This window comes from Aquabacterium sp., assembly GCF_030652515.1.
Lineage (GTDB): Bacteria > Pseudomonadota > Gammaproteobacteria > Burkholderiales > Burkholderiaceae_C > Aquabacterium.
Genome location: NZ_JAUSAR010000163.1, coordinates 1 through 54,685, shown reverse-complemented (window position 1 = coordinate 54,685; position 54,685 = coordinate 1). Strand labels below are relative to the sequence as shown.

Annotated in this window: 55 protein-coding genes and 1 riboswitch (1 of these 56 cut by a window edge); of the genes, 27 read left to right on the top strand and 28 right to left on the bottom strand. The window is 65.0% G+C overall.

Annotation, left to right across the window (positions count from 1 at the left end; genetic code table 11):
* Positions 1-393, top strand: the end of a protein-coding gene (locus Q7V20_RS18845) for an NADH:flavin oxidoreductase/NADH oxidase family protein (RefSeq protein ID WP_304794840.1). It extends 876 nt beyond the left edge of the window; only the last 393 of its 1,269 coding nucleotides appear in the window; its start codon lies beyond the left edge, outside the window; the stop codon is at positions 391-393.
* Between the two features lie 21 nt (positions 394-414).
* Here Q7V20_RS18845 and Q7V20_RS18840 read toward each other — a convergent pair whose 3' ends face one another.
* The 18 genes from Q7V20_RS18840 to Q7V20_RS18755 form a co-directional block, all read right to left on the bottom strand.
* Entirely contained in the window at positions 415-1,107 is a 693-nt protein-coding gene (locus Q7V20_RS18840; RefSeq protein WP_304794838.1) for a PepSY-associated TM helix domain-containing protein, read from the bottom strand.
* Entirely contained in the window at positions 1,104-1,832 is a 729-nt protein-coding gene (locus Q7V20_RS18835) for a DUF4198 domain-containing protein (RefSeq protein WP_304794836.1), read from the bottom strand. The genes Q7V20_RS18840 and Q7V20_RS18835 overlap by 4 nt, the downstream gene beginning before the upstream one ends.
* A gap of 20 nt (positions 1,833-1,852) precedes the next feature.
* A complete protein-coding gene (locus tag Q7V20_RS18830) occupies positions 1,853-4,006 on the bottom strand; it encodes a TonB-dependent siderophore receptor (RefSeq protein ID WP_304794834.1) in 2,154 nt (717 codons plus the stop codon).
* Between the two features lie 100 nt (positions 4,007-4,106).
* Positions 4,107-4,682, bottom strand: coding sequence for a PEP-CTERM sorting domain-containing protein (locus tag Q7V20_RS18825; protein ID WP_304794832.1), 576 nt, complete (start codon positions 4,680-4,682; stop codon positions 4,107-4,109).
* 26 nt (positions 4,683-4,708) lie between these two features.
* On the bottom strand, positions 4,709-6,247 hold the full coding sequence (locus tag Q7V20_RS18820; protein WP_304794830.1) for a PhoX family phosphatase: 1,539 nt from the start codon (positions 6,245-6,247) through the stop codon (positions 4,709-4,711).
* 135 nt (positions 6,248-6,382) lie between these two features.
* Positions 6,383-7,507: an alpha-hydroxy acid oxidase gene (locus Q7V20_RS18815; RefSeq protein ID WP_304794828.1), complete on the bottom strand. Its 1,125-nt coding sequence runs from the start codon at positions 7,505-7,507 to the stop codon at positions 6,383-6,385.
* 13 nt (positions 7,508-7,520) lie between these two features.
* The gene (locus tag Q7V20_RS18810) at positions 7,521-8,057 is read right to left on the bottom strand and encodes a cytochrome b/b6 domain-containing protein (protein WP_304794826.1); all 537 of its coding nucleotides are present in this window, start codon (positions 8,055-8,057) and stop codon (positions 7,521-7,523) included.
* Entirely contained in the window at positions 8,054-8,326 is a 273-nt protein-coding gene (locus tag Q7V20_RS18805; protein WP_304794824.1) for a PepSY domain-containing protein, read from the bottom strand. The genes Q7V20_RS18810 and Q7V20_RS18805 overlap by 4 nt, the downstream gene beginning before the upstream one ends.
* Positions 8,327-8,363: 37 nt before the next feature.
* Positions 8,364-9,047: a Fe2+-dependent dioxygenase gene (locus Q7V20_RS18800; protein ID WP_304794822.1), complete on the bottom strand. Its 684-nt coding sequence runs from the start codon at positions 9,045-9,047 to the stop codon at positions 8,364-8,366.
* A 31-nt stretch (positions 9,048-9,078) separates the two neighbouring features.
* A complete protein-coding gene (locus Q7V20_RS18795) occupies positions 9,079-11,313 on the bottom strand; it encodes a TonB-dependent siderophore receptor (RefSeq protein WP_304794820.1) in 2,235 nt (744 codons plus the stop codon).
* A 154-nt stretch (positions 11,314-11,467) separates the two neighbouring features.
* Complete coding sequence (locus tag Q7V20_RS18790; RefSeq protein ID WP_304794818.1) at positions 11,468-12,250, bottom strand: heme ABC transporter ATP-binding protein; 783 nt, start codon at positions 12,248-12,250, stop codon at positions 11,468-11,470.
* Positions 12,251-12,268: 18 nt separating this feature from the next.
* The gene (locus Q7V20_RS18785) at positions 12,269-13,336 is read right to left on the bottom strand and encodes an iron ABC transporter permease (protein ID WP_304794816.1); all 1,068 of its coding nucleotides are present in this window, start codon (positions 13,334-13,336) and stop codon (positions 12,269-12,271) included.
* Positions 13,333-14,226 carry a hemin ABC transporter substrate-binding protein gene (locus tag Q7V20_RS18780; RefSeq protein WP_304794814.1) on the bottom strand — a complete coding sequence of 298 codons (894 nt, stop codon included), beginning with the start codon at positions 14,224-14,226 and terminating at the stop codon, positions 13,333-13,335. Before Q7V20_RS18780 ends, Q7V20_RS18785 begins: the two co-directional genes overlap by 4 nt.
* The gene (locus Q7V20_RS18775) at positions 14,223-15,323 is read right to left on the bottom strand and encodes a hemin-degrading factor (RefSeq protein WP_304794812.1); all 1,101 of its coding nucleotides are present in this window, start codon (positions 15,321-15,323) and stop codon (positions 14,223-14,225) included. Before Q7V20_RS18775 ends, Q7V20_RS18780 begins: the two co-directional genes overlap by 4 nt.
* 42 nt (positions 15,324-15,365) lie before the next feature.
* A complete protein-coding gene (locus tag Q7V20_RS18770; RefSeq protein ID WP_304794810.1) occupies positions 15,366-17,585 on the bottom strand; it encodes a TonB-dependent receptor domain-containing protein in 2,220 nt (739 codons plus the stop codon).
* A gap of 82 nt (positions 17,586-17,667) precedes the next feature.
* Positions 17,668-18,309 carry a PEP-CTERM sorting domain-containing protein gene (locus Q7V20_RS18765; protein WP_304794808.1) on the bottom strand — a complete coding sequence of 214 codons (642 nt, stop codon included), beginning with the start codon at positions 18,307-18,309 and terminating at the stop codon, positions 17,668-17,670.
* A gap of 136 nt (positions 18,310-18,445) precedes the next feature.
* On the bottom strand, positions 18,446-18,646 hold the full coding sequence (locus tag Q7V20_RS18760) for a hypothetical protein (RefSeq protein ID WP_304794806.1): 201 nt from the start codon (positions 18,644-18,646) through the stop codon (positions 18,446-18,448).
* A gap of 131 nt (positions 18,647-18,777) precedes the next feature.
* On the bottom strand, positions 18,778-20,454 hold the full coding sequence (locus tag Q7V20_RS18755) for a M48 family metalloprotease (RefSeq protein WP_304794804.1): 1,677 nt from the start codon (positions 20,452-20,454) through the stop codon (positions 18,778-18,780).
* A gap of 112 nt (positions 20,455-20,566) precedes the next feature.
* Here Q7V20_RS18755 and moaC point away from each other — a divergent pair, with 112 nt between their 5' ends.
* A complete protein-coding gene (moaC, locus tag Q7V20_RS18750; protein ID WP_304794802.1) occupies positions 20,567-21,040 on the top strand; it encodes a cyclic pyranopterin monophosphate synthase MoaC in 474 nt (157 codons plus the stop codon).
* A 541-nt stretch (positions 21,041-21,581) separates the two neighbouring features.
* Here moaC and Q7V20_RS18745 read toward each other — a convergent pair.
* Complete coding sequence (locus Q7V20_RS18745; protein ID WP_304794800.1) at positions 21,582-23,393, bottom strand: PglL family O-oligosaccharyltransferase; 1,812 nt, start codon at positions 23,391-23,393, stop codon at positions 21,582-21,584.
* Between the two features lie 69 nt (positions 23,394-23,462).
* On the opposite strand from Q7V20_RS18745, the gene Q7V20_RS18740 reads away from it, so the two are divergent.
* From Q7V20_RS18740 to hprK, 4 genes are all read left to right on the top strand, one after another.
* Positions 23,463-24,692, top strand: a complete 1,230-nt coding sequence (locus Q7V20_RS18740) for an MFS transporter (protein WP_304794798.1) — start codon at positions 23,463-23,465, stop codon at positions 24,690-24,692.
* 208 nt (positions 24,693-24,900) lie between these two features.
* Positions 24,901-25,260, top strand: a complete 360-nt coding sequence (gene hpf, locus Q7V20_RS18735; RefSeq protein WP_304794795.1) for a ribosome hibernation-promoting factor, HPF/YfiA family — start codon at positions 24,901-24,903, stop codon at positions 25,258-25,260.
* A 298-nt stretch (positions 25,261-25,558) separates the two neighbouring features.
* Complete coding sequence (locus tag Q7V20_RS18730; RefSeq protein ID WP_304794792.1) at positions 25,559-26,029, top strand: PTS sugar transporter subunit IIA; 471 nt, start codon at positions 25,559-25,561, stop codon at positions 26,027-26,029.
* A gap of 7 nt (positions 26,030-26,036) precedes the next feature.
* A complete protein-coding gene (gene hprK / locus Q7V20_RS18725; protein WP_304794790.1) occupies positions 26,037-27,011 on the top strand; it encodes an HPr(Ser) kinase/phosphatase in 975 nt (324 codons plus the stop codon).
* Here hprK and fur read toward each other — a convergent pair whose 3' ends face one another.
* A complete protein-coding gene (fur, locus tag Q7V20_RS18720; protein ID WP_304794787.1) occupies positions 27,012-27,470 on the bottom strand; it encodes a ferric iron uptake transcriptional regulator in 459 nt (152 codons plus the stop codon).
* A gap of 192 nt (positions 27,471-27,662) precedes the next feature.
* Here fur and Q7V20_RS18715 point away from each other — a divergent pair, with 192 nt between their 5' ends.
* The 5 genes from Q7V20_RS18715 to Q7V20_RS18695 all read left to right on the top strand — a co-directional run bounded on the left by Q7V20_RS18715 (position 27,663) and on the right by Q7V20_RS18695 (position 31,751).
* The gene (locus Q7V20_RS18715) at positions 27,663-28,220 is read left to right on the top strand and encodes an outer membrane protein assembly factor BamE (RefSeq protein ID WP_304794784.1); all 558 of its coding nucleotides are present in this window, start codon (positions 27,663-27,665) and stop codon (positions 28,218-28,220) included.
* 15 nt (positions 28,221-28,235) lie between these two features.
* Positions 28,236-29,057 carry a 4-hydroxy-tetrahydrodipicolinate reductase gene (dapB, locus tag Q7V20_RS18710; protein ID WP_304794781.1) on the top strand — a complete coding sequence of 274 codons (822 nt, stop codon included), beginning with the start codon at positions 28,236-28,238 and terminating at the stop codon, positions 29,055-29,057.
* On the top strand, positions 29,054-29,725 hold the full coding sequence (locus Q7V20_RS18705; protein WP_304794779.1) for a MotA/TolQ/ExbB proton channel family protein: 672 nt from the start codon (positions 29,054-29,056) through the stop codon (positions 29,723-29,725). Before dapB ends, Q7V20_RS18705 begins: the two co-directional genes overlap by 4 nt.
* 22 nt (positions 29,726-29,747) lie before the next feature.
* Complete coding sequence (locus Q7V20_RS18700) at positions 29,748-30,188, top strand: biopolymer transporter ExbD (protein ID WP_304794776.1); 441 nt, start codon at positions 29,748-29,750, stop codon at positions 30,186-30,188.
* A gap of 63 nt (positions 30,189-30,251) precedes the next feature.
* Positions 30,252-31,751 (top strand): AMP nucleosidase, encoded by a 1,500-nt coding sequence (locus Q7V20_RS18695; RefSeq protein ID WP_304794774.1) that lies wholly within the window; start codon positions 30,252-30,254, stop codon positions 31,749-31,751.
* A gap of 90 nt (positions 31,752-31,841) precedes the next feature.
* On the opposite strand, the gene Q7V20_RS18690 is transcribed toward Q7V20_RS18695, so the two are convergent.
* On the bottom strand, positions 31,842-32,165 hold the full coding sequence (locus Q7V20_RS18690) for a HigA family addiction module antitoxin (protein ID WP_304794770.1): 324 nt from the start codon (positions 32,163-32,165) through the stop codon (positions 31,842-31,844).
* Between the two features lie 149 nt (positions 32,166-32,314).
* Between Q7V20_RS18690 and Q7V20_RS18685 the strand changes: the two genes are divergently transcribed.
* On the top strand, positions 32,315-33,088 hold the full coding sequence (locus tag Q7V20_RS18685; protein WP_304794767.1) for a Crp/Fnr family transcriptional regulator: 774 nt from the start codon (positions 32,315-32,317) through the stop codon (positions 33,086-33,088).
* On the opposite strand, the gene purT is transcribed toward Q7V20_RS18685, so the two are convergent.
* The 4 genes from purT to Q7V20_RS18665 form a co-directional block, all read right to left on the bottom strand.
* Complete coding sequence (gene purT, locus Q7V20_RS18680) at positions 33,069-34,304, bottom strand: formate-dependent phosphoribosylglycinamide formyltransferase (protein ID WP_304794764.1); 1,236 nt, start codon at positions 34,302-34,304, stop codon at positions 33,069-33,071. The genes Q7V20_RS18685 and purT overlap by 20 nt on opposite strands.
* A gap of 29 nt (positions 34,305-34,333) precedes the next feature.
* Positions 34,334-35,632, bottom strand: a complete 1,299-nt coding sequence (locus Q7V20_RS18675) for a HAMP domain-containing sensor histidine kinase (RefSeq protein WP_304794762.1) — start codon at positions 35,630-35,632, stop codon at positions 34,334-34,336.
* A complete protein-coding gene (locus tag Q7V20_RS18670) occupies positions 35,629-36,567 on the bottom strand; it encodes a helix-turn-helix domain-containing protein (protein WP_304794759.1) in 939 nt (312 codons plus the stop codon). Before Q7V20_RS18670 ends, Q7V20_RS18675 begins: the two co-directional genes overlap by 4 nt.
* 253 nt (positions 36,568-36,820) lie before the next feature.
* Positions 36,821-37,699, bottom strand: coding sequence for an MBL fold metallo-hydrolase (locus Q7V20_RS18665; protein WP_304794756.1), 879 nt, complete (start codon positions 37,697-37,699; stop codon positions 36,821-36,823).
* Between the two features lie 82 nt (positions 37,700-37,781).
* On the opposite strand from Q7V20_RS18665, the gene Q7V20_RS18660 reads away from it, so the two are divergent.
* Genes Q7V20_RS18660 through Q7V20_RS18640 form a run of 5 tightly spaced genes read left to right on the top strand, consistent with a single transcriptional unit; the run spans position 37,782 to position 40,047 of the window.
* Positions 37,782-38,102: a metalloregulator ArsR/SmtB family transcription factor gene (locus tag Q7V20_RS18660; protein WP_304794753.1), complete on the top strand. Its 321-nt coding sequence runs from the start codon at positions 37,782-37,784 to the stop codon at positions 38,100-38,102.
* A 3-nt stretch (positions 38,103-38,105) separates the two neighbouring features.
* The gene (locus Q7V20_RS18655; protein ID WP_304794751.1) at positions 38,106-38,543 is read left to right on the top strand and encodes a YeeE/YedE family protein; all 438 of its coding nucleotides are present in this window, start codon (positions 38,106-38,108) and stop codon (positions 38,541-38,543) included.
* 9 nt (positions 38,544-38,552) lie between these two features.
* Entirely contained in the window at positions 38,553-38,972 is a 420-nt protein-coding gene (locus tag Q7V20_RS18650) for a DUF6691 family protein (protein WP_304794748.1), read from the top strand.
* Complete coding sequence (locus tag Q7V20_RS18645; protein ID WP_304794745.1) at positions 38,969-39,718, top strand: 5'-methylthioadenosine/adenosylhomocysteine nucleosidase; 750 nt, start codon at positions 38,969-38,971, stop codon at positions 39,716-39,718. The genes Q7V20_RS18650 and Q7V20_RS18645 overlap by 4 nt, the downstream gene beginning before the upstream one ends.
* Positions 39,719-39,744: 26 nt before the next feature.
* A complete protein-coding gene (locus Q7V20_RS18640; protein ID WP_304794742.1) occupies positions 39,745-40,047 on the top strand; it encodes an Mpo1-like protein in 303 nt (100 codons plus the stop codon).
* A 10-nt stretch (positions 40,048-40,057) separates the two neighbouring features.
* On the opposite strand, the gene Q7V20_RS18635 is transcribed toward Q7V20_RS18640, so the two are convergent.
* Positions 40,058-41,491 carry an aldehyde dehydrogenase family protein gene (locus Q7V20_RS18635; RefSeq protein WP_304794740.1) on the bottom strand — a complete coding sequence of 478 codons (1,434 nt, stop codon included), beginning with the start codon at positions 41,489-41,491 and terminating at the stop codon, positions 40,058-40,060.
* 117 nt (positions 41,492-41,608) lie between these two features.
* On the opposite strand from Q7V20_RS18635, the gene Q7V20_RS18630 reads away from it, so the two are divergent.
* Entirely contained in the window at positions 41,609-43,402 is a 1,794-nt protein-coding gene (locus Q7V20_RS18630; RefSeq protein ID WP_304794738.1) for a long-chain fatty acid--CoA ligase, read from the top strand.
* Positions 43,403-43,411: 9 nt separating this feature from the next.
* Here Q7V20_RS18630 and Q7V20_RS18625 read toward each other — a convergent pair whose 3' ends face one another.
* The gene (locus Q7V20_RS18625) at positions 43,412-44,248 is read right to left on the bottom strand and encodes a hypothetical protein (RefSeq protein WP_304794736.1); all 837 of its coding nucleotides are present in this window, start codon (positions 44,246-44,248) and stop codon (positions 43,412-43,414) included.
* Positions 44,245-44,895, bottom strand: a complete 651-nt coding sequence (locus Q7V20_RS18620; RefSeq protein WP_304794733.1) for a choice-of-anchor R domain-containing protein — start codon at positions 44,893-44,895, stop codon at positions 44,245-44,247. The genes Q7V20_RS18625 and Q7V20_RS18620 overlap by 4 nt, the downstream gene beginning before the upstream one ends.
* A gap of 138 nt (positions 44,896-45,033) precedes the next feature.
* On the opposite strand from Q7V20_RS18620, the gene Q7V20_RS18615 reads away from it, so the two are divergent.
* From Q7V20_RS18615 to Q7V20_RS18575, 9 genes are all read left to right on the top strand, one after another.
* A complete protein-coding gene (locus Q7V20_RS18615; RefSeq protein WP_304794730.1) occupies positions 45,034-45,774 on the top strand; it encodes a response regulator in 741 nt (246 codons plus the stop codon).
* Entirely contained in the window at positions 45,771-46,946 is a 1,176-nt protein-coding gene (locus Q7V20_RS18610; protein WP_304794727.1) for an ATP-binding protein, read from the top strand. The genes Q7V20_RS18615 and Q7V20_RS18610 overlap by 4 nt, the downstream gene beginning before the upstream one ends.
* A 113-nt stretch (positions 46,947-47,059) precedes the next feature.
* The gene (locus Q7V20_RS18605) at positions 47,060-47,932 is read left to right on the top strand and encodes an intradiol ring-cleavage dioxygenase (RefSeq protein ID WP_304794724.1); all 873 of its coding nucleotides are present in this window, start codon (positions 47,060-47,062) and stop codon (positions 47,930-47,932) included.
* Between the two features lie 111 nt (positions 47,933-48,043).
* Entirely contained in the window at positions 48,044-49,081 is a 1,038-nt protein-coding gene (locus tag Q7V20_RS18600) for an aliphatic amidase (RefSeq protein WP_304794721.1), read from the top strand.
* A gap of 2 nt (positions 49,082-49,083) precedes the next feature.
* Complete coding sequence (locus Q7V20_RS18595; protein ID WP_304794718.1) at positions 49,084-49,899, top strand: CbbQ/NirQ/NorQ/GpvN family protein; 816 nt, start codon at positions 49,084-49,086, stop codon at positions 49,897-49,899.
* A complete protein-coding gene (locus tag Q7V20_RS18590) occupies positions 49,896-51,548 on the top strand; it encodes a nitric oxide reductase activation protein NorD (protein WP_304794715.1) in 1,653 nt (550 codons plus the stop codon). Before Q7V20_RS18595 ends, Q7V20_RS18590 begins: the two co-directional genes overlap by 4 nt.
* Positions 51,549-51,634: 86 nt before the next feature.
* Positions 51,635-51,747, top strand: a riboswitch (guanidine-I (ykkC/yxkD leader).
* Between the two features lie 53 nt (positions 51,748-51,800).
* The gene (locus tag Q7V20_RS18585) at positions 51,801-52,796 is read left to right on the top strand and encodes an ABC transporter substrate-binding protein (RefSeq protein ID WP_304794712.1); all 996 of its coding nucleotides are present in this window, start codon (positions 51,801-51,803) and stop codon (positions 52,794-52,796) included.
* 16 nt (positions 52,797-52,812) lie between these two features.
* On the top strand, positions 52,813-53,826 hold the full coding sequence (locus Q7V20_RS18580; protein WP_304794710.1) for a fatty acid desaturase: 1,014 nt from the start codon (positions 52,813-52,815) through the stop codon (positions 53,824-53,826).
* A 1-nt stretch (position 53,827) separates the two neighbouring features.
* On the top strand, positions 53,828-54,589 hold the full coding sequence (locus Q7V20_RS18575) for an SDR family NAD(P)-dependent oxidoreductase (protein WP_304794706.1): 762 nt from the start codon (positions 53,828-53,830) through the stop codon (positions 54,587-54,589).
* The last annotated feature ends 96 nt before the right edge of the window (positions 54,590-54,685 follow it).

Genomic DNA, 54,685 nt, shown 5'->3' with positions numbered 1-54,685 from the left:
TTTGCCGAGAAGGCACGCCAGGCCGTCAAGACGCCGTTGGTGGTGACGGGGGGCTTCCGTTCATCGCAGGGCATGGCCGCGGCCATCAGCTCGGGCGCGGTGGACATGGTGGGACTGGCGCGGGCACTGGCGGTGGAGCCTGCGCTGCCTCAGCGCTTGTTGAACGGGCAGGAACCGACGCACGTGATCAAGCCGATCAAGACCGGCATCAAGTTCATCGACAAGATGGGTTTGCTGGAGGTGACCTGGTACACCGGTCAGCTCAAGCGCATTGGCAAGGGAGAAGCCCCCAAGCCGAGCGAGTCGGCCTTGTGGGTGTTTGCCAAGTTCATTGCCCACCAGCTGGGGGTGGGCCAGAAGAAACGCTCGCCCACGAAATTGCGGGCGAGCTGATGGCCAGGGCCGCTGAGTGGCTTACAGCGACAGCAAGGCACCCGTGACCAGTGCGGTCAGTGGGATGCCGAACAGGGTCAGTGCTACCAGGCGCCGACCATGCAAGCGAGACCACATCAGCACGCCCGTGATGGAGAGCACCACCAGGCACCCGGCGATCGAGTCAGCGGCCAATATCCACAAGGGGTGCACGCTCTGCGCCATGTGCAAGCGCGTCAGCAGGTAAAAACCATTGCCTTCCTTGCGCTTGACCGTGACGAGTGGATTGCCGCGCCAGTACTCCGCGACCACGCTGCCTTTGGGGCCGGAGTGGCTGAACTCCCAGCGCTCGGGCTGTTGCAATGATTGCTGGCCCCAACTGACGGGCCTGGCCGGCTCTCGCAGCAAACGCAACTGCTCAGGTCGCACATGCAGCGAGGTGGCCAACCATTGCGCCATGGCCTGAGGGTCAGCGCGTTGGTCGGGCTCCACCGGGATGGTGAAGTTGCTGGGGGTCGTCTCCACCAAAGGCAGCTTCATCACCGCACGGTGATTGAGCAGGATGCCGGTGGCTCCGAACAGCAAGCCGAAGACACCGCCCCACAACCCACACCAGGCGTGGGTGCGCTTCAGCCATTTCAAAACGGCAGCTCGGCGCCAGCCGACGGGCAAGAACAAGGGGCCGCCAGGGCGGCTGACCGGGGCAGCCGTGTGGCCCGGCAGCACCGCACTCATGGTTGACTTGAGCGTGAAGGCGAGAAGGTGGGCTCGCCTTGCGCCGCCGTCAGGGTCAAGGTGGCCCGGTGCCGCTTGGCTTGGTAAGGCTTGCCTTCAAACTCGCCAGCGCCTTGCTCCAGGTGGATCACTTGCAAGATGTATTGCCCCTTCCAGGGCATGGGCAGGCGCACAGCGCCCTCCTTGTCCGTTCGTGCTTCCTGGGCCCAAGTGTTCTGGGCCACGATCTTCACATCGGCCTTGGGCAGTGGCTTGCCGCGGAAGTACACCTTGAAGTTGCCCGCTTCAGGCGATGGGACGATGTCCAGCGTCAGGCCGGGCTGGGCTGCTGAGGTGGGGAGGGTGCCTTGATGGCGCGCGTAGAAGAATGGCTTGACGATGCCGATGCCCGACATGCTCCAGTCTTTCACCCCCAAGGCCAGCTCTTCCACCAGGATCGTGGCTTGCGCGGGAATCGGCGATGCGAAGGCAAAGCCGTCGGCGCGTTTGCTCAGCTTGACGGGCTTAGCCACCGCATCGGAGGCCGTCAGCCACTGGGCATGAGGCCCCGGGATCTCATCGAGTCGGCCCGGCGAGCGTTCTCGGGCAGACTCTTCGTACTCGCCAAAAAACACGGTGGCCTGGGGGCCTTCATGCTCGATCCAAAGGTAGTGGGCACGTGCGGTGCTCATCGACAAGCAGGCCAATGCCGAGGCCACGCAGGCTTTGAAGTGATGTGGTTTCATGGTGGGTTTTCGATGGCGCATCAGTTGAAACGCAAGCGTGCCGTCAGGAAGGCGGCGCGCTCTTCACCGGGCAAGGCGCCGCTGAAGGTGGCGTTGGTGAAATAGCGGCGGTCGGTCAGGTTGCGCAGGTTCAAGCCGATGTCCCACATTTTTGTTTCGTAGAAGACACTGGCATCCATCACCGTGTAAGACGGCACCCGGTACAGGTTCAGGCTATCGGCATAGGTGTCACCACGGTAGGTGACGCCACCACCGACACCCCAACCGCGCAGCGATTCGGCCTGCAAGCGGTAGGCGGCCCAGAGGCGGGCGCCCGTCTTGGCCACGCCGGCGGGCCGTTTGCCAGTGATGCTGGCGTTGGCATTGGCGGTCGTTTTGGCATCTTGCCAAACCAGGTTGGCCGTGGTGGTCAAGCCAGTCACCGGGCTGCCCGACAAGTCAAGTTCAAAGCCTCGCGTCCTGTCTTTGCCATCGGGTGTCGGGTCCAGGTTGCCTGGCAGCGTGATGTAGTAGTCCTGGCGCCGGGTCTCGAACAAGGCGGTGGTCAGGTCTAATTTGTTGTCCAGCAAGGACAGCTTGGCGCCGACTTCCAGCTGTGACGAGCTTTCCGGAATCACGGTGCCGTCTGCCGATGCGTTGACCTTGCCCGCCTCGGTGGCCAGGTTGACGAACTTGCCGTTGGACCAACCCGCGTAGAACGAGGTCTGGCTGGAGGGTTGCCACACGGCGCCCAAAGAGCCTGTGGTCCAGGTCACCGTGTCCTTCACCGTGCGCGGTACAACGGAGGCTCCTTGCAGTCCCTGGTCGGTGACCTTGGCGCTTTCTGCGCGCAGGCCGGCACGCAGCTTGAACTGCTCGCCGAACGCAATCTGGTCTTGGGCGTAAAGGCCCCAGGCTTGTGAGCTGATGTGGCGGTTGAAGCCCTGAGAGAGCACTGGGGATAATCCAGCCAACGAGGTCTCTTGCACCACGGGTTGGTTGATGTTGTCGATGTTTGGCAGGTTGTAGCCGATGCGGACAGTGTCAGCCCGGGTGCGGTTGAACTCGACGCCAGCCAGAACTGTGTGCCGTGCGGTGGGCTCGCCAAACTTCCAGACGATTTCGTTTTGCAGGCTGAGGTAGCGGGCATCGTCGTTCTGGGTGCGGACGTTGCGGCCGGTCATGGCGTTGTTGATGTCGCCCGCGGCGCCACCGGCATTGCGCAGCATGTCCAGCGAGCGCCAGTCCTGAACCAAAGCCGTTCGCAACAACAGGTCGCTGGAGAACTGCCATTCGTGGCCCAAGGTCAGGCGGTCGATGGTTTGATCGCTGTAGTTGAAGGGGCTGTAGTACTTGGCCTCAAGGGGCACCGGCACGATCTGGCGGTTGATGTTGAAGGGCAGGCCGTAGTTGTCGGGTTTGACTTTCAGTTCGCGGTGATCGTAGTCAATGGTGAAGGTGCTGTTGTCATTGACCCACCATGTCAGCGAAGGCAGAACCTCGGTGATCTCGCGAGACAGGTCGCGCCAACCGTCGGTTTTCTCGGTGTTGATGATCAGCCGTGCTGCAACATTTTTCGACAAGGGGCCGGTGATGTCCGCGCTGGCCTGCACGGTGCCAAAACTGCCCATGGTGGTGGCCAGCTCCGCGCCAAAGCGCCGCTGAGGCTGTTTGGTCACCACGTTCAAGCTGCCGCCGGGTTGGCCTGCGCCGTACAAGGCCGACCCTGGCCCTTTCAGCACTTCGACCCGTTCGACATCGGCAAACGTGCGCCAGTAGCCGTTTTGCGTGGTGCCATCGAAGTAGCCATCGCGCAGAAAGCGCATGGCCTGGCCTCGGATCACGTAGTTGTTGGCAAAGCCATAGCCGCCACCCATGACGGGTTGCACCCCGCTCACGTTTTCAACCGCCTGATTCATCGTCAGGGTGCCCTGGTCGTGCAGCACTTCTTTGGGCACGACGACGACCGAGGCGGGCAGGTCGCGCAAGGGTGTGTCGGTTTTGCTGCCAGTCTGTGTCTGGCTTAGCAGGCTGCCGGGCCGGGTTCGCGCGCCCTGGACTGTGATGCCGGGCAATGACGATTCAACGGCGTTGTCGCCGCTGTTCTGAGCCCAAACGGGGCTGACAAAACCGCCTCCAAAGAGCGTGGCCAACGCGGCCAATGAAATGGCGGTTCGTGAATGGGGGTGGAACACTCTGATGACTCCTTAACAATGATCGTAATGATAACGATTCTTGTTAAGAATTGCAAAGAGTGTGCTCGCCCGCGAGGTGCGGGCGAGCTGTTCCGTGGACTCAGGCCCTGCGGCGGCGGGTGAAAGCGCCAATGGCCGCCAGCCCCAGCAAAGCCATCACGTAGCTTTCGGGTTCGGGCACGGCCGCCGTCACGGTCAGCACATCGCCGACTTGCAGGTTGCCGGTGTCGATGAGCCAGTTTTGCGCGCCGACCGTGCCCAGGGGGTTACCGATGGCCACGTCCAGGTACTCGGGCGAGCCGAAGCTCACCAAAGCCTGCTGGCCACCGAGGCTGGAGGCCACGGTGTACGAGGGGTCAAAGCTGCGGGTCACGGTGCCCAGCGTCTGGAAACTGGCCAGGCTCAGGCTGAAGCGGACTTCGTTCAAGCCCGTGCCCGTGAGGTTGCGCAGCACGGCGTTGAAGTCCAAGCCCGACAGCAGGTCGTCGGCGGTGATCTGGTAGCTCAGCGAGACCGGAGCAAGGTCGCTCAAGTCCAGGTCGAACGAGATCAGGCCGGCGTCGCTGTAGTCGGTGACCACGCTGTTGCCCGCGCTGGTGCTGCCGATGAAAGTGGCGGCGAAGGCAGGTGTGGTGGCCAGGCCGCACAGGGCCAGGGATGCGATGAGTTTTTTCATGATGGGTACTCCTAGTGTGTCGGGGTTCAGAGCGTGCCGTTGGTCCAGGGGCCGGTGATGGCCAAGGTCACGCCAGGCGATTGCAGGTTGACGAACAGCACGCGGCCATCCGGGCTGAAAGACGAACCGCACCATTCGGTGTTGCGCAGGTTGCCGGTGGGGGCATTGGGCTTGCCTGCCGCCGCCAGTTGAGCCGCCGTGAAGTTGTAGTTGTTGGCCGCGAACATGTAGGAGCTGCCATTGGGGTGCAGGGCCATCAGGCGTTGCGCGGTCACAGCCGGGCCGCTGTTGGGGCCGCTGGTGCCGCCATCTTCGTTGAACAGCAGGCCGCCGCGTGGGCTGACGCAGATGTTGTCGGGCGAGTTGCCCACTTGCAGGTCGTTGCTGACGAAGATGGCCTTGAGCACCATCGAGGCCAGGTCCAACGCCCAGATGCGGCCGGCGCGGCTGGGGCTGGTCGACACTTGCTTGTCCGTGAAGAACACGGTGCCGTTGGCGACCCAGCAGCCTTCACCAGCGCCCAGGATGGCGGCGCCGTTGGCGTAGGCCTGGCGGTACGGGCCGCTGGCCGACACGTTGCCGACGACGGAGGAGAGGGTGGCGCCGTCCAGGTCGGGGTTGGCGATGTCCACCCATTCGGTGTCGAACTCCTGGCACAGCGTGGGCATGCGCAGGTCGGCGTTGGCCTGGCTCTTGACCTTCAGGCCTTGCAAGGTGCCACCAGCGTGCAGGGAGTTCAAGCCGCCCGCGATGTTGGTGGGGCGGAAGCGGTACAGCGTGTTGGCGTTGCCCTGGTCTTCCGTGAGGTACCAGTAGCCGGTCAGCGGATCGATGGCGCTGGCTTCGTGGGCCATGCGGCCCATGTCGACGAGGGGGTTGGGGTTGGCGGCGGTCAGGCTGGGGTCGGCGGGCACTTCAAAGATGTAGCCGTGCTTTTTGCCGGTGCTGCTGACCGAGTTGCTGCGGATCTCTTCGTTGGTGAGCCAGGAGCCCCAGGTGGACGCGCCGCCTGCGCAGTTGCGGTTGGTGCCGCCAAACGAGGCGTAGCTTTCCACCCAGTTGCCATCGCGCCAGACCAGGTTGGTGGTGCCGCCCAGTTGGTAGGCCGACGAGGTGGTGCCGGTGTCGTACTTGGCCACGGCGGTGCGGCTGGCGCCAATGATGGACGAGGCGCTGCTGCCGGTGCCCAGTTCATGGTTGCGCACCAGCACGATCTCGGTGCTGCGGCCGACCTTGCGAGCGCGGACCACGCCCATGCCGTCGTGCCCGTTGGGGGTGATCAGGCCGTCGGTCATCACGTCGCCGCGCCAGCCGTAGGACTTGTAGGAGAAGCCTGGGGGCAGCTGGATCAGGGGCAGGCCGGTGGTCAGGTCATTGACGGGGGCCAGTGCGCCATAAGGGCTGTCCAGCAAAACGGACGACGTGGCCGCCATGCAGGATGAGGTGGAGGCTTCTGCCACGCGCGAGGCCATCGCGGCGATGGGGCCACCGAAGGCGGCGGCGATGGCGGCAGAGCCGCCTTTGAGGAGTGTGCGGCGTGACGTCGAGACTTCTGGGGCGTCCATGGAGATCCTTCAAAGGGGTTGGTTGAAGGACCGGAATCTGCCTGCGCCGTGTGACGGCGGCGTGAAGGCTGGGCGCGCGCATCGGCATGCCCTCTTTGCTGCGCGGCATTGACCTCACGGTGTCAAACGCGTGTGTTATTCAGCGCGTTGAAACAAGACGGCGGGGGTGATGTCTTGCAAGGTGGCGCAGCCAGTGAGCGCCATGGCGATCTCCAACTCATCGCGCAGCAGGCGGATGACGTGGGCCACGCCCAGTGCACCAGCCGTGGCCAATGCATGCACATAGGGGCGCCCGATCAGCACGGCATGGGCGCCCAATGCAATGGCCTTGAGCACATCGGTGCCGCGCCGGATGCCGCCATCCACCAGCAAGGGCATGTCGGGCCCGACGGCTTGCGCAATGCGCGGCAAGGCCCAGGCGGTGGGGATGGCCGTGTCCAGCGTGCGGCCACCGTGGTTGGAGACGATCAGGCCGGCCACGCCCAGTTGGGCCGTTTGCCGCGCATCGTCTTCATGCAGGATGCCTTTGAGCAGGATGGGCAGGCGGGTGATGCTTTGCAGCCAGGCGATGTCGGACCAGGTGGGGGCGGCTGTGAGCAGGCCGTCGAACATGGCGCTTTGCCCGGGATGCAAGGACACCAGCGGAGCATCTGGCAAGCCCGCGAGGTTGAGGGCCGAGATGCCGGGCGGCAGTTTGAAGCCGACGCGTCGTTCGCGGTCGCGGGCGCCGCTGGTGGGGGCATCGACGGTGAGCACCAAGGCTTCGTAGCCGGCGGCCTCCGCGCGCTGCACCAGTGCTTGCGTGAAGCCCCGGTCACGCTGAAGGTAGAGTTGGAACCACAAGGGTCCACGGCCTTCGTCTTTCAGGATGGCTTGGGCGATGTGCTCCAACGAGGTGCTGGCCTGGGTACTCAGCACCAGGCCAGCACCTTGGGCGGCGGCCGCGTAGGCGGTGCCCAGCTCGCCATCGGGGTGGGCCATGCGCTGGAACGCCACAGGTGCCAGCAAGATGGGGTGCGCCAGCACCCGGCCCAACAAGGTTTGCCGCGTGTGCCCACCCGCCAGCGCGCGCAGCACGCGCGGGTGCAGCAGCCATTGATCCCAGGCGGTGCGGTTGGCCTGCAGGGTGAGCTCGTCGCCCGCGCCACCGCTGAAATAGGCCCAGGCGTTGTCGTCAAGCCGTTCGCGCGCGTGGGCGGCGTAGTCGGTCAGGTTGACCGTGCCGGGTGGGATCGCGCCAAGTTCAGGGATGGGGCTCATGGGTGGGCGGCCATCAGGCGACATCGTCGCCATGGGGGGCGGCTTTGCGCCCGGTGATCATGGCGTGCACCAGGTTCTCGCGGTGGCGAAGGCTGGTGAACATGATGCCGATCAGGTGAAGTGCGATGAGGCCGAGCAGGCCCCAGGCCATCCAGGTGTGGATGATTTCCAAGGGCTCGGAGCCCCAGTAGCGGTCGGTGGTTTGCAGCCAACCCGTGAAGGCGGTGCCCGCCACACCGGCCAGCAAGGTCACCACCATCCAGCCTCCCAAGGGGTTGTGTCCGATGTGGCGGGGCTCGCGGTGGTGCCACATTTGTCGGCAGTAGGCCAGGACCATGGAGGGGCGGCGCACGAACTGGGCAAAGCGGGCGTATCGGCGCCCCACCCAACCCCACATCAATCGAATCGACACCACCGCTGCGGCCACATAACCAGCGCGCTCGTGTGCCCAACCGATGCCCAGGTCCATGGTGCTCAGCCAAGTGATGGCAATGGCGCCCACCAGTGTCCAGTGCAGGAGGCGGATGAGGCGGTCCCAGACTTGAATCACTGCACCACGTTGCCGATCAGCTCAAGGGTCTTGGGATTGAAGTAAGACTCTTTCTTGTTGCCTTGCTTGTCAAAGCCGTAGACCTCGTAGCAGCCGTTGTCGATCTTGATCTTGCGGATCTGCCAACCGTCTTTCTCCAGTTTGCTGACCAACTCGTCACGCTTTTTCCATTCTGCAGCGGGTTCGTTGCATTTGAAATCGCCGTGAGCGTGAACCAGTGTTGGCGTGGCCGCGAACAGGGCCAGGGACAGGATGAGGGTTGCTTTCATGGGAATGCTTTCTGTCTGTGCGTGTGATCCGTGAACATCAGGTGTCGGCCCACATGCGCAAAAGGTTATGGTACAGGCCGGTCAAACCAACCAGGGACGGGTCTTCGCCGTGCTGTGTGCGCAGGCGCAGCAGGTCCATGTCCATGTTGAACAGCAGCCGACGCTGATCGTCACGGCGGACCATGCTCTCGACCCAGAAGAAGCTGGCCACGCGTTGCCCGCGTGTCACGGGCTCGACGCGGTGCACGCTGCTGGACGGGTAGATCACCATGTGCCCGGCCGGCAGTTTGACGGACTGGACACCGAAGGTGTCGTTGATGACCAGCTCGCCGCCTTCGTAATCTGCTGGTTCGGACAGGAACAAGGTGCAGCTGACGTCTGTGCGAACTCTGGTGCCGGTGCTGGCCGAGTGCATGACCGCGCCATCGACGTGATCGTCGTAGCGGTTGGTGTCGTTGCCGTAGCGGTTGAACTGCGGCGGGAAAGTCTTCTTGGGCAGCGTGGCCGAGAAGAACAAGGCATGGCGGTTAAGGGCTTGCAGGACCAGGGTTTGCGCGGCCTTGGCCTGCTCGCTGCCAGGAATGACCTGCTCATTGTTTTTGGCATGCACCGCTTGCGTGCCAGCCGTGGCTCGACCGTCGCGCCATGCTGCTTCACCCAAGGTGGCGTGCAAGGCACGCAACTCGTCAGGGGTCAGGACATCAGGGATGTGAAGCAGCATGGCGGCGAAGTCAGGTTTCAGACCCCACAGTTTAGAACGTGGCCTTGAGGCTCAACTGGGCAGAGCGCGCTGCGCCAGGTATGTAGAAGCCGCGGTACAGACCATCGGCGTACAACTCGTCGGTCACGTTGTTGATGTTCAAGCGCAGGGACATCCGCCAGTCGATGGTGTACTCGACCATCAGATCTGCGGTGGTGAAGTCGGCAGCCTTGGCGGTACGGTTTCCTTCCGGATTCTGCGAGCCGCGGTGGTTCAGGCCCGCGCCGAAGCGCCATTGCGGATTCAACTGGTAGGTGCTCCACAGGCTGGCGCTGTGCTTGGGGGTCAGGCCGGGGCGGTCGCCTTGCTGTTGAGCATTGTTGGCGCTGCAGACGCCCGTGTTGGCATTGCAGGTGATGGCGGGAACGTTGCTCTTGTCGATCTTGGCTTCCGGCATCCAGGTGTAGGAGAAGTAAGCCTCCCAATTCTTGGTCAGCCTGCCAGCGATGTCCAGGTCCAGGCCAGCCGTGTGCCGTTTGCCGGACAGCAGTTGCTGGGCAGATGCGCTGTCCGGGTCGGTGTTGCGCTCGTTGTACTTTTCGGCGTAGAAGATCGAGGGATTGAACGACAGACGCTGGTCCAGCAGGTTGAACTTGGCGCCGATTTCAAAGTTGCGGCTTTGCTCGGGCGGGGTGTTGGCATCCTTGGTGTTCGGGGCGCCCGGGGTGAACTGGTAGGTGTCGCCTGAGACGTTGAAGGACGTGCCGTAGGACGTGTGGAACGAGGCCGCTTCATTGGGTTGGAACAAGAAGCCCAGGCGCTGACTCCACAAGTTGTCATCGCGCGAGAAGCTCGCGCCGGCGGCTGTGTGGTACGAGGCGCTGAACTGGTCATTGCGCAGGCCGGCGATCAGCTTGAACGCGGGCGTGAAGGCCAGCGTGTTCTGGACGTAGAGGCCCAGGTTGCGTGCTGTGAAGTGGCTGTAGGGGATGGCTCCACGCAGATCGGGCACCGATGCACCATTGTCCGGGGTGCCCACTGTGGTGGGCGGGCGAGCGGCAGGGTTGGAGAAATTGTTCGCGCGGGAGGCCTTGTCCCAAGACAAGTCCGCGCCAGTGATCAGGGTGTCGGTCATCGAACCGAACTTGAAGGTCTGGCTGTAGTCGCTTTGCAGCAAGGTGCCGCGCGTGGCAGCCATCCGGCCCTTGGATGAGTTCCGGTTGATGATGGTGGCATCGCTGACATTGTCCACGGTCGTGGTTGCACCATTGGTGGTCCCGAAACCGACCACTGTCGCCAACAGATCGCGCTGGTAATAGCCTTGGCGCAGGGTGGTCTTGAGTTCTCCGCCATGCGAGAACTTGTGCAGGTGGCTCAAGGTGCCGTAAGTGACATTGCCCTTGTTGTGGTCGCTGGCCAGCCCGTAGAAGTGGTCGGCCTCCAGCGTGGGCACGATTCGACCATTCACGAGAATCCAGGGGTGGTTGTACGTGGGGTTGTTGTCGTACTGCAGGTGATACAGGCTGGCGGTGAATTCGTCAGCGGTGCCGATGCCCCAGCGGTAGGTCGGCGCGATGCCACGTTTGGACACGGTGGCGCCGCGGTTGTCAGCCTCGTGCACCATGGTGTTGATGCGCAGCGCCGAGGTGTCGCTGGTCTGAATGTTGAAGTCGCCAGTCAGGCGGACCATCTTGCCGGTGCCCACGGTGGTTTCAACCTCGTGCTGCGTCATCAGGTAGGGTTGCTTGCTGACCTGGTTGACCACGCCCCCCGTGGAGCCTTTGCCAAACAGCATGGAGGCCGAGCCACGCAGGACTTCGATGCGGTCGTTGGTGAAGGTGTCGCGCTCGTACAGCGAGGGATCGCGCAGTCCGTCGATGTAGATGTCCCCGGATTGACTCAGCGAGAAGCCGCGCAGGCGAATGTCCTCTTCGCCGGTTTCACCTGCCTGGAAAGTGACGCCGGCCGTGGTGTGCAGCACGTCCTTGATGTCGGTGAGGTTGCGGTCTTGCATCAGCTTCTGCGTGACGACCGTCACCGATTGAGGAATGTCTCGCAGTTCCTGTTTGCCTTTGCCGATGGTGGTGGTGGTGGCCTGGTAGGAGGTTTTCGCCGGAGGCGTGCGATCAACTGTGCCTTTCACCGTCACCTCGGGCAAAGGGGCGTCGACCTTTTGGGGTGCACCGTCGGCCGTTTGGGCCCCCACGGACGAGCCCAGCAGACTCAGGCCGAATCCAGCGGCAAGGGCGCCCAGGGACGGGGCGGAAAGGGGGCGTTGGCGAGACATGACTACGTGGCTCCGGAAAATGAAATGCAGACCCGAACGGGAATAACTTCACAAATGATAACGATTCGCAATACTGTTCTGGTTTGCGAGCATCCCCCGGAGCGTGGGGGGTGTACTTTCGATGTCCCCTAAAAACAACGCTTGACCCGTCTCTTCATGAAAACGCCAGCCAGTCCCGCAAGGGCCCATGCCTGGGCAAACGTTCGCACACCACCCCCCAAACCCGCTCCACCAGCGAAGGCTGCAAAACCTGCTCGCACGCGCCCATGGTGTCGATGCGCCCCTGGTTCATCACCAGCACCTGGTCTGCGTAAGCGCCCGCCAGGTTGATGTCGTGCAGCACAGCGATCACGCCCACACCTTGTTGCGTGAGTTCGCGCAGCAGGCGCATCACCGTGTGCTGGTGGGCCAGGTCCAGCGCGGCGGTGGGTTCGTCCAGCAGCAGCCAGCGCTCCTGGGGGTGGTCGGGATGTGCCCACACCTGCGCCAGCACGCGCGCCAGGTGCACGCGTGCTTTCTCGCCGCCCGACAGCAGCTCGTAGCGTTGGTGCACCAGGTGCAGCGCCCCGGCCATCTGCAGTGCGTCGTCAACCAGGTGGGCTTCACGCGGATGCGGCTGGTCGCTGTGGGGGTAGCGGCCCATGCGGACGATGTCGCGCACATTGAAGTCAAAGGGCACGGGGTTGTCCTGCGGAAGCAGGGCGCGGGCGCGGGCCAGGTCCAGCGTGTCCCAGTGCGACAAGGGTTGGCCCAGCAACCGCACCTGGCGCAGCACGCTGTGCTCCAGCCCGGCCAAGGCGCCCAGCAAGGTGGATTTGCCCGCGCCGTTGGGGCCGAGCAGCGCATGCAGGCGGCCCGCGGCCAGTTGCAGTTGGGGGATGTCGAGCAGGGTGCGCTGGCTTTTGACGAGGCGCAGGTCTTGGGCGGTCAGGCTCATGGTGGGTTCTCCTTTTCTTCAGACAGAGGCATGCCGCTGTCGCAGCATCCACAAGAACAAAGGTGCGCCCAGCAAGCCAGTGAGCACGCCCAGGGGCAGCTCGACGGGGGCCACGACGGTGCGGGCGGCGGTGTCGGCCAGGATCAGCAAGATGGCGCCCAGCAAGGCCGAGCCGGGCAGCACCACGCGGTGGTCGGCACCCGCCAGCAGGCGCACGCCATGCGGCGCGATCAGGCCCACGAAGCCGACCATGCCGATGTGCGCGGTGAGCACCCCCACCACCAAGGCCGACCACCACACGCCGTGGCGTTTGAGGTGGCTGACGGACACGCCCATGAGGCGAGCTTGAGCCTCGCCCAAAGCCAGGGCATTGAACTGCGGTGCCAGGCGCCAGGTGAACCACAGTGCCAGCAGCACCGGGGGTGCCGCCCAGGCCACGCTGGTCCAGCGCGTGCCGCTGAGGCTGCCCAGCAGCCAGAAGGTCAGTGAGCGCAGTTGCGTGTCGTTGGCCATGAAGCTGAGCCAGCCCAGGCCGGAGGCGGCCAGGGCGTTGACCGCCACGCCCATCAACAGCAGCAAAGGCAGGCGCACCTGGCCCTGGATGCTGGACCAGCGCCAGACCAGGGCCGTCACGGCCAGGCCGCCCAGGAAGGCGGTGAGCAAAGGCAGGGATGAGCCGAGGAAGTTCCACCACATGACCGGCATGGCCGTGCCCAGCACGATGGCCAGCCCTGCGCCCAGGGCCGAGCCACTGGTGACGCCGATCAGGCTGGGGTCGGCCAGTGGATTGCGGTACAGGCCTTGGACCAGGGCGCCGGTCAGGCCCAGCCCCGCGCCCGACAGCAAGGCCATCAGCAGGCGTGGCGCGCGGATGTGGAAGAAGACCTGGGCATCGGGGTGCGTGGCCCATTGGTCGGGCGAGGTCAGCAGGGACCACAGGCTGGCGGGGGAGATGGCGTAGGCGCCTTGCGTGGCGGCCCAAGCCAGGGCCAGCACCAGTGTGATCAGGCCGATCAAGCCGAGTGTTCTGGTGGACAGGCGTGGCTGCAGGCCCGAGCTTGACCAGGCCGTGGTGGCCGCGCTCATGCTGTGATGGTGCCCAATTGCCTGGCCAAGGCCTCGACAGCATTGGGCAAGCGCGTGCCGAAGCCCAGCAGGAACTGCGCGTCCATGACCACCAGCCGTTTGGCGCGGCCAGCGGGTGTGAAGGCCAGGCCGGGCTGATCCCAGAAGCGATCAATGCCGCCGCTGGCCTGGATGGATTCAGCCGTGGTCAGGATCACATCAGGCACGGCGGTGGCGGCGGCTTCGGGGGTCAGGCTTTTGTAGCCGGTGGACTCGAACAGCGGGTTGCGGGCACCAGCGAACGTCAACATGGCGTGCGCGGCCGTGGCCTGGCCCGCCACCTGGGCTTTGCCGCCATGGGCCATCACGAAGAGCACGCGGGGCGCTTGCGGTGTTCTTTGAACGCGTTGCTGCACAGCCTTCCATTGCTGGGTCAGCTCGGCGATCAGCGTTTGGCCTTGCGCCAATTGCTGGCTGGCCTGGGCGGCGGCGTTGACCTTGGCCACCAGCTCATCAAACGTGTGATCGGCGCGCACCAGCTGCAAGGCCACGCCCGCATCGCGCAGCTGGTCCAGCACGGCGGGCGGGCCGACCTCATGCGTGCCCAGCACCGCCGTGGGTTTGAGCGATAGCACGCCTTCGGCCGACAGTGCTCGCATGTAGCCGATCTTGGGCGTGTGCAGCGCGGCTTCGGGGAAGACGCTGGTGGTGTCGGTGGCCACCAGCCAGCGCTCGGCTTTCAGGCGGTAGATCACTTCGGTCATGCCACCGGTCAGGCTGATCAGGCGCGGTGGGTTGGCCGGTTTGCCTTGTGACCAGCCATGGGGTGACATGGCCAGGGTCGCTGCCGAGACCGAGGTCCGGCGCAACCAGTCGCGGCGTGTTTTCAGGGGCCCTTGATGGTTGTTCATGCGGCCTCCGTTTGCACCACCGGCCCATGGACCAGTTGGTGGGCCAGGGCACGCCAGGCGGGCAGCTCGGCCTTGCCGGGTTTGCGTTCGCCAAAGAACATGGCGATGACCTGGCCTTGCTCGTCGAACAGCTCCACCGAGGTCACGGGTCCATCGTCGGTGGGCTTGGTGACCAGCCAGCTTTCAGCGACATGGTCGTGCCGCAGGTGCAGGTTGAAGCCTTCGTCCAGCACGTTCAACCAGGGGCCCATGACCTCGATGCGGTGCACGGCGCCGGTGTGGATCTGCAGGCAGCCTTCGTTGCCCGCGAACACCATGATGGGCACGCCGCTGCTGGCCGCCGCTTCCAGCAACCACTGCACGCTCACCAAGGGCAGGCGCCTAGTGTGGATGCCTTCCATGAGCCTGAAGCTCTGGGCGCGATCGACTTCAAACTTGCGCAGCAGCGAGAAGAACTGGTGCGTGTCGCGCATCCCCGACCAGGCATCGCCCAGGCCCAGCGCGTCGATGGCTTCGTCGGGGCGAATGGGGGCGCGCAAGGGGGTGCCGGGCATGAACACGGGCCGGGCTTCGGGCCGGGCGTGGCGTTGCACCAGGGCTTCCAGCGCGGTGAGGTCGGTCTGAGGGCGGGCGTGGACCTTGTGCACGGCGCGGCCATGAACATCGAAGAACTGCAGGCTGTGTTGCTCGCCTTTGGCGTTGTGCTCGATCACATGGAAGCCCGCGTGCCACTTGGACAAGAACAGGCGCAGGTCGATCTCCGGGCCCAGGGCCATGCCCATCAGGCCGGTGACGGTGACGTTGCGGTACACGCCGACCTTCTCATGCACCACGCTTTCATTGCGCGTCAGGGCCATGACGGGGCCGCAGTTCTCCAGGCCCTGCAGCAGGTTGACCCAGTCCGAATCCAGCGGCATGGTGGTGTACAGGCTGTGCTCCGCCACGTCGGGGTGCATCTGGCTGGCGGCGTGCGCGGCCATCACGTCACCTTCGCTCAGGTCGAGTTGGCGCGCGGCATCGCGGGCGCGCAGGCCTTGGGCGCGCAAGGCGGCGAACTGCTCACGCAGCAAGGTCAGATGGGAGGTGTCGGTGATCATGGTCAGGCTCCATCAAGGGGTGGTGAGGAAGGAATCGGTCAATCAATAGATGGCGGTGAGGGCCACGCGCACATTGCGGCCCGGTGCTTCGGTGCCCAGGCCGTCGCCAAAGCCGTTGCTCAGGTGGTAGCTGGCGTTGCGCAGGTTGTCGCCGCTGAGGTTCAGGTTCAGGTGCGGGCTCACGTTCCAGCGCAGGCTCATGCCCAGCAGGTGGTAGCCGGCTTGGGTGCCGACCGTGTTGCTGTTGTCGACGATGGTCAGGCGGCTGCGCACGTGCTGCCAACGCACCATGGCTTCGACGGCACGCCAGCGCCAGCCCAGGCTCCAGTGCAGGCTGTCGGCGGGGGCGGTGGTCAACGGCTGGGCCTGGCGGCCATCGAAGGCATCGCCCCGGATGCGGCTGGCGGCCAGGCTGGAGAAGGCCGGGCCGATGTCGAGCACGGCTTCCAGCTCGGTGCCATGGCGCCGTTCCCATCCGTCTTGCACGATGAGGCCACTGCCACCCGATTGCGCCAGGATCGATTCCAGCAGGTGGTCGGTGCGGTTGCGGAAGAAGGTCAGCTTGGCGCTCAGGCTGTGCTTGAGCTTGAAGCCGTCGCCCAGGAACTGGGGTTGGCGCGTGCTCAGGCCCCACTCCACGCTGCGCGAGGTCTCGGGCTGGTAGAGATCACCGCAGATGCGCGACGAGGGGCCCACCTGGCTGGCATCGGTGTAGCCGGGCAGCAAGCTGCTGCCGGAGCCTCGCAACAAGGAATCCACGCACCGGCCGAAGCCGCCTTGCGTGAACGCCTCGTCGATGAGCGGTGGCCTGAAGGCCTGGCCCCATTGCGTGAAGACGGTCCAGCGTTGTGGCACCAGTTCATACGCCAGGTGCAGGCTGGGCGTCGTGCGCTCGTAAGTCACGCTCGATGCTTGCCCGGCCTGGCTCAACTCGGACACGGTCTTGCCTTGCGCGTGCACCCTCACCTGGTCCCAGCGCAGGCCGGGCAACATTTGCAACTGGCCCCAGCGCCAGTCGGGTTGCAGGTACACGCCCAGGGTGTCTTTGCGGCCTGGGGGTTGCGCGCCATTGAAGCCGCCTGGGTAGATGCTGTCGGTGTTGGGGCTGTCGATGAGCCGGTGAACCGTGCGTTGCTGCTGCCCCCATTGCAAGCCCAGGTGCAGGTCCACCTGGCTGGCGGGGCCTTTCATCAGGCGCCAGGTGCCTTGGCTGTCAACGGTGTTGTTCTGGTAGCGGAAGGCGTCGTCCACGGCGTAGGCCATCGAGAAGATGGACTGGCCCTTGGCCATGTGGTCGTGCACCTGGGTGTGCGATTGCCCCACTGTCAATTGCCAGCGGTTGGCGCGCTCGGCGTCCTGCCACTGGGTTCGCAACGACAAGGTGTCGTCTTCGATGCGCCGCACCACTTGGCCGAAGCTGCCAGGCACGCCCGCGGTCGCGTCATAGGCCTGCAAGCCTTGGTCTGCAAAGCGCATGTACGAGGCCGAGACCTGCCACTCATCGTTGGGGAACCAGCGGGCTTTGAGCAGGCTGCTGTCGGCGTCGGTGGCCGACAGGTCCAGGCGTTGGCCGCCGGGCAGCATCAGGTCGCGGCCAGCACGTTGCGAGTGCGCGGCCAGCCAGTCCACGTTGTCACCGGCCAGGCCATACAGGGCGGTGAAGCTGTGGCGTTCGTCGTTGTTGCTGCCCCAACTGGCGCGCACGCGCCCACCCACGCGCTGGCCGGGTCGCAGCAGGTCTGATCCATCCTTGGTGGTGGCCGACACGGTGCCGCCCAAGGCGCCGGCGTTCTCGATGCTGGCGCCGCGCCGCACCTCGATGGACTTGATCAGGTCGGGCTCGATGAAGGTGCCGCCAAAGCGGTATTTTTCAAAGCCCTTGGCGATGCCGTCGACCTTGACGGCGACATCCTCGTGGTCGGTGTAGCCGCGGATGTTGAAGCTCATGCCGCTGGCGCGTGGGCCGCCATTCACGCCCACGCCGGGCACCTCGTCCAGCAACTGGAAGACGTTGTCGGGCTGGCGCCGATCGAGCGTTTGCGGGCCCACGGTGGTGATGGGGCGCGTCGGGTCGGGCTGGCGTTCTCGCGATCGCATCATCGGGGCGGTGCCTTGCACGGTGATGGTGGGCAGCGGGGTGTCGCTGGTCGGGCTGGGGTCGGCAGGCGGGGTCTGGGCGAGGGCCATCCATGGGGCGGCGACCGACCACCACAGAGCCCCTCTGGAAAAGCGCAAGCTCGGGAGATACAACAACAAGGGCATGGCAAGCACTCATGGGCACGCGGGCCCCGGGCCCCCTTCGTTCAATCAGGGGCCCGGGGAGTCGTCAGCCAAGCTGTTCAGGTCAGGCTGCGTTCAGGCCTTGCCGACGGCGGCTCATGAAGCCGACCATGCCCAGGCCGGCGCCCATCAGGGCCAAGGTGCCAGGTTCAGGCACGGCCGTGGTGGTGTTGGCCACCGCGTACACGCCGACCTGGTCCAGGCTCAGGCTGCTGCCCGTGGCGCCAAAGGCAAAGTTCAGGGCGCTGCCGCCGGTCACCGTCCACTTCCACAGGCTTTCTTCCTCGGCACCACCAAAGGCGCCGCCCAGTCCTTCGGTGAAGGTGATGGTGCGGGTGGCGTCCACGCCGTTCAGCGAGGCCAGGTCTTTCACGGACGTGCCCAGGCCGCCGATGCGCAGGTAGACATCCCAGCTGCCAGCGCCCAGGGCGGCGGTGTTCAAGGTGAAGGCCGTGGCGGCCGAGAAGCTGTAGATGTTGCCGCCGCTGGTGAGGAAGGCTGTGCCCGTCGTTTCGGTCAGCGTGCCGGCGCCAGCCACGTCAGGCGTGCTGTCGCTGGGGTAGCTGTTGATGACGTTCCATTCGGCCAGGGTCGTCGTGCCCGAGGGCAGGGTCGAATCCCATTGGCCACCGGCGGCGGAGGCCAGCAAAGGCGCGGCCAGCACGGCGGCGGACAAGATGCGTTTGAAAGCGAAAGCGTGATGCATGTGAAACCTCGTAGGTAGAAAAGAAAGGGACTGGTAGTCCCTTCCCCACGAAGGCGACACACGTTTTGGGATGACAGCGTTTTTGAATGGCAATCGACATCGCCCACGGCCTCGCGCCGCCGGGCTCTGGGCTAACTCAGCGCGGCGCCAGGACGGGGATGTCCACGACGAACCGGTGCTGCTTGCCGCAGTCCAGGATCACTTCCTTCTGGCCGCGCTTGAGCAGACGCACGTCAACGCGAATCGACCCGAAACCGTCGTGCGCCAGCACCTCGTCCAACAGGGCCAGCAACTTGGTCTGAAGGGGAGGCAGGGCAGGGGCGGTGGGCGAATCCAAGTGGACAACTCCGGGCAAAAGCGTGAGACCAGCAGATCGTGATCGAGTGGACTCATTGTATTGCGAATGGTTCTCATTCGCAAATAATTGACCACAACCGCCGTCGGGTTGCTTTCCCGGATCAGGTCGCGTCAGCGCGCCCCGTCCTCGGCCAGATCATCGCGTTGCTGGCGGCGCCAGACGCGCAGGCGCGACTGCATGACCGACAGCTCGATGGCGTCGGCGGCCGAGGCTTGGCGCACATTCTTGGCGCCGCCTTCGATGCGGTCGATGGCGCCAGGTAGGTCGCCCAGGGCCGCGGTGGCTTCGGCCTCGGCCCGCACGGCGCGCAAGGGTTGGCCGAGGTTGCGCCACAAGGCGGCCAGCAAGCCCCAGGCCGTGGCGTCCTGCGCCTGGGCGCTGACGTGGGTTTGCAGGCGCGTGGCGGCCTCGTGCCAGGCCTCGCGGTTGTCGCGCGCCTCGGGCAGGTTCAGGGCAATGCGGGCGTTCAGGAGCAGCTCGGGGCGGGCGTCCAGCATCACCGTGCCCTGGCCCTTGGCCGCGGCGTTCGACAAGACGGCGGCGGCTTGCACGGCCTGGCGGGCATCGACCAGCGTGTCGGACTCTTCCAAAGCCAGGATGCGCTCCACCGCCGCCTGCTGCGCTTTGGGCAGGTTCGCCGCCGACGTGCGGGCCAGCTTCAGTGAGGCGGCCACCTGGCCCCGGTCGTTCAGGCGATGTGCCGCCACGGCGGAGGTGTAGTGCAAGGCCACGGCCTCCAGGGCGGATGCACTTTTGGGTGCGGTGGGGTTCAGCAAGGGCATCAGGCTGACACTGCGCGGGTCCATCAGGACCCGGCTGCGTGCCGACATCAAGGCGTGTTGCGCCACCAGCATTTCACGGGCATCGCTGCGGTCGATGGCGGGCGGCAGCAAGCCATTGGGGCCCATCCGTGAACGGGCTTCGCCAATGCGTTCACTCGTCAAGGGGTGGGTGCGCAGGTAAGGGTAGCTGTTGTCGTCGGTCAGGCGCGAGGCCTGCTGCAGGTGCTCGAACATCTGCGCCATGCCAATCGGCGCAAAGCCCGCTTCGCTGAGCACGCCAAAGCCCACGCGGTCGGCTTCACGTTCCATGTCGCGCGAAAAGTTGAGCTGCCCCTGGATGGCGATGGCCTGGCCACCGGCCATCATGGCCTGGGCCGCGGCCGGTGCGCGGCTGGCCGCCAGTGCGCCCAGCAGCATCGAGGCAATGCTGATCCACGACTGGCGGCTTTGCTCGCTGATCATGCGGGCGATGTGGCGCTGCGTCACGTGCGACAACTCGTGCGCCAGTACCGAGGCCAGTTCGTCCGGCGTCGTGGTCATGGCCAACAGGCCCAGGTGAACGCCGATGTAGCCGCCGGGCAGCGCAAAGGCGTTGACACTGCGCTCGCGCACCAGGAAAGGACGCCAGGCGTGGGTCGAGTCGATGTCGGCATTCAGGTCGCCGCGTTGGCGTGCACTGGTCAGCAAGGCCTGCCAGGATTGGTTCACGTACTCCAGAATCAGCGGGTCGTCGATCACGTCCGGGTCGGGCAGGATGGAGCGCATGATGCGGTCGCCCAACCGGCGCTCTGCCATGGGCGACAATGTCTGCGCGGCCGCGTCACCCAGCGAGGGCAGGGCCAGCGATGAGCTGCTCGGTGGCAAGCCCAGGTCGCTGGTTGACGCGGCGCTCAGCCCGAGCGGCCAGGCCACCAGCAGTGCCATGGCCACGGCATGCCAGGCCGGGGCATGAGCGGGCGGGCGCTTGGCAGAGCGGGGAGCGGAAGACGTTTTATTCAAAAGCATGTAGGCGCAAGAGGTTTGCCACGCTGGGCAGTATGCTGTGTCTGTCACCGCTTGGAGTGCCGGGCCTGGGTACAGGTTCGGCGTGCAGGGTGATCTTTACATCCCAGACATCATGACCGAACTGACCCATTTTGACGCCCAGGGACAAGCCCACATGGTGGACGTGTCCGACAAGCCCGCCACCATGCGCCGCGCCGTGGCCGAGGGCCGCATCCGCATGCAGGCCGAAACGCTGGCCCTGATCACCGAGGGCCGCGCTGGCAAGGGCGATGTGCTGGGCGTGGCGCGCATCGCGGCCATCCAGGGGGCCAAACGCACGGCTGACCTGATTCCCTTGTGCCACCCCTTGCCGCTGTCCAAGGTTTCGGTTGAGTTCGAGCTGGAGCCCGATCTGCCCGCCGTGCTTTGCCGCGTGACGGCCCAGACCGTGGGGCCCACGGGGGTCGAGATGGAGGCCTTGACCGCGGTGCAGGTCGGCTTGCTCACGATTTATGACATGTGCAAGGCGGCTGATAGGGGCATGGTCATGACCGATGTGGCTTTGGTGGAAAAGCTGGGGGGGCGCAGCGGGCATTGGCAGCGGTGATGCTTGTGTTGTCTGTTTTGTCATGGCAGCGCGGGGCGGGGATGAGGCGGAGGCGGGCGGGGCTCCTATGGTGGCGGTCCACCGCGTAGCGGCGGACTGCTCTGTGGTGCTCGGCCACGGCGGGCGGCTGCGGAACTCGCCCTTCGGGCTCAAACAGTCCTCGCCGACCCCTCGCGGTGCGAGGGGCAACCCGCCGTGGCCTCCGCTCCTCGACGCCCCCGAAGTCGCCCCGCCCGCCTCCGCCTCATCCCTGATCGCCCCGCTGGTGGCGTGGCACGGTCTGGGGTGGTGGCATGGCAACGGGGTGGCGTTGGCCTCGGTCGTGCAAATGGTGCCCGCTGACGCGGCTGGTGGTACGCTACAGATTGCAGCCGTGGCATGCCATAGCGGGGCGATCAAAGGGCTGGGGCGGTCTCCGGCGGGGCGCCTGGCTTGGTGGTCCCGCTAACAGCGGGACCACCAAGCTGAAGCCCTGCCGGAGACCGCCCCAGCCCGCGCCCCGCGCTGCCAAGACAAAACAAAACAAACCAGCCAAAGCCCGCTAAGGCCTGGCTGGCAACAACTCCCGCCAGTCATACAGCACCTCTGCTGGCGTGCACTGAAATGGCACCTGAACGATGTCCGGCTCGTCCTTGCATTCGTCCAGAAAAGCCTGGCTGGTCGCATTGCGAAACTCCCTCAACCGGTCCACCACGAAGCGCCCCTTGTCGACCTCGCCATGCTCGGCGAGCGAGCGCGCATAGGCCATCATCAGCCGCGCGTCCACCAGGTTGTGCAAGGTTCGGTTGAAGGCCAGCGGTGGCTTGGCCGGTTCGTCTTCCTCCACGCCCGTCACGTTGGCGTAGTCGGCCTGGTAGGCAAACCACGTCGTGTGCTGACCGAACTTGATGCGCTCGCTCAACGGGCCGGCGCCTTCGCGCGGCGAGTAGATGTTGGCCGCCGCCTGGAAATCCCAGGTGCACCAGGCCGTGAAAATGGAGATCGCCAGCGCGCCCGTCATCAAGGCAGAGTTGGTGCTGGGATCGACCGCCTGGGGGGGCAGGCCAGGATTGGCTTGGCGGGCCCGCGCGGCCAGCCCCATGCCCCAGGCAAAAGCCGTGGGCAGCAGGAAATAGCTGTACCAAAGCGGGTACTCCAGCAGGCTGTGCAAGCCCACCAGCGTCACGATCACGGCCGCGGCCCCGGCAGGCGTGCCCGCGAAGGCCTGGCCGGGCACGGGGTCGGCGCTTTTTCTCAAGCCCGGGCCCAGCAAACCCCACAGTCCCCACAAGCTCAGCACCGTCATCAGCCCGGCCAGCGGCAGGCCAAACTCCACCGCCCACTGCAGCAGCACATTGTGGGTGTGGTCAAAAAAGGCGACCGGGCGGGTCGGGAAGGGCGTCAAGGTCCAGGCCAGGTTGAATTCGCCATAGCCCACGCCCGTCCAGGGGTGCGCGGCGATCAGGTCCAGCACATTGGCCCAGATCTTGAAGCGCGAGCTGGAAATGTCGCTGCGGTCGTGCAGGCGTGCTTCGGCCGCAAAGGCCACGCCCGTGTCCAGGTGCGACCACAGCCACATGCCGCCCCACCACGCGCCATAAATGACCGGGGCCAGCATCAGCACCTGGCGCAGTCGCAGTGGCAGATCGCGGTCACGCCAGCCCCACACGGCCAGAAACAGCATCGCGATCGTGCCCGTGCGCGAAGCGGTGAACACCACCCCGCCAATCATCAGCACGATGGCCCCGATGGCCAAGGGCCGAGGCCAGCGACCCCGCGCACCCAACCAGGCCGCAGCACAGCACGACCACACCAGCAAGGTGCTGAAATGGTTGGGCTGGCGCAGATTGCCCACCGCGCGCCCGGGCATGGTGGGCTCCGCAATCAGGCTGCCGTCGGCCCAGGCCGGGTGGAAAACCTGGATCAGCGCCAACACCATGCCCGCCACGCCCGCCCACGCCAGCGCTTCGCAAAACACATCGAAGACACGGTGGCCCTGGTCGCTCAAGCCTGCGCGCCAGGCCACCACGAACACCAGCAGCGCCGACAAGGCCATGCCACCACCCATCATGGCCAAACCCAGGGGCAAACCACTGACATAAGGTGCTGCCAGGGCCAGGCCCGCGTTCAGCAGCAGCATCGCGGACAAGGCCCACATCGGCCCCTGATGGCGGGGGCTCGCCAAGCTCTGCCCACGCAAGATGGGCCCGGCCAGCGCGGCCGTCCACAGGCCCCAGCCAAACAAGGCCAGCACCTGGTTGTAAAACGTGACCGAGGGCGACTCGTGGGCGGCCAGCAAGGTGGGGGCCGCGATGGCCAGCAAGGCCAGGGGCAGCCAGGCTTGCGCGGACGGGAGCTTGGAAGTTGAACTCATCCGCCTATTGTCTCGCGTGCAAAGCCTCGGCCCGGACCGGCCTTGCAAATGCAGGCAGACTGGCGAGCTATGTCGTCTTTGTCCCCACTCACCCTTCAAAAAGAACGCTGGCTGCTGTGGAGCCTGGCCGCCGTCCAGTTCACCCACATCGTCGACTTCATGGTCATGATGCCCCTGGGGCCGCAGCTCACCCGCCTGTTCTCCTTGAGCGACGCGCAGTTTGGCCTGTTGGTGTCGGCCTATTCCCTGGCGGCCGGGGTCTCAGGCCTGCTGGCATCCTTGGTGATTGACCGCTTCGAGCGCAAACGGGCCTTGCTGACCCTTTATGCGGGCTTTGCCGTGGCCACCCTGGCCTGTGGTCTGGCACCCACCTATGGCAGCCTGATGGGGGCGCGCATTGCCGCCGGTGTTTTTGGCGGAGTGCTGGGGGCCCTGGTCCAGACCATCGTGGGCGACGCGATCGCGTTCGAGCGACGCGGCCGGGCCATGGGCGTGGTCATGGCCGCGTTCTCGATGGCCACGGTGGCGGGTGTGCCCGCCTCGCTGTGGCTGGCCAGCCAGGTGGGCTGGCATGGGCCCTTCATTGCCATCGCTCTGGTGTGCGTGCCGGTGTGGCTGGTCGCCTGGCGCGTGGTGCCTTCGCTGCATGGCCACCTGGCGGGCGCGGCCGCCGGTTCTTCATTCAACCAACTGGGTCGGGTGCTGGCCGATGCCAACCACTGGCGTGCGTTTGGCTTGTCGGCCCTGATGGTGCTGGGCAGTTTCAGCATCATCCCCTACATCACCATTTACACCACCACCAACCTGGGGCTCAGCCAGGAGCAGGTGCCGCTGATCTACCTGGTCGGTGGCGTGGCCACCCTGTTCACCGCCCGCCTGTGGGGCCAGTTGGCTGATCGGCATGGCAAGGTGCTGGTGTTCCGGGTGATCAGCGTGGTGGCGGTGGTGCCCATGCTGGTCCTGACGCACATGTCGGCCGCGCCCGTGGCCGTGCTGATCGTGGTCACCACGGCGTTTTTCATCTTCGTGTCAGGCCGCATGGTGCCGGGCATGGCCTTGTTGACGGCGGCGCCGCCGCCGGCCATGCGAGGCGCTTTCATGAGCGTCAATGGGGCCCTGCAATCGGGTGCGATGGGCTTGGCGGCCTGGCTGGGTGGGGTGCTCATTTCACGCACACCCGACGGCCTGGTGCAGGGCTATGGCCGCACCGGTTGGCTCGCCCTGGCTTCTACCATCGTCATGGTCTGGTGGGTGGGCCAATTGCGCCTGCACAAGGCGGGGCAAACCCCCGTCATTTGAGTGCGAATCAGGCGCTGTTCAGCGCGATTCAACCGCTTTGCGGGGTTTCTTCACAGAGCTTGGTTTCTCAATGTAAACACTGATGTCATGGGCTTGTCATCTCGCCGTGTCAGGCGCAAACTGAACTTCTGGTTGGCCGTTTTTTTCAAGCCTTTGGGCTGCAGCCAGCCGGATGTCCTCAACCCTTCTGCGCTCGAAAGGATGCAGTATGAATTTGACGATCAGTGGGCACCACCTGGAAGTTACCGCCGCTTTGCGTGAGTACGTTCTCACCAAGTTAGAGCGAGTAACCCGACATTTTGACCAAGTGGTGGACGTTACCGTTCTACTCAGTGTCGAGAAGCAAAAGGAAAAGGATCGCAGACAGAAGGCCGAAGTCAATTTGCACGTCAAGGGCAAGGACATCTTTGTTGAAACTGCCCACGAAGATCTCTATGCCGCCATCGACCAGTTGATGGACAAGCTCGATCGTCAAGTCTGCCGCCACAAGGACCGCGTGCAAGACCACCACCACACCTCATTCAAGCGCCATGAAGGCGTCACCAACTGGGACACCGCCATTCAATGAGCTTTACCCCCAACTCCAGCATCCAGCTTGGTGCCACCTGATGGTGGGACGCCCGTGCAGGCATGCACCAAGTTAACGGCCCTTCGGGGCCGTTTTTCATGCGATGTGCAAAATGGTGCAGGCGTAGAGTGAAATTGTTGAGTTTGATGCTTGCTGCGCTGCAGCAATCGGTGCAGAATCCCCTGAATCAGTGGGTGTCGCGACACCCGATCAGTAGTCTTCGGTTCCTATAATCCGCCCCTCATCCGTCCCGGGGGTGGGGGTCAAGGTTCCAACCGTCGCCCCCGCTTGTATCAAGATGAATCGACTTTCCGCCATCCTTCCTGCCAGCCAAGTGGTCGTGGATCTGGACGCCAGCAGCAAGAAGCGTGTGTTCGAGCACGCGGGCCTGTTGTTCGAGAATCATCACGCCATTGCGCGTGCCACCGTGACGGACAACCTGTTTGCGCGTGAGCGCCTGGGCTCCACCGGTTTGGGGCACGGCGTGGCCATCCCCCACGGGCGCATCAAGGGCCTGAAAAACCCGCTGGCGGCCGTCATCCGGCTTCATCAGTCCATCCCTTTCGATGCCCCTGATGACGAATCCGTCAACTTGCTGATCTTCCTGCTGGTGCCCGAGGCGGCCACGCAGCGCCACCTCGAGATCCTGTCCGAAATTGCCGAGTTGCTGTCCGACCGGGAGTTGCGCGAGCGGCTCAAGACCGAAGGCGACGCGGCCAAGGTGCACGAGTTGATCGAGCGTTGGCAACCTCTTAAATCGGTGGCCTGAGCCCCGGATGAGTGCCAAAGACCTTGCCGTGATCAGCGCCGAAGCGCTGTTTGAAGCCAACCGCACCGCCCTGCACTGGGAGTGGATCGCGGGCCACGCCCACCCCGAACGCCGTTTTGACGAAGAAGCCGTCAAGGCTGCGCAGTCCGCCGCTGATCTGGTGGGCTACCTGAACTACATCCACCCCTACCGGGTGCAGATCGTGGGCAGGCGCGAGGCGGCCTACTTCAACAGTTCCACGCCGGAAGACCAGGAGCGCCGCATCCAGCGCATCGTGACCCTGGAGCCACCCGTGGTGGTGGTGGCCGATGCGCAAGCACCGACCGACCGCCTGGTGGCCATGTGCGGCCGCGCCGGCATCCCCCTGTTCGTGACCTCCGAACCCGCGGGCCACGTGATCGACGTGCTGCGCTCCTACCTCACGCAGCACTTCGCCGAGCGCCTGACGCGCCACGGCGTGTTCATGGACATCCTGGGGCTGGGCGTGCTGCTCACCGGCGAATCCGGCCTGGGCAAGAGCGAGCTGGGCCTGGAATTGATCTCGCGCGGCCATGGCCTGGTGGCCGATGATGCGGTTGACCTGTACCGCGTCTCGCGCACCGCCATCGAAGGGCGTTGCCCCGAGTTGCTGCAAAACCTGCTGGAAGTGCGCGGCATCGGCCTGCTGGACATCAAGTCCATTTTTGGCGAGACCGCGGTGCGCCGCAAGATGCGACTCAAGCTCATCGTCCACCTGGTCCGCAAAGAGACCATGGAGCGCGAATTCGAACGCCTGCCCTACGAGCCTCTGTTCGAAGAGATCATGGCCGTGCCGATCCGCAAGGCGGTCATCGCGGTGGATGCCGGGCGAAATCTGGCCGTGCTGGTCGAGGCCGCCGTGCGCAACACCGTGCTGCAACTGCGCGGTATTGACACCTACAAGGAATTCATCGAGCGCCACCAGCGCGCGCTGGACCGCAGCAGCAGCAGCGGCCAGGGCTGATCACGCGTGGTGGCCACCGCGCGGCAGGTTGACCTTGCTGCCCGAGCAGCCATCGCGGTTGCACACCACGTACAGTGACAAGGCGTGGTCCTGCAGCACGTAGCCGCGTTCCTTGGCGATTTCCTGCTGACGCTGTTCGATCTCGGCGTCAAAAAACTCCTCGACCCGGCCGCAGACCACGCACACCAGGTGGTCGTGGTGCTTGCCTTCATTCAGCTCGAACACCGCCTTGCCAGTTTCAAAATGGTTGCGCGACAGGATGCCGGCCTGCTCGAACTGCATGAGCACGCGGTACACCGTGGCCAGGCCGATGTCAGAACCCTCGTTCAGCAGCACCTTGAACACGTCTTCAGCGGCCAGGTGGCGCTGGGGCGATTGCTGGAACACTTCCAGGATCTTGATGCGGGGCAACGTGGCTTTGAGTCCGCTGCTTTTGAGTTCTTCGGCGTGGGTGGTCATGGGGCGGGCTCCGGCAGTCAGCGAAGGCGCTTTTGTCCCCCGCTAGAATCGCCAATGATATCGATTCAATCCGGACCAAGCCAATGTGGGGCCAATGTGGTCGTGCCCAGGCGTGCCGACCGGGCGGGTCGAGCGTTTGTGATGCACACTGTCTGGCTCCTTTCCAAGGGCGTTGATGCCATGTTGATTTCCATGACTTGCCGATCCCTTTTGAACCCATTTCTGAACCGATCCGTGTTGGCCCCCGTGGCCGCCCTGTCCCTGCTGGCCCTGTCGGCCTGCAGCACGCGCCTGAGCTCGCCCGAGACCTTGTTCGGCATCATCCAGCCCTACCAGATCGACGTGGTGCAGGGCAATGTGGTCACGCAAGAGGTGATGGCTCAGATCCAGCCCGGACTGGGCCGCAACCAGGTGCGCGAGATCCTGGGCTCGCCCTTGCTGGCCGACCCCTTCCACGCCGATCGCTGGGACTACGTCTTCACGATCCACCGCCAGGGTGTGCCCAAGCAGCAGCGCAGCGTCACCGTGTTCTTCAAGGGCGATGTGGTCGAGCGCTTTGACGCCGACAAGCTGCCCAGCGAGCACGAGTTCGTGGCCTCGATCGACAAGCCCGCCGACATCAAGAAACCACCGGCCAACCTGACGGAGGCCCAACTGGCTGCCTTGCCGGTGCCGGCCAAGACCGACGAGGTCCGCAAGGCCCCGCAAGGCGCGGTGCGCGAGTACCCACCGTTGGAATCAGGCCGTTGAAAGACCGTTGAAAACATGAGCACTCAAGCAAGCACCCACAAGATCGCCATCGCAGGCGCCTCCGGCCGCATGGGCCGCATGTTGATCGAGGCGGTGCAAGCCGCCGATGACTGCGCCCTGGGCGGCGCCCTGGACATCGCCAGCAGCCCCGCCATCGGCATCGACGCGCTGGCGTTTTCCGGCCAGCGCAGCGGCATCGACATCACCGCCGATTTGCACGCCGGCCTGAAAGACGCGCGCTTCCTGATTGACTTCACCCGCCCTGAAGGCACGCTGGCGCACCTCAAGGTCTGCCGCGAACTGGGCGTCAAGGCCGTCATCGGCACCACCGGTTTCACACCCGCCCAGCTCGATGAAATCCGCGACGTGGCGCGCGACATCGCCATCGTCATGGCACCCAACATGAGCGTGGGCGTCAACGTGGTGCTCAAGCTGCTGGCCCAGGCCGCCAAGGCCCTCAAAGAGGGCTACGACATCGAGATCATCGAGGCCCACCACCGCCACAAGGTCGATGCCCCCAGCGGCACCGCCTTGAAGATGGGTGAAGTGGTGGCCGAGGCCATCGGTCGCGACCTGAAATCCTGTGCCGTCTATGGCCGCGAAGGCGTGACCGGCGAGCGCGACCCCAGCACCATCGGCTTTGCCACCGTGCGCGGCGGCGACATCGTGGGCGACCACACCGTGCTGTTCGCTGGCATCGGCGAGCGCATCGAGATCACGCACAAATCGTCCAGCCGCTCCACCTACGCGCAAGGCAGCTTGCGCGCGGTGCGCTTCCTGGCCAACCAGCCCCACGGCCTGTTCGGCATGGACGACGTGCTGGAACTCACCCCATGACCGGTCTGTCGCACCTGTGGTCGCAGGGGGATGCCATCTCCAAGGCGGTGGCCGTCTTGCTGTTGCTGATGTCGATTGGCGCCTGGGTGGTCATTTTCTGGAAGGGCTGGATGCTGGCCCGCGCCCGCCACGACCTGGCGCGTGGCGTGCCCGCTTTCTGGCGCGCGGCTGATCTCGCCTCGGCCCGCCAAACCCTCCAAGCGCTGGACCGCGAAGCCGTGCTGCTGCCCCTGGTCGATGCGGCCCAGGTGGTTTCGCAGCCGGGCAGCCTGGAAGCCCAGGTGCAGCCCGAGGCGCAGTTGACCCGTCGCCTGCGCGACAGCCTGCACGAGGTGCTCGCCCGCCTGCAAGCCGGGCAGGTGCTGCTGGCCTCGGTGGGGGCGGTGTCGCCCTTCGTGGGCCTGCTGGGCACCGTCTGGGGCATCTACCACGCCATGATGGGCATCAGCAACGACGGCTCGGTCAGTCTGGACAAGGTCGCCGGCCCCGTGGGCGAGGCTTTGATCATGACGGCGGCAGGCCTGGCCGTGGCCATCCCGGCCGTCCTGGCCTACAACATCTTCGGCAAGATCGTGTCGGCCTGCGAAGCCGACCTGGAAGGTTTTGCCCACGATCTGCGCGAAGCCGTGCTGGGCCATCCTGCCCGCGGCGCAGGCCCCGGCGCCTGAGCACGCAGGGAGCAAGCACGCCATGGCATTCGGCCGACTTGAACGACGCCAGGGCGCCCAGCCCATGAGCGAGATCAACATGACGCCGCTGATCGACGTCATGCTGGTGCTGCTGGTGATCTTCATGCTGACCGCGCCCTTGATGACGTCCAGCCTGAAGCTGAACCTGCCCAAGGCGGATGCCAAACCGTCGGATGCCACGCCGCACAGCCTGATGATCTCGCTGTCGGCCGATGGCAAGACTTATCTGAACGACAGTGCCGTGACCTCGCCGGGCCTGGTCGCTCAGGCCAAAGAGGCCGCCCGGCAGAACGCCGACACCGAGGTGCAGTTGCGCGCCGACGAAGCCGTGTCCTACGGCCGGGTGGCGGAGTTGATTGGCCTGCTGCAACAAGCGGGCTTGAGCCGCATTGCGTTTGTCACCGAAGCCAAGGTGGGCGCCCCTGAAGGTGTCGGGCCCTGACGACAATGGCGGCGCCCCCGCTGGCGCACAATGGGCTTGTATTGACTGCTGCCCAGGAGTGGTATGGACGCCCCGAAGTTCCAGACTCAGAGTTATGACAATGCCCCGGCCGCCTTGGCCCGAATCAACGAGCTCTACGATTCGCAGATCAATTACCTGCGCGATGCCTTGCACCGCTTTGTGGGCGGCGAGACCTTCAAAGAGCATGTGCGCGCCAAGTACCCTTTCGTGCGCATTCAAACCGACACCGTGGCGCGCGCCGACTCCCGCCTGTCTTACGGCTTCGTGGCCGGCCCCGGCATTTACGAGACCACGCTGACCCGCCCGGACCTGTACGCCGATTACTACCGCGAGCAACTGGAACTGCTGCTCACGAACCACGGCGTGTCACTGGAGGTGGGCCTGAGCAACGAGCCCATCCCGGTGCACTTCTCGCTGGCCGAGAACCACCATCTCGAAGGGACCCTGCCCGCTGACCGCCGCCTCTTGCTGCGCGATCAGTTCGACTTGCCAGACCTGGCCTCGATGGACGATGGCATTGCCAACGGCACTTACGAGACGAGCCATGGCGGCCCCCGCGCCCTGGCCCTGTTCACAGCGCCGCGCGTGGACTACTCGCTGCACCGGCTGCGCCACTACACCGGCACCTCGCCCGAGCACTTCCAGAACTTCGTGTTGTTCACCAACTACCAGTTCTACATCGACGAGTTCGTGCGCATGGGCCAAGAGCTGATGCGCACTGCGCCTGATCCGGCCAACCCCCGTGACGACGACGATTGCGTTGCCTTTGTCGAGCCGGGCAATGTGGTGACGCGCCGCGTGGGCGTCCCGGCCGAGGCCGGCGATCTGAAGGGGGCCGTGCCGCCGCGCCTGCCGCAGATGCCGGCCTACCACCTGATGCGGGCCGACCGCAGTGGCATCACCATGGTCAACATCGGCGTGGGCCCGGCCAACGCCAAGACCATCACCGACCACATCGCGGTGCTGCGCCCACACGCCTGGATCATGCTGGGCCACTGCGCCGGGCTGCGCAACTCACAGCAACTGGGCGACTACGTGCTGGCCCACGGCTATGTGCGTGAAGACCATGTGCTGGACGAAGACCTGCCCCTGTGGGTGCCGATCCCGCCGCTGGCCGAAATCCAGCTGGCGCTGGAAGGCGCGGTGGCCGATGTGACACAGCTCAATGGCTACGAGCTCAAGCGCATCATGCGCACGGGCACGGTGGCGTCCACCGACAACCGCAATTGGGAGTTGCTGCCCCACCGGGGGCCAGAACGGCGCTTCAGCCAGAGCCGCGCGGTGGCCCTGGACATGGAAAGCGCCACGATCGCCGCCAACGGGTTCAGATTCCGCGTGCCCTACGGCACCTTGCTGTGCGTGAGCGACAAGCCCTTGCACGGTGAATTGAAGCTGCCAGGCATGGCCAATCAGTTCTACCGTGAGCGGGTGGATCAGCACTTGCGCATTGGCCTGCGGGCCATTGAGCGCCTGCGGGGCAACCGCGCAGGGCAATTGCACAGCCGCAAGCTGCGCAGCTTTGCCGAGGTCGCGTTTCAGTGACCGAATCGGCAGGCCCGGGTTAGGCGAGCGCTTAACCGGGCCGGGTTACCGCCGGGTGGCCCCATGAGGCCACCCTTGCAGCGGCCTTTTTCAGGCGGCGACGGTGTCCAGCGAGTGGACCGAATCGGCCACCGGAAGCACTTCGCGGCGGATCTGTTCGCCAGCCAGTTGCGCGGCCACTTTCAGGTCGTAGGCGGTTTGCAGGTCCATCCAGTACTGGGCGGGCGTGCCGAAGAATCGAGCCAGACGCAGCGCCGAATCTGGGCTGATGCCGCGACGTTCACGCACGATGTCGTTCACGCGGGGGGCCGGCACGTGCAGCCGAATGGCCAGTCCGCTGGCGGACAAACCGTGGCGGGCCATGAATTGACTGCGCAGGATGGCGCCAGGGTGGACGGCTTCAGAGTTGCTCATGATGGTCGGCTTTTTGAAAGATACTGAGGTGCATCCTAGGGGCTGGCGGGCGCGGCGACTGTCAATATCGGTACAGTTTGCACGCATTCCATCTAACCCATTCGGGGGGTATGCCTGAGTCTGCCACAGAATTGACACGCCTGACATTCATGAACCGCCGCACCGATCCTGTTCCCCCCACCTTGATGCCTGCTTTACGTTCGCACCTGTGGTTTGCCAGTTGCCCCGAGGCCCTGCAAGAGGGCTTGCTGGAGCTGGGCCGCCTGTGGTCCCTGCGGGCGGGCGAAACCCTGTTTGCCCGTGGTGGGGACGATCAATCGGGCTTGTGCTGTGTGGTGGCAGGGGCGCTCAAGGTGGGGTCCATCAACCCGCGCGATGGCACCCATCGGCTGTCCCTTTACCTGGAGCCTTACCAGTGGGTGGGAGAAATCGCGCTGATCGACCGCAAACCGCGCAGCCAGGATGCCGTCGCGGACACCGATGCCACCGTGCTGGTGATCCCCCAGTCGCTGCTGGAGCCCTGGCTGGATGCCCATCCCCAATATTGGCGCGACATCGCCCGGCTGGCCTGCGGCAAACTGAGGCTGATGCTGATGGCAGCGGAGGACACCGCGTCCATGTCCATCGAGCAACAATTGGCGCGTCGCCTGGTGTTCGCGGCCACCAGCTATGGGCATGCCGTGCAGCCGACCTTGCGCAAGCGTTTGCGTCTGCCGCAGGAATACCTGGCGCGCATGCTGGGCGTGTCGCGGCAGACGATCAACAAGGCGCTGAAATCGCTGGCCGCCGACCGCATCATCGCGGTCCATTACGCCGAGATCGAGATCCTGGATGCCAAGGCGCTGGCCACGCAGGCCGGGCAGTTCGACGCGGCCTTGTGGAGTGGGCTGGAAGAAGGCGGCCTCAAATCGCCCGGGGTTTGACCTTGCCAGCCGCTTCCTTGGCGCGGGCGCGGGCCACGTCCACATCAGCATCAAACGCCAGCGCCACACCCATGCGGCGTTTGACAAAGCTCTCGGGTTTGCCGAAGAGGCGCAGGTCGGTGTTGGGCACGCGCAGGGCGTCGGCCACGCCGTCGAACACCATGGCCTGGGCATCGACACCGCCATAGATGACGGCGGAAGCGCCGGGCGTGCGCAAGACGGTGTTCACCGGCAGGCCGAGGATGGCGCGGGCGTGCAGTTCGAACTCGCTTTGCACTTGCGTGGTCAGGGTGACCAGACCAGTGTCGTGCGGGCGGGGGCTGACCTCGCTGAACCACACCTGCGCGCCCTTGACGAACAGCTCCACGCCAAACAAGCCCTGGCCGCCCAGGTCGTCGGTGACGGCTTTGGCAATGGCTTGGGCTTGGGCCAGCGCCTCAGGGTGCATGGGGTGGGGCTGCCAGCTTTCCACGTAGTCGCCGCTGACCTGCAGGTGGCCGATGGGCTCGCAGAAATGGGTGCTGATCTGGCCTTGCTCGTCCACGGCGCGCACGGTCAGCAGCGTGATCTCGTAGTCGAAATCGATGAAGCCTTCGACGATGACTCGGCCATGGCTGACGCGCCCGCCCGCCATGGCGTAGTCCCACGCTTTCTCAACATCGGCCGGGCCGTCGATCTTGCTCTGGCCTTTGCCAGACGAGCTCATCACGGGTTTGACGATGCAGGGGTAGCCGATCTGGCCGTCGATGGCGGCCTGCAGCTCTTGCAATGAGTCGGCGAAAACGTAGGGGCTGGTGGGCAGCGACAGGTTTTCGGCGGCCAGTCGGCGGATGCCTTCGCGGTCCATGGTCAGGCGCGCGGCGCGGGCCGTGGGGATGACGCGGACCAAGCCTTGCGCTTCCAGCTCTTCCAGCACCGAGGTGGCGATGGCTTCGATCTCGGGCACGACCAGGTGCGGGCGCTCGGCCAGGATCAGGGTGCGCAACTGGTCAGCGTCGCTCATGGTGATCGTGCGGCTGTGGTGGGCCACTTGCTGGCCGGGGGCGTGCTCGTAGCGATCGACCGCGATGGTTTCAACGCCCAGACGCTGCAGGGCGATCAGCACCTCTTTGCCCAGCTCGCCCGAGCCCAGCAGCATGACGCGGGTGGCCGCTGGTGACAAAGGGGTGCCCAGGGGCAGGGTGTGGGCGGGGCTGGCGTGGGGTGTGGTGCTCATGGGCTGGGACCAATGGTGATGCGTGGTGATCAGCCATTGTCCGCCATGGGCAGCTCCACGGTGAAGCGGCTGCCGCGATCGGGGTGGCTCTCCACGTGCAGGCGCCCGCCCAGGCGGTCCACCAGGCGCTGGACCACGGCCAGGCCCAGACCGGTGCCGTCGGCCCGCAGGGCGCGTGCGTCTTCCAGCCGGACATAGGGCTGGAAGATGGTTTCCAGGTGCTGCGCGGCGATGCCGATGCCGGAGTCTTCCACCACGATCGTCATGCCGCGCCCGCGGTGCTGGCGTGACAGGCTGGCATGGACGGTCACGCCGCCCACCAGCGTGTACTTCAAGGCATTGCTGATCAGGTTGCACACGATCTGTCGCACGCGCGTGGCGTCGGCCCTGACGGCTTGCAGGGCGGCTTGATCGCCGGGGGCGATGTCGATGGTCAAGGTCAGTCCTTTGGCCTGGGCCCGCTCGATCCAGTCGTCACGCAGGTCGTTGAGCAAGCGGGTCAAGTCAAAGGTGTCGGCCTGGATGCGCAAGGCGGGGTCTTCCAGGCGGGTGAACTCGGTGACGTCGCGCAGGTGGGTGTCCAGCTGGGTGGCGCTGTTGCGGAGGCGGTCGAGCGCTCGGGTTTCGGCGTTGCCGTGCAGCTTGAGGGCCAGCAGGTCAATGCTGCCCAGCATGGCCTGCAGCGGGGTGCGGATCTCGTGCGAGAGCATGGCCAGGAAACGCTCTTTGCCCTTGAAGGCTTCTTGCTGCGAGGTGCTGAGCTGGCCGCGCAAGTGAACGATGAAGCTGAGCGCGAGGATGCAGACGGGGTGAATGAGCACCGATGCCAGCAGTGTTTTCTGGGTGAGCAGGTGAACGTCGCTCCAGCCGCCGGTGGGCGTGGGCAATTGCAGGCTGAACAGGTACTGGGCCAGCAGGCCAGCGTAGGTGAGGCCGCTGATCCATGCTCCGCCGCGTGGCCACGAAACGAAGGCGATGACGTAGAACACAGGGATCAATTGCGCCAGCGAGGTCGCGGCGTACAGCTGGGCCAGTGATTGCCCGCCCGTGGCCAGGTGAATCGCGACCAGCAGGTAAATGCTGGTGGCGATCAGCGTGGGGGGCAAGGCCCAAGGCATGCAACATGGCTTGACGATGTGCAGCACGCTGATGCTCAAGTACAGGGCCGACAGCATCGGGATGGTCCATTGGTCCCACGTGGTGGCCAGGCCTTGCTGGCGGTCGGTGAACCAGATGACGAGGGTGCCGATGGCGGCCAGCAAGGACACACCGGTCATCAAGCGGGCGTGTCGGGCATCGACAGGCTGCCGGGACTGCGGGGAAGTCATGCGGGTGTGCTGTTGGCCAGGCGGTCCAGTTTGCTTTGGATGGTGGCCGTGAGCACGGCCGGGCGCACGGGCTTTTCAAAGAAGGCCACGCCCTGGGTGCGCAACAGCGTGGTCAGGTCGGCTTCGGTGGCGACGCCACCGCGCAATTGCCCGGTCAGCAGCACGATGGGGGCTTGCGGGCGGGCCGCGCGGATCTGCTCGACCAGCGCGTGCGAGGTCTGCCCCACGCCCAGGATCAGGTCGACCACGAAGGCGTCGTAGTCGGCCAGTGGGGTGCCCAGCAACTGGGCGGCGCTGGTGAAGGAGTCGGCCCGGTAGCCGGTTTCGTTGAACCAGTCGCCCAAGGCCTCGGCCGAGGCCAGATCGTCGTCGACCACGGCGATGCGGGTGGGCTTGGCCTGGCTGTCCTGGGTCATGGCGACCTGGGCCACCAGGTAGTGCGGGCCTTGAAGCCCGCGCGCTTGCAGTGCGGCCGGGCTGGCCACCCACCAACCTTGGGCGTCGTGGGCGGCGGCCAGGACCACGCCGGGTGGGGCTCCGGTGGTGATTTGAGCGCCCAGGCGCACTTCGCAGGGCAGGGCCTGGCCGTCGACCAGGAACTGGGCGGCCTGGGTGGCCGTGGGCGAGGGACTGGTCAGGGCGGGCGAAGGTGATCCTGATCGGGCGACCTCATGGGTGAAAACCTGGTCCAGCGATTCGCCAAAATGTTGCGTGATGGCCAGCACCTCGCCAAACAGCCACACCGCGCCCCGTAATTTGCGCCGAGCCTGGCTGATGGAGATGGCGGTGATTTGCGCCACGGCGGCCGCTTGCTGCCGTGCGGGCACGCCGTGACGCTCCATGAGCGCGCTCAGGCATTCGGCGGCGACATCGGACGATGGGTCGCGCGGCTCCTCGCTGGGCGGGGCGGTGTCATGGTGTTCCAAGGCGGCCATGGGATGGTTTATGCGCACTTCTGATGCAATGAGATCATTTTTGCACTTTGTTGGTTGGGATATGGCGATATAATCGTTAAAACGCTTAAATATGACCGCAATCGGCACCCGCTCAGGGAATTCATCACAACACCATCGGCCCCTCGGGGTTGGTCGGCATGGTCACTGTTCTGTTTTGAACATGGCCGCCGGATGCCACAGGCTTTGAAGGCCACCTTCTCGAAGGTGGCCTTTTTTCATGGCCCGGGGATTGTCACCTGTGCACGGGCAGTGCGTTCAATGGAATGCGCAGGTAGGCAATGCCATTGTCATCGACCGGCGGCAGTTGGCCGCCACGCACATTGACCTGGATGGATGGCAGGATCAGCGTGGGCACCTCCAATGTGGCGTCGCGCGCCTGGCGCATGGCCACGAATTCGTCTTCGCTGATGCCGTCATGCACATGGATGTTGTGGGCGCGCTGTTCGGCCACGCTGGTCTCCCAGCGTGGGGCTCGCCCATTCGGCGGGTAGTCGTGGCAAACGAACACCTTGGTGGCCTCGGGCAGGTCGAGCAGGCGGCGCATTGATCGGTACAGGCTGTGGGCATTGCCGCCAGGGAAGTCGGCGCGCGCGCTGCCCACGTCGGGCATGAAGAGCGTGTCGCCCACGAACACCGCGTCATCGATCAGGTAGGCCATGTCGGCCGGGGTGTGGCCCGGCACCAGCATCGCGGTCGCGGTGAGCTTGCCGATCTGGAAGGTTTCACCGTCTTTGAAAAGGTGGTCGAACTGGCTGCCGTCGGGCAGGAAGCTGCGCTCCAGGTTGAAGATCTTCTTGAAGGTGGCCTGGACTTCGCGGATGTGTTCGCCGATGGCGATGTGGCCGCCGACCTGGTCTTGCACATGGCGCGCGCCCGACAGGTGGTCGGCATGCGCGTGTGTTTCCAGGATCCAGTCCACGTCCAGGTCGTTGGCGCGCACATAGGCCAGCACCTTGTCCGCTGAATGGGTCGCGGTGTGGCCTGATTTGAAGTCGAAGTCCAGCACCGGATCGATGACGGCCGCGCGCCGAGTGGCCTGGTCCCAAACCACGTAGGTCACGGTCCAGGTGGTGGGGTCAAAAAAGGCCTGAACGGTGGCTTGCGCATTCATGCTTCAACTCCTGTTTAAACACTATGTTGACTTACATTATGTTTAAATATATATTGTTGTCAAGCCATTGAACCACAGCACCATGACCGATCCCACTGCCACCATTGATCCAAGCATCCTGCGCGGCGCGGCCGGTCGGGCTGTCAGTGCCTTGAAAGTGCTGGCCAATGAAGAGCGCTTGCTATTGCTGTGCCAACTGTCTCAGGGCGAGATGTGCGTCAGCGAGCTGGAAGCGAGCCTGGACATCCGCCAGCCCACGTTGTCACAACAACTGGGGGTGTTGAGAACGGAGGGCGTGGTGAGCACGCGTCGGCAGGGCAAGCACATTTTCTACAGCGTGGCCGATGCCGATTTGCTTGAAATCCTGGCGGTGCTTTACCGCTTGTACTGCTCGAAGGAGTGAACGATGTCGATCGATTGGAATGCTTTTACCCCCTGGTCCGCACTGATCGGGGGCGTCCTGATCGGGCTGGCGGCAGCCATGCTGATCTTGTTGAACGGGCGCATCGCGGGCATCAGCGGTGTGTTGGGCGGTTTGTTGATGAAGCCGGTCTCGGGGGATGTGGCGTGGCGCGTGGCTTTTGTGCTGGGCCTGGTGGGCGCGCCCCTGGTCTACGGCCTGGTCACGGCCTGGCCTGTGCCGCAGATTGACGCCGGGTACGCCGCGCTGATCGTGGCGGGGCTGTTGGTGGGGGTGGGCACGCGGTATGGCTCGGGTTGCACCAGTGGCCATGGCGTTTGCGGGTTGTCGCGCTGGTCGCCTCGTTCGCTGGTGGCCACCGTGACGTTCATGGCCGCAGGCTTCCTGACGGTGTTTGTGCTGCGCCATGCGCTGGGCGTTTAAGGAGTCACCATGAGCATCTTCACTTCTTTGCTGGCGGGCCTGCTGTTTGGCCTTGGCCTGATCGTGTCGGGCATGGCCAATCCGGCCAAGGTGTTGGGCTTTCTGGACCTGGCGGGTTCATGGGATCCCTCGCTGGCCTTCGTGATGGCGGGCGCCATCGCGGTCGGCGTGGTGGCGTTCGCGGTGGCCCGCAGGCGCACGGTGTCCTTGCTGGGCGGGGTCATGAAGCTGCCCACCGCCAGCCACATTGACCGGCGCCTGATCGGCGGCAGTGTGCTGTTTGGTGTGGGCTGGGGCATCGCGGGCTTTTGCCCGGGGCCGGGTTTGGTGGCCTTGGGCATGGGGGAGGTCAAGGCGCTGGTGTTCGTGGGGGCCATGCTGGTGGGCATGGGCTTGTTTGAATGGTTGGAGCGGCGGGGGCGGAGATGAATCAAGCAGTGCGGCGTGTGGCCATCGTGGCGGCCATGCCTGAAGAACTGAGCGCCCTGCTGCAGGCCATGCCGCCGGGCCAGCAGGTGCAGCGTGCCGGGCGCACGTTCTGGCTCAGCCAGTGGTGTGGGCACGAGGTGGTGGCCGTGCTGTCGCGCATCGGCAAGGTGGCGGCGGCCACCACGACCACCTTGCTGCTCACCGAGTTCGAGGTCGATCGGGTGTTGTTCACCGGTGTGGCCGGTGGCCTGGGCGAGGGCGTTCGCGTGGGCGATGTGGTGGTGGCCGACGCCTTGCTGCAGCACGACATGGACGCTTCGCCCTTGTTTCCGCGGTTTGAATTGCCAGGCCTGGGCGTGGACCGCTTGTGGGCCGATGCGGACCTGGGCCGACTGGTGGTGCAAGCCGCCACCGACGTGCTGGCCGAGGCCCACGTGCATGGGCTGGTGCCATCGGCACCTCGCGTGCACCAGGGCCTGGTGATCAGTGGTGACCTCTTTGTCGACACCACCAGTGAGAGCGATGCCTTGCGTCTGGCCTTGCCGGATGCCCTGGCGGTGGAGATGGAAGGGGCGGCGCTGGCCCAGGGGTGCCACGATTTTGGCGTGCCCTTTGCCGTGATCCGCACGATCTCGGACCGCGCGGACGACGCGGCGCACGTGGACTTTCAGCGCTTTGTGCTCGAGGTGGCCAGCCGCTATTCTCTGGCCGTGGTCAAGGCGGTGCTGGAACGCCTGCCTCGGTGATCCACTCGAAGAAGAAGGAGACAGACATGAGCCGCTTCAACTCGTTCAAGGAGTTTTATCCCTTTTACCTTTCGCAGCACGCCGATCTGACCTGCCGCCGCCTGCACCTGGTGGGCTCGCTGCTGGTGCTGGCGGCATTGGTGGCGGTGGTGGCCACCAGGCAGTGGGTCTACCTGCTGGGCGTGCCCATCATTGGCTATGCCTTTGCATGGATCGGCCATTTCGTGTTCGAGAAGAACAAACCCGCCACCTTCAGCCACCCCATCTACAGCTTCATGGGTGATTGGGTGATGCTGTACCAGGCCCTGACGGGCAAGGTGCGCTGGTGAGTTGCGCGCGTCAAGCCAGGCGGTCCGAGATGAAGCGGATCAAGCGGTGGCGCGCGGCCGTGTAAGGCGGGAAGAAGACGCGGATCGAATTCAGCCAGCCGCCTTGCAGCACCGAGCGTTCATGTGAAAACGCCTTGAAGCCATGGTGGCCATGGCAACTGCCCACGCCCGAGTTGTTGACCCCGCCAAACGGCAGCCCCGTGTGCGCCACGTGAACGATGCAATGGTTGACGCAAGCACCACCCGAGCTGGTGTGCGCCAGCACGTGGTGAACCCGGGCCTGGTCCTGTGTCCACAGGTACAGGGCCAGCGGTTTGGGTTGCCGGTTGATCTGCTCGATGACCTGGTCCAGGTCGGTGTAGCCGATCACCGGGAAGATGGGGCCGAAGATCTCTTCCTGCAACAGCGCGGCATCCGCAGGCACGCCCTCGATCAGTGTGGGGGCAACATAGCATTGCGGCACATCGACCTCACCACCTGCCAACACGGTAGCACCCCTTTGCACGGCGTTGTCCAGCATGGCTTGCAGGCGCTGGGTGTGCCGTGGATTGACGATGCGGGCGAGGTCGGGGCTGTTTTTCTGTGCCAGCGCGCTGCTGCCATAGCGGGCCTGCAGCACTTTCTGGCAGGCGGCCAGGAAGCGGGCTTTGACGAACTCGTGCACGTACAGGTGGTCGGGCGCCAGGCAGGTTTGGCCGGCGTTGATCAGCTTGCCCCAGAGGATGGTTTCGGCGGCCTGGTCCACGTTGGCGGTCTCGTCCACGATGGTGGGCGACTTGCCGCCGAGCTCCAGGGTGATGCTGCTCAGGTGCTTGGCCGCTGCCGCCATCACCAGCTTGCCCACGGAGGGCGAGCCGGTGAAGAAGATGTGGTCGAACGGCTTGTCGAGCAACGCTTGCGCGGTGGGCAGGCTGCCCTCGAACACGGCCACCTCTTCCAGCTTGAACACGGTGGCGATGATGCGGGCCAGCACGGCGCTGACGTGCGGCGCCATCTCCGAAGGCTTGAGGATGACTGTGTTGCCCGCCGCGATGGCCGAGATCAAAGGGCAGATCGACAGGTTGAGCGGGTAGTTCCAGGGGGCGATGACCAGGCAGCGGCCGCGCGGCTGGTGCTGCACCCAGGCGCGGTTGCCCCAGGTGAGCAGCGTGGGCCTGATGCGCGTGGGTTTCATCCAGCCCTTGAGGTGCCTGATGGCGTGGCGAATTTCGTCCAGGATGGGGACGATCTCGGAGCCTTCGACTTCGGTTTCAGGCTTGCGAAAATCTTGCTGAAAGGCTTGGTAGAGCGCCTCGCGGTGGGCCAGGATGACTTCGCGCAGCTTGGCCAGGCGGGCGATGCGCTCGGCGGCCGTGGAAGTGCGCCAACGCAGGGCGGTCGAGCCCTGGGCGTCGAAGACTTCTTGCATCAGAGCGGGATCGCTCTCGGACATCAGGGCTGACATGGGTGAGCGCTCCTCCAGCCTGACGCACTGTATCGATCCGCCGTGACGCGACCAATAAGCGTTTTACCCAATGGATATCAAGTTGACGTTAACGTCATCCAGGCCTAGCATGGGCCCATGCAAAATTTCGTTTCCACGCCTGCCCGCTTTGTGCAGACGGCCTTGCGCCACCCTGACCAGCCCGCCTACTTCGTGCGCGAGGCCGAGGGCTGGAAAGCGACCACGTGGAACGACTACGCCGACCAGGTGGATGCTGCCGCGCGCGCGCTGCTGGCGCTGGGGGTGAACCCCGGCGACGTGGTGTGCGTGCTGGGCTTCAACCGGCCCGAGTGGGTGATCATGGACATGGCCGCCATGATGATTGGCGCCGTGCCCGCCGGCATCTACTGGACCAGTCCGCCCAACGAGATCGAGTACGTGCTCAACCACTCGCGCAGCCCGGTGCTGCTGGTGGACAGCGATGAGCGCCACCAGCAGGTGACGGCTTTGCGCGCTCAGTTGCCGCACCTGCGCCAGCTCATCCGGATGAAGGGGGCGACGGCCCTGGGCGATGCCATGTCATGGTGCGATTTCATGGCGCTGGGCGAGACGCGCCTGCAGACCCTGGTGGAGCGCCGCCTGCATGAACTGCAACCCGGCGATCCGGGCACTTACATCTACACCTCCGGCACCACGGGGCCGTCCAAGGCAGTGGTGCTGTCGCATGCCAACCTGGCCTGGAGCGCCACCGCGCTGGGCCAATCGCTCACGGCCACCGCGCAAGAGCGGGTCATCTCCTACCTGCCGCTGGCGCACGTGGCCGAGCAGATGGTGAGCATCCACACGCCAGCGCTGGTGGGCTTTCCCATTTACTTTGCGCGCAGCCTGGACGAGTTGGGCGAGCACCTCAAGGAGGTCCGCCCCACCATTTTCTTTGGGGTGCCGCGTGTTTGGGAGAAGATGCACGCGGGCATCTCGGCCAAGCTGGCGGCGGCCACCGGGGTGAAGAAGCACCTGGCGGCCTGGGCCTTGCGCGTGGGCCAGCAATGGCATGGGGCGATCCTGGACGGGCGCCAGCCCAGTGCCTGGTTGAATTGGCAGAAGCAATGGGCGGGCAAGCTGATCCACCAGAAGGTGAAGGCGGCCATCGGGCTGGACCAGGCGCACATGCTGTCGTCCGGGGCGGCGCCGATCGCGGCCGAGAAGCTGAAGTTCATGACAGGCCTGGACCTGGTCATCCGCGAGGTCTATGGCCAGTCCGAAACCTGCGGTGCCACCAGCCTGAGCACCGATGGCGCCACGCGCATCGGCTCGGTCGGTCGGCCCTTGAAGGGCGTGGACATGCGCATCGCCGACGACGGCGAAATCATGGTGCGCGGGCCGCACATCTTTCAAGGCTACGCGGGCAGCCCCAAGGCCACGGCCGAGGCCATGCAGGATGGCTGGCTGTTCAGCGGCGACCTGGGCCACATCGATGCTGATGGCTACCTGTACATCACCGGGCGCAAGAAGGACCTGCTGATCACCTCGGGCGGCAAGAACATCTCGCCGGCCAATATCGAGTCTGACCTGATGACCGTGCCGCTGGTGGAGCACGCCGTGGTCTGCGGCGATGGGCGCCACTACCTGAGCGCCTTGCTGACGATCAACCCGGACGCCTTGGCGGCCCTGGCCGCGGCCAGCCTGATCAGCGGCCCGGACCTGCACCGCCACCCGCTGGTGCTGGAGGAACTGCAGCGTGGCATCGACGAGGTCAATGCCCGGCAGGCGCGGGTGGCGCACATCCGCAAGTTCAGCGTGCTGCCCAGCGCCTTGTCCATCCAGGCGGGTGACCTGACACCAACCTTGAAAGTCAAGCGCAAGGCCGTGATCGACCGCTACCAGCACCTGGTGGATGAGATGTACGAGGACCAGCCCGCGATGCGGGCCTGATCCGATCCGTCAGGTGGTGGGCGGGGTCATGCCGGGAGGCATGCCGCCAATGGGTGGCGTCCCACCGCCACCTGCACCACCACCGCTGTTCGTCTCTGTGCTGGCGCACCGGCTGGCGGCGTCGATCAGGATGTCGAACTTGGCGGTCACGTATTTGGCCGTGCGCGCCAAGGTGAGCTTGAGAGAATCACCGGCCAAGGCCCCCGCAATGCAGCTGTTGTTGCCGTTGTAGACCTGGTCCGTGCTGTGTGGCTGGTCTGGCAGGCCATGTGTGTAGTAGGGCAGGTTGGAGTCGGTGTAGACCAACTGCGACAGTTGCTCGTCGAAGAAGAACTGCGTGGTCAGCTCCGAACTCTTGGCGCCGTTGCTGTACTGGCGAACCTTGCAATGCATGTGCGGTGAGCGGCCCGAGTACCAGCCGGGGTAGATGCTGCGAAACTGCACCTTGCCCTGCTTGTCGCTGACCTGGTAGCCGCGCAAGAACTTCTTGCCCACGGTACCATTTTCGCTCACATCGGAGTACAGGCCCAGGGCGTTGCAGTGCCACAGGTCGACGAAGGCGCCCGGCAAGGGCTTGGTCACGCCGGTGGTGGTGTCCAGGGTCGAGACGGTCACTGACAACAAGAGCAGCAGGCCTTCCTGCGTGGTGCCATCGCTCGGGTCGACGCGGATGTCAGGCCGGTTCAGTAGTTCGTCCACGAAGTAAGGGCCTTCGGTCACGTCCACCGTGGAGCGGTTGCCCAGGGCGGCGCGCGTCAGAGGCGCGGCCATGATGAGGGCGGCGCCTGCGGCACTGTTTTTCAGTAGCAGGCGGCGATGGGTGTTGATCAATCGGTGGGTGCTCATGCGCTCGCTCCTTGGTTCTTGGCGCGGGCCAGCATCAGCCAAGGCATGGCGCCCAGCCACAGCAGCATCGAAGCAGGTTCGGGCACGGCGCTGACCACCGTCACGCCCGCCTGCAGGGGGTAAAGGTTGCTGTTGGTGAACCAGACGCCACCGGCGTCATCGCTGTTGGCCCAGGTGCCGGTGAAGCCGCTGCCCGTGCCATCGCTGGCTTCGGTCCATGACCAGTTCGTGCTGCCGCTGGCGTTGCTCAGCACCAGCCAGTAGGTGGCGTTGCCTTGCAGGTCGATGTCGCTCAAGGAGAAGGTGCTGGCCGTGGCGGAGGTGGACACCAGGTTGAAGTTGGCGAGCAGGCTGTCGGGCACCAGGCTGCTGGCATCGCTGCTGTACAGCGCCAGGGTGGTCGCGCCACTGTCGGCCAGTGCCAGCACCACGGCTTGCAGGGTGGCGGCACTGTAGGTGGTGTCGGTGCTGAAGCTCGCTGCCAGCCAGTTGGTCGCGTCGGCCGCCACGGTGTCCGCTGTGATCTGCGTGGTGTTGTCGGAAAGCGTGGTGGCCTGGGCCGCGAAAGGGGCGGCCCAAACGAGGGCGCACAAGGCGCTGGCCGCGCCAATGGCTTTCAGCCTGGCGGTGATCGGTCGGTGGTTCATGTCAGCGTGCTCCAATGTTTTTGGGTGGTTGGGAGCGTCAGCTTGACCACGTGATTTGTCCGCTTTGTGCGCACTTCATGTCCAACTGGACACACAGCGCCTACCGCCCAGACAAGATGGCCCGCCAGACTGCCTAGAATGAGCCGATCCACGACACCCCTGCCCACTCAAACCATGAACCGATGCCTGGTGGTTGACGACGATGGCGACATCCGCGATTCGGTGCGCGACTACCTTCAGCGCTTCGGCATGACGGTGACCACCGCCTCGTGTGGTGCAGAGATGCGCCGCCTGGTGCAGCCGGGTAGCTTCGATGTCATCGTGCTGGACCTGATGCTGCCCGACGACAACGGCCTGGTGCTGTGCCGCTGGGTGCAAGACACCGCTGGCACGCCCGTGATCATGCTGACCGCGCAAGGCGATCCCGCCAGCCGCGTGCTGGGGCTGGAGGTGGGCGCGGACGACTACCTTGCCAAGCCCTTCGAGCCACGCGAGCTGGTGGCCCGCATCAACGCCGTGCTGCGCCGCGCGCAAAAGGGTGAGCGCGGCGGGGCAGAAGCCCGGCGCATGGTCCAGTTCCAGGGCTGGCAGTTCGACCGGCTGTTGCGTCAGCTGGTGTCACCGCAAGACGTGGTCGTGGCCTTGTCCAGCGCCGAGTACCGCTTGCTGGCGGCCTTCGTGGAACGCCCTGGCCGCGTGCTCAGCCGCGATCAACTGATCGACCTGACGCGCGCGCCCGGCGTGGAGGTCAACGACCGCAGCATCGACCTGGCCGTGTCGCGCCTGCGCCAGAAGCTGGGCGATTCGCCACGCGAACCCATGCTGATCAAGACCATGCGCGGCGAGGGCTACTTGTTCGACGCGAAAGTGCAGGCATGAAGCTCAAACGCTGGCTGGGCGACACCTTGTTCAGGCGCCTGTTCATCCTGATGTGGGTGGCGCTGGTGGGCAGCCATGTGGTGGCGTACTCGGTGGTGTCGCTGCTTCGCACCGAGTTGCCGCCCCATGGGTCTGAAGCAGGCGGTCCGCCCTTGCCGACCTTCCCATCTTTGCCACCCACGCCCGGGTTTCAAGGCGGCCCAGGCGAACCGGGTGACCATGGCGGGCCATTCTCCGAACCACCGCCACCGCACGGTGAGGATGGCGGCCATGCAGGCCCGCCCATGGGCGCCCTGCCAACGGGCCTGCTGGTGCTCGACTACGGGGTCAGGCTGCTGATCATCGGCTTGGCGGCCTGGCTGGGCGCGCGTTGGCTGTCCAGGCCCATGCAGACCTTGGCCGCGGCATCGCGCGCCTTGACGGCGTCCTTGGGGCAAGAACCGGGCATCTCCAAGCTGGACGACACCGAGGGCACGACCGAGGTGCGGGAGACCGCCCGCGTCTTCAACGACATGGCCCGGCGATTGAGCGAACAGTTCAGGGCGCGTGGCCTGATGGTGGCGGCCCTGTCGCACGACCTGCGCACGCCTTTGACGCGCATGCGCCTGCGCATGGTCAGCCTGCCGGATGACCCGCTGGTTGAGCGCTGCGTGAGCGACATCCGCGAGATGAACGAGTTGATCGACTCGGCCTTGCAGATGTTCCGCGATTCGGGTTCGACCGAACCGTTCCAGAATACGGACGTGTGCTCGGTGGTGCAATCCTTGACCGATGACCTGCTGGAGCAGGGCCAGCCCGTCACCTTCAGCGGCAGCGCGGCCGTGGTGCGGGCTCAGCCCGTGCTGCTGCGCCGCGTGGTGTCCAACCTGGTCAGCAATGCGCTGCGCTATGGCCAACGCGCCGATGTGTGGGTGCAGTCGCATGCACACCATGTGCGCATCGTGGTGGACGATGTTGGGCCTGGCATCCCGTCCAGCCAATTGGAGGCGGTGTTCCAGCCCTTCTACCGGGTCGAGAGCTCGCGCAACCGCGACACGGGCGGCACGGGCCTGGGCTTGTACATCGCCCGTGATCTGATCGTGCGGCAAGGTGGCACGCTGACCTTGCTCAACCGCCCTGAAGGCGGCTTGCGCGCCGAGGTGCTGTTGCCGCGCGGCCCGGCGTCGCGTTGACGTTCAGTGGCTTTGTGTCGTGCTGGACACAAAGCGGCTAAACGCCCGATAAACAGGGTCGCTGTAATGCGTTGACGGGCAAGACGTGCCCGGGCATCAACGACAAGGCACCCATGCACGAGCTGCACGACCACGATCAGGGCCTGGCCCACGACCTGCAAACGATCCAGCATGCCGCTGCGAGGCGTCGGCAAGCCCTGCGCTGGCTGGTGGGCGCTGGCACCACGGCCCTGCTCGGCTGCGGCGGTGGCGGTGATGACGCCGACTCGTCCAGCAGCGCTTCTGGCAGCAACACCACCACATCGACCACCACCACCGGCAGCGGAACCACAGCCTCCTGCTCGGTCATCCCCGAAGAAACCGCCGGCCCTTACCCAGGCGATGGCTCGAACACCAGCAACGGGTCAATCGCCAACGCGCTGGCCTTGAGCGGCATCGTGCGCAGCGACATCCGTGCCAGCATCGCTGGCTCCACGGGCGTGGCGGCCGGGGTGCCCCTCACCATCGAACTCAGGCTGGTCAACACGGCGGCCAGTTGTGCCGACCTGTCGGGCTACGCCATCTACCTGTGGCACTGCGATCGGGATGGCAAGTACTCCATGTACTCCTCGGGCATCACGGACGAGAACTACCTGCGTGGTGTGCAGTCCACCGACAGTGGTGGGGTGGTGACCTTCACCACCATCTTCCCGGGCTGCTACTCGGGCCGCATGCCTCACATGCACTTCGAGATCTACCGATCGGCCAATGTGGCCACGCAGTACAGCAACAAGCTCAGAACCTCGCAATTGGCGTTTCCGGTGGACGTGTGCCAGACCGTCTACAACGGCGCCATCGGGTACAGCGCCAGCATCAGCAACCTGAGCCAGATCAGCTTTGCCACCGACAACGTGTTCAGCGATGGCGTGACCTTGCAGGTGGCGAGTGTCACCGGCGACATCGTCAATGGCTACGCGGCCACGTTGACGGTGGGCATTTCGGCTTGAAGGCCCAAAAGGCCAAAAAGGTCCAGACCGACTCGTTCCGGTGTGGGCCTTTTTGGCTTGTCCGATTCTTGCTTTGAAGGAGTCACCACCCTTTCCCACCAGGAGTTCCCCATGAGACACGGAGACATTGGCAGCAGCAACGACACCGTTGGCGTGGCCGTCGTCAACTACAAGATGCCCCGCCTGCACACCAAGGCCGAAGTGCTGGCCAACGCCCGCAAGATCGGCGAAATGCTGGTCGGCATGAAGCAGGGCCTGCCCGGCATGGACCTGGTGGTGTTTCCGGAATACTCAACCCACGGCATCATGTACGACGCCCAGGAGATGTACGACACTGCCTCGACCGTGCCCGGCGAAGAAACCGAGATCTTCGCGGCCGCCTGCCGCAAGGCCAATGTGTGGGGCGTGTTCTCGCTCACCGGCGAGCGCCACGAAGAGCACCCCAACAAGGCGCCCTACAACACGCTCATCTTGATGAACAACCAGGGCGAGATCGTCCAGAAGTACCGCAAGATCATGCCGTGGACGCCCATCGAGGGCTGGTACCCGGGCAACTGCACTTACGTGTCCGACGGCCCCAAGGGCATGAAGGTCAGCCTGATCATCTGCGACGACGGCAACTACCCCGAGATCTGGCGCGACTGCGCCATGCGCGGCGCCGAACTCATCGTGCGCTGCCAGGGCTACATGTACCCCGCCAAAGAGCAGCAGATCATGGTGGCCAAGTGCATGGCCTGGATGAACAACGTCTACGTGGCCGTGGCCAACGCCACCGGCTTCGATGGTGTCTACAGCTACTTCGGCCACTCGGCCTTGGTGGGCTACGACGGCCGCAGCCTGGGCGAGTGCGGCACTGAAGAGATGGGCATCCAGTACGCCGAGATGTCCATGAGCTCGATCCGCGATGCGCGCAAGAACCAGCAGTCCAACAACCACCTCTACAAGCTGGTGCACCGGGGCTACACCGGCAAGATCAACTCGGGCGAAGACGCCAAGGGCGTGGCGGCCTGCCCCTTCGAGTTCTACGGCAAGTGGGTGAACGACCCCGAGGGCACGCGCGAGATGGTGGAGGCCATCACCCGTTCGACTGCGGGCACCCCCGAGTGCCCCATCGAGGGGATCCCCAACACGCCACCCACGCACCGGTGAAGATGGCGCTCGACACCTACCGCATCCGCGTCGAGCCCTTCTACCAGGCGACCGGCAACGAGGTCGCGCTGTTCGAGCACGCCTGGCGGCACCGCATGCCCTTGCTGCTGAAGGGCCCCACCGGTTGTGGCAAGACGCGCTTCGTCGAGCACATGGCCTGGAAGCTTGACCGCCCCTTGGTCACGCTGGCCTGCAACGAAGACATGACGGCGTCCGACCTGGTGGGGCGTTATCTGCTGGATGCCGAAGGCACGACCTGGCACGACGGGCCGCTGACCCTGGCCGTGCGCCATGGCGGCATCTGCTACCTCGACGAGGTGGTCGAGGCCCGCCAGGACACCACCGTGGTCATCCACCCGCTCACCGATGCGCGCCGCATGCTGCCGCTGGATAAAAAAGGCGAGGTGGTGCACGCCCACCCCGACTTCCAGTTGATCGTGTCCTGCAACCCCGGCTACCAAAGCCGCTCCAAGGACATGAAAGCCTCGACCCGCCAGCGCTTCGCGGCACTGGAGTTCGACTACCCACCGTGCGAGATCGAAGCGGGCATCGTGGCGCACGAAACCGGCATCGCCTTGGACGTGGCCACCAAGCTGGTGCGCATTGCCCACCAATCGCGGGCCTTGAAGGGCCGGGGGCTGGACGAAGGCATGTCGACCCGCATGCTGATCTACGCCGGCCTGTTGCTGAGCTCGGGTCTGGGCGCGCGTGAAAGCTGCGACATGGCCTTGACCCATGCCTTGACCGACGACCCCGACATGACCCGCACGCTGCGTGATTTCGTGGAAGCGCAGTTCGGGCGAGAGGCAGGTGCATGAGTGCTTGGCTGACTGCCTTGCCCTCCCTGCGCTGGTTGGCGCTGGGTTTGTGGGGCCGAGATCTCGTCCTGCAGCCGGGCGGATCTTTGGCACCAGAAGGACTGCCTTCGCGCCCCGTGCTGACGCCCACCCATTTGCTGCTGCCCGATGACTTGCCTGTGCCACAGGGCCTTGACCTGCACCAGTTGGGCCGAGCCGCCATCGCGCACGCCGTGGCCCACTTGAAGTATTCAAAGCCATCGGTGCCCTCCGCCGGCCTCAAACCGATGTCCGTGGCCCTGATTTCGGCGCTGGAAGACGCGCGCGTCGAACGCCTGCTGCTGCGCGACCACCCCGGCATGCGCGACTGGTTCCTGGCGCCCTTGCGCCTGGCCGTTCAGCCCGAAGGCGTCGGCTTTGCCGCGCTGATCTCCCGCCTGGATCTGGCGTTGATGGACCCGAACTACCGGGACGGTCACCCTTGGGTCCAAAAGGCCCGCACCTTGTTTGAAGCGCAAGCGGCCGACCTGCATGACCGCGAAGGCTTCCGGCAGATCGCCTTGAATTTGGTGCACGACCTGGGCCAGACACGCGTGGCCTTCAGGCCTGGGCAATATCAGGTCTCGGCGCCATACCGAGACGACAACACCTTCCTGTGGCATCACGAGGTCTCGTCGGCCGATCCACCGCCCGAGCAGGCCTTGCACGTGCCACAGCAACGCCAGCCTCAGGCCTTGGACCAGCCTGCGGGCGGCGCGGCGGCGGAGGTGCTCGCCGAAGAGGTGGCCCTGAGCCAGCACCACTACCCGGAGTGGGACCACCGCCTGTCGCTGCTGCGCCAGGATTGGTGCACCGTGATCGAGAAGTTGCCGCCTTGGCGGCATGCGTCCAAACTGGTGCATCCGGTCTCCGCTGTGCCCATCGCCCTGAAGCGTTCGCTGCACCTGAATGGCGGGCGCCGCCTGCGGCGTCAAGCCGAAGGTGATGAGCTCGACCTCAACGCGGTGGTGGAGTTCATGGTGGAACACCGCTCCCGACGCTCCGCTGAATCACGCTTCTTCACACGCCGGGCCACGGCTGACACCCCGGCCAGCATCCTGGTCTTGCTGGATTTGTCCGAGTCCACGAACGACCCCCTGGGCGATGGCGGCCAGTCCTTCCTCGACCTGGAGAAGCGCGCCACCCTGATGCTGGCGGATGCCGTGCACGCCAGGGGCGATCGCATCGCCGTGCATGGCTTCTCGTCCAACACCCGTTCGGAGGTCAGCTACTACCGCCTGATCGATTTCGGCGCGCCCATCGATGGGGCCGCACGCACGGTGCTGTCATCCGCGCCGGGGCGCCACTCAACCCGTTTGGGTGCGGCCTTGCGCCACGCCACCGCCAGTCTGGCCGAAGAATCGAACGACTTGAAAGCCATCCTGGTGCTGACCGATGGTGCGCCCTCCGACATCGACGTTCACACGCCGCACCACCTGGTGGAAGACGCGCGCCATGCCACCCACGCGGCGCGCTCTGCCGGGTTGCAAGTGCATGGCCTGGTCGTGGATCCGCGCGCCGACACCTATGCGCGCCGCATCTTTGGCTGGCGCAATTACCACATCGTGGAGAACGCCTTGACCTTGCCGACGCGGCTGTGCGGCCTGTACCGCTGGCTCACCGCCGCGTGATCAAGCCTGCTGGCACACCTATTGCATCAGCACCTGTGCAGGTGGAGCGATTTTGGTGCATCTCTGAAAAGGTGCGCGGATCATCTACTGAGGGGCACTAGGGTTCCGATCGATGGTTGACTGCCAAGCCATCTTTGTCTGGTCCAAGAGTGCCCCGGCCTCGCAAGAGGCTCCACGGAGGGACAAAAGCCCGGGAGAGCGACGATCCACATCGTCTCGCCCCTGCGCTTGTCCCCTCAACCGGAGCTTCCAATGGCATTTCCCCGTCTTCGCGTTCTCCAGGCCGCCACCGCGCTGGCCTTTTCCCTGGTCACCGGCGCGTCCATGGCCGCCACCTCCCTGAAAATCGGCACCGTCGTGTGGATCGGCTACGGGCCCTTCTACGTGGCCGAAGCGCTGGACCTCTTCAAGAAATACAACCTCAAGGTCTCGCTGCAGATCTTCAGTGACCCGGCCCTGATCCCCTCGGCCATCACCAGTGGCGCGGTCGATGGCGGCATGCTCACGTATGACCAGGTCATCGGCCAGGTCGCGGCAGGCCGCATGCAGAAGGTGGTGATGCCCATCGACTACTCCAATGGCGGTGACGCCATCGTGGCCACCAAGGCCATCACCAAGGTGAGCGAGTTCAAGGGCAAGAAGATCGGCTTCAACCCGCTTTCGCCCTCCGACTTCCTGCTGTCTTATGCCCTGAAGGTCAACAAGCTGACCGACAAGGACATCACCGCCGTCAGCATGACGCCAGAAACCGTGCCCGCTGGCATGGCCTCGGGCCAGTTGCCCATCGGCGTGACCTACGAGCCCAGCCTGTCGCAGATCCTGAGCCAGGGCGGTGGCAAGAAGTTCCACGTGGTGTTTTCGTCCAAAGACGCGCCCGGCCTGATCGCCGACGTGCTGGTGTTCGACGAAAAGAAAATCGCGTCCATGCCCACCGAGATCTCGGGCGTCATCAAGGGCTACCTGGATGGCATGGCCTACATGAAGGCCAAGCCCGATGAGGCCGCCGCCATCATCGGCAAGGCCATGGGCGTGTCGGCCAAAGAGGTCAAAGAGCAGCTCACCGGCGTGCACAACATCGCGCTGAGTGAGATGCCCAAGGCCTTTGCCAAGGGCAAGGAAACCACCTCCTACTTCGCCAGCGGCGAGATCATCGGCACGCTGCTGAAGGCCAAGGGCCAGATCACCACGATCCCGCCCACCGAGTCGACCTTCGATGCGCAGTTCGTCAATGCGCTGATCAAGAAATAAAGCTGCAGGGGGCACCATGTTCAAGAGCTTTCGCTATGCCGATGGCGTGGCCCCCAACGTGGCGGCCCTCGCATTCACCTTGCTGGGCTACCCGCTCGGCGTGGCCATGCTGGTGGCCCCTCACTGGGCCGTCAACGTGCTGGGCGTGATGCTGGTGAGCTTGACGCTGGTCTGGTCGGCCTACTTCATCCACGAGTTCGCCCACCAGGCCATCTTCAAGACGCCCGAGGCCAATGAGCGCTGGGGCACCTTGATGAGCTGGCTCAATGGCAGTTGCTATGCGGCCTTTGCCGACATGCGCCGCAAGCACATGCGCCACCACGTGGAGCGTGCAGATGTGATCACCTTCGATGCGCGCGGCTTCTTGCTCAGATCGCCCGCGTGGTTGCGAAACACCGTGTTGGCCCTGGAGTGGGCCTACTTCCCGGCGGTGGAGTTTCTAATGCGTGGCTTCGTCGTGTTGCTGCCTTTTCGCGATGAGCGCAAGAAGGCCATGCGCGCTCGCATCATCGGCATTGCCTTGGTGCGCACGGCGGCCTTCGCGCTGCTGGCCTGGGTCTCGCTCAAGGCCTTGCTGCTCTACTTCGTGGCTTACCTGCTCTTCATCACCGTGCTGCGTTTTGCCGATTGCTTCCAGCACACCTACGATGCATACCCCATCATGGACGACCAGCCCATCCCGGCCGACAAGGTGCGCGACCGGGTCTATGAGCAGGCCAACACCTACAGCAATGTGGTGGGCGTTCACAGCCCGGTGCTGAACATGCTGTGGCTGAACTTCGGCTTCCACAACGCGCATCACGAGAAGCCCATCCAGCCTTGGCACCGCCTGCCCAAATTGCACCGCGAGCTGTATGGCGACACGCACGCGCAGGTGGTGCCGGTGCGCCAGTTGCTGCGCAGCTTCCACATCAACCGCGTCAAGCGCGTGCTGGCGGTGGACTATGGGGAAGTGTTGGTGCCTGAGAGTGCTGGCCGGGCCGATGGCTTCCTGGGCGCGGTGGGCGTGTCCTTCTTGACGGCAGTCTGACATGGAAGCGGCCACCCTGTCTCTGCAAGGCCGCACGGCCCTGGTCACCGGCGCGGCCAGCGGCATCGGCCGGGCCATCGCCCTGGGCTTTGCCAAAGCTGGTGCAGCCGTGGCCATCAACCACTGGGGCCGGGATGCCGAAGCCACCGCCGTGCGCGACGAGGCCGCCGCGTTGGGCGCCTCCGCCATGGTGATCGAGGCCGACGTGACCCGCCCCTACCCGGTCGACTCCATGGTCCGCTCGGTGGTGTCCGAGTTGGGCCCCATCGACATCCTGGTCAACTGCGCGGGCATCATCCAGGAAAAGCCCTTCCTGGACACCACCCTGGCCGATTGGGACCGCATGATCGCCACCGACCTCACCTCGGTCTTCCTGGTCTGCCGTGCCGTCTTGCCCGGCATGGTGATGCAGGGTAGCGGCGTGGTCATCAACATCGCCTCCGACCTGGGCCTGCTGGGCCGCGCAAGCTTTGCCCCTTACTGCGCCGCCAAGGCCGGTGTGATCGGCCTGACGCGCTCCTTGGCCCGCGAGTTCGCGCCCCACATCCGCGTCAACGCGATTGCGCCGGGGCCGGTGGAGACCGCCATGCTGTCCCCCGCCCACATGAGCCCCGAATGGCTGGACAAGGAAATGGACATCCCCCAGCACCGCTTCGCGCAACCTGAGGAGATCGCCGACACCGCGCTGTTCCTGGCCTCTGACCTGTCGCGCTTTTATTGCGGCCAGGTGCTGGGGCCCAACGGCGGGTCGGTGATGCCTTGAACAGGAGTTTCTTGATGCGTACCGTGTTCATGAACGAGTTGTCCTGGGTTGATTACCAGGCCCTCATCCAGACCGAGCAACCCGCCATCCTCTTGC

What these genes read in the sequence shown, in the direction of transcription:
- Q7V20_RS18840 (WP_304794838.1), bottom strand. Translation starts at nt 1,107, where the DNA reads ATGAGTGCGGTGCTGCCGGGCCACACGGCTGCCCCGGTCAGCCGCCCT.
- Q7V20_RS18835 (WP_304794836.1), bottom strand. Translation starts at nt 1,832, where the DNA reads ATGAAACCACATCACTTCAAAGCCTGCGTGGCCTCGGCATTGGCCTGC.
- Q7V20_RS18825 (WP_304794832.1), bottom strand. Translation starts at nt 4,682, where the DNA reads ATGAAAAAACTCATCGCATCCCTGGCCCTGTGCGGCCTGGCCACCACA.
- Q7V20_RS18820 (WP_304794830.1), bottom strand. Translation starts at nt 6,247, where the DNA reads ATGGACGCCCCAGAAGTCTCGACGTCACGCCGCACACTCCTCAAAGGC.
- Q7V20_RS18815 (WP_304794828.1), bottom strand. Translation starts at nt 7,507, where the DNA reads ATGAGCCCCATCCCTGAACTTGGCGCGATCCCACCCGGCACGGTCAAC.
- Q7V20_RS18805 (WP_304794824.1), bottom strand. Translation starts at nt 8,326, where the DNA reads ATGAAAGCAACCCTCATCCTGTCCCTGGCCCTGTTCGCGGCCACGCCA.
- Q7V20_RS18800 (WP_304794822.1), bottom strand. Translation starts at nt 9,047, where the DNA reads ATGCTGCTTCACATCCCTGATGTCCTGACCCCTGACGAGTTGCGTGCC.
- Q7V20_RS18795 (WP_304794820.1), bottom strand. Translation starts at nt 11,313, where the DNA reads ATGTCTCGCCAACGCCCCCTTTCCGCCCCGTCCCTGGGCGCCCTTGCC.
- Q7V20_RS18790 (WP_304794818.1), bottom strand. Translation starts at nt 12,250, where the DNA reads ATGAGCCTGACCGCCCAAGACCTGCGCCTCGTCAAAAGCCAGCGCACC.
- Q7V20_RS18785 (WP_304794816.1), bottom strand. Translation starts at nt 13,336, where the DNA reads ATGAGCGCGGCCACCACGGCCTGGTCAAGCTCGGGCCTGCAGCCACGC.
- Q7V20_RS18780 (WP_304794814.1), bottom strand. Translation starts at nt 14,226, where the DNA reads ATGAACAACCATCAAGGGCCCCTGAAAACACGCCGCGACTGGTTGCGC.
- Q7V20_RS18775 (WP_304794812.1), bottom strand. Translation starts at nt 15,323, where the DNA reads ATGATCACCGACACCTCCCATCTGACCTTGCTGCGTGAGCAGTTCGCC.
- Q7V20_RS18770 (WP_304794810.1), bottom strand. Translation starts at nt 17,585, where the DNA reads ATGCCCTTGTTGTTGTATCTCCCGAGCTTGCGCTTTTCCAGAGGGGCT.
- Q7V20_RS18765 (WP_304794808.1), bottom strand. Translation starts at nt 18,309, where the DNA reads ATGCATCACGCTTTCGCTTTCAAACGCATCTTGTCCGCCGCCGTGCTG.
- Q7V20_RS18755 (WP_304794804.1), bottom strand. Translation starts at nt 20,454, where the DNA reads ATGCTTTTGAATAAAACGTCTTCCGCTCCCCGCTCTGCCAAGCGCCCG.
- moaC (WP_304794802.1), top strand. Translation starts at nt 20,567, where the DNA reads ATGACCGAACTGACCCATTTTGACGCCCAGGGACAAGCCCACATGGTG.
- Q7V20_RS18745 (WP_304794800.1), bottom strand. Translation starts at nt 23,393, where the DNA reads ATGAGTTCAACTTCCAAGCTCCCGTCCGCGCAAGCCTGGCTGCCCCTG.
- Q7V20_RS18740 (WP_304794798.1), top strand. Translation starts at nt 23,463, where the DNA reads ATGTCGTCTTTGTCCCCACTCACCCTTCAAAAAGAACGCTGGCTGCTG.
- hpf (WP_304794795.1), top strand. Translation starts at nt 24,901, where the DNA reads ATGAATTTGACGATCAGTGGGCACCACCTGGAAGTTACCGCCGCTTTG.
- Q7V20_RS18730 (WP_304794792.1), top strand. Translation starts at nt 25,559, where the DNA reads ATGAATCGACTTTCCGCCATCCTTCCTGCCAGCCAAGTGGTCGTGGAT.
- hprK (WP_304794790.1), top strand. Translation starts at nt 26,037, where the DNA reads ATGAGTGCCAAAGACCTTGCCGTGATCAGCGCCGAAGCGCTGTTTGAA.
- fur (WP_304794787.1), bottom strand. Translation starts at nt 27,470, where the DNA reads ATGACCACCCACGCCGAAGAACTCAAAAGCAGCGGACTCAAAGCCACG.
- Q7V20_RS18715 (WP_304794784.1), top strand. Translation starts at nt 27,663, where the DNA reads ATGACTTGCCGATCCCTTTTGAACCCATTTCTGAACCGATCCGTGTTG.
- dapB (WP_304794781.1), top strand. Translation starts at nt 28,236, where the DNA reads ATGAGCACTCAAGCAAGCACCCACAAGATCGCCATCGCAGGCGCCTCC.
- Q7V20_RS18705 (WP_304794779.1), top strand. Translation starts at nt 29,054, where the DNA reads ATGACCGGTCTGTCGCACCTGTGGTCGCAGGGGGATGCCATCTCCAAG.
- Q7V20_RS18700 (WP_304794776.1), top strand. Translation starts at nt 29,748, where the DNA reads ATGGCATTCGGCCGACTTGAACGACGCCAGGGCGCCCAGCCCATGAGC.
- Q7V20_RS18695 (WP_304794774.1), top strand. Translation starts at nt 30,252, where the DNA reads ATGGACGCCCCGAAGTTCCAGACTCAGAGTTATGACAATGCCCCGGCC.
- Q7V20_RS18690 (WP_304794770.1), bottom strand. Translation starts at nt 32,165, where the DNA reads ATGAGCAACTCTGAAGCCGTCCACCCTGGCGCCATCCTGCGCAGTCAA.
- Q7V20_RS18685 (WP_304794767.1), top strand. Translation starts at nt 32,315, where the DNA reads ATGAACCGCCGCACCGATCCTGTTCCCCCCACCTTGATGCCTGCTTTA.
- purT (WP_304794764.1), bottom strand. Translation starts at nt 34,304, where the DNA reads ATGAGCACCACACCCCACGCCAGCCCCGCCCACACCCTGCCCCTGGGC.
- Q7V20_RS18675 (WP_304794762.1), bottom strand. Translation starts at nt 35,632, where the DNA reads ATGACTTCCCCGCAGTCCCGGCAGCCTGTCGATGCCCGACACGCCCGC.
- Q7V20_RS18670 (WP_304794759.1), bottom strand. Translation starts at nt 36,567, where the DNA reads ATGGCCGCCTTGGAACACCATGACACCGCCCCGCCCAGCGAGGAGCCG.
- Q7V20_RS18665 (WP_304794756.1), bottom strand. Translation starts at nt 37,699, where the DNA reads ATGAATGCGCAAGCCACCGTTCAGGCCTTTTTTGACCCCACCACCTGG.
- Q7V20_RS18660 (WP_304794753.1), top strand. Translation starts at nt 37,782, where the DNA reads ATGACCGATCCCACTGCCACCATTGATCCAAGCATCCTGCGCGGCGCG.
- Q7V20_RS18655 (WP_304794751.1), top strand. Translation starts at nt 38,106, where the DNA reads ATGTCGATCGATTGGAATGCTTTTACCCCCTGGTCCGCACTGATCGGG.
- Q7V20_RS18650 (WP_304794748.1), top strand. Translation starts at nt 38,553, where the DNA reads ATGAGCATCTTCACTTCTTTGCTGGCGGGCCTGCTGTTTGGCCTTGGC.
- Q7V20_RS18645 (WP_304794745.1), top strand. Translation starts at nt 38,969, where the DNA reads ATGAATCAAGCAGTGCGGCGTGTGGCCATCGTGGCGGCCATGCCTGAA.
- Q7V20_RS18640 (WP_304794742.1), top strand. Translation starts at nt 39,745, where the DNA reads ATGAGCCGCTTCAACTCGTTCAAGGAGTTTTATCCCTTTTACCTTTCG.
- Q7V20_RS18635 (WP_304794740.1), bottom strand. Translation starts at nt 41,491, where the DNA reads ATGTCAGCCCTGATGTCCGAGAGCGATCCCGCTCTGATGCAAGAAGTC.
- Q7V20_RS18630 (WP_304794738.1), top strand. Translation starts at nt 41,609, where the DNA reads ATGCAAAATTTCGTTTCCACGCCTGCCCGCTTTGTGCAGACGGCCTTG.
- Q7V20_RS18625 (WP_304794736.1), bottom strand. Translation starts at nt 44,248, where the DNA reads ATGAGCACCCACCGATTGATCAACACCCATCGCCGCCTGCTACTGAAA.
- Q7V20_RS18620 (WP_304794733.1), bottom strand. Translation starts at nt 44,895, where the DNA reads ATGAACCACCGACCGATCACCGCCAGGCTGAAAGCCATTGGCGCGGCC.
- Q7V20_RS18615 (WP_304794730.1), top strand. Translation starts at nt 45,034, where the DNA reads ATGAGCCGATCCACGACACCCCTGCCCACTCAAACCATGAACCGATGC.
- Q7V20_RS18610 (WP_304794727.1), top strand. Translation starts at nt 45,771, where the DNA reads ATGAAGCTCAAACGCTGGCTGGGCGACACCTTGTTCAGGCGCCTGTTC.
- Q7V20_RS18605 (WP_304794724.1), top strand. Translation starts at nt 47,060, where the DNA reads ATGCACGAGCTGCACGACCACGATCAGGGCCTGGCCCACGACCTGCAA.
- Q7V20_RS18600 (WP_304794721.1), top strand. Translation starts at nt 48,044, where the DNA reads ATGAGACACGGAGACATTGGCAGCAGCAACGACACCGTTGGCGTGGCC.
- Q7V20_RS18595 (WP_304794718.1), top strand. Translation starts at nt 49,084, where the DNA reads ATGGCGCTCGACACCTACCGCATCCGCGTCGAGCCCTTCTACCAGGCG.
- Q7V20_RS18590 (WP_304794715.1), top strand. Translation starts at nt 49,896, where the DNA reads ATGAGTGCTTGGCTGACTGCCTTGCCCTCCCTGCGCTGGTTGGCGCTG.
- Q7V20_RS18585 (WP_304794712.1), top strand. Translation starts at nt 51,801, where the DNA reads ATGGCATTTCCCCGTCTTCGCGTTCTCCAGGCCGCCACCGCGCTGGCC.
- Q7V20_RS18580 (WP_304794710.1), top strand. Translation starts at nt 52,813, where the DNA reads ATGTTCAAGAGCTTTCGCTATGCCGATGGCGTGGCCCCCAACGTGGCG.
- Q7V20_RS18575 (WP_304794706.1), top strand. Translation starts at nt 53,828, where the DNA reads ATGGAAGCGGCCACCCTGTCTCTGCAAGGCCGCACGGCCCTGGTCACC.